Origin of the sequence: Rhodococcus sp. HNM0569 (assembly GCF_012726205.1) — a bacterium.
In the GTDB taxonomy this organism is placed as follows: domain Bacteria; phylum Actinomycetota; class Actinomycetes; order Mycobacteriales; family Mycobacteriaceae; genus Rhodococcus_F.
Map to the genome: position 1 here is coordinate 397,562 of NZ_JAASAE010000002.1, position 56,206 is coordinate 453,767.

General features: G+C 68.3%; 60 protein-coding genes, 2 tRNA genes, 1 other RNA gene and 1 pseudogene (2 of these 64 cut by a window edge). 32 read left to right on the forward strand and 32 right to left on the reverse strand.

What is annotated here, in order from left to right:
• Positions 1 to 49, reverse strand: the 5' portion of a protein-coding gene (locus HCA44_RS04210) for a zinc-dependent metalloprotease (protein ID WP_169647254.1). The gene continues 1,409 nt to the left of window position 1, outside the view; the window shows 49 of its 1,458 coding nt (coding positions 1-49); it begins with the start codon at positions 47 to 49; the stop codon falls past the left edge of the window.
• A 117-nt stretch (positions 50 to 166) separates the two neighbouring features.
• Between HCA44_RS04210 and HCA44_RS04215 the strand changes: the two genes are divergently transcribed.
• Positions 167 to 1,189, forward strand: a complete 1,023-nt coding sequence (locus HCA44_RS04215; RefSeq protein WP_169647255.1) for a PDZ domain-containing protein — start codon at positions 167 to 169, stop codon at positions 1,187 to 1,189.
• 19 nt (positions 1,190 to 1,208) lie between these two features.
• Here HCA44_RS04215 and HCA44_RS04220 read toward each other — a convergent pair whose 3' ends face one another.
• Positions 1,209 to 1,790: a PPA1309 family protein gene (locus tag HCA44_RS04220; protein ID WP_169647256.1), complete on the reverse strand. Its 582-nt coding sequence runs from the start codon at positions 1,788 to 1,790 to the stop codon at positions 1,209 to 1,211.
• A 308-nt stretch (positions 1,791 to 2,098) separates the two neighbouring features.
• Between HCA44_RS04220 and HCA44_RS04225 the strand changes: the two genes are divergently transcribed.
• Positions 2,099 to 5,065, forward strand: coding sequence for a UPF0182 family protein (locus HCA44_RS04225; protein WP_346764568.1), 2,967 nt, complete (start codon positions 2,099 to 2,101; stop codon positions 5,063 to 5,065).
• Between the two features lie 76 nt (positions 5,066 to 5,141).
• Here HCA44_RS04225 and HCA44_RS04230 read toward each other — a convergent pair whose 3' ends face one another.
• Positions 5,142 to 5,705, reverse strand: coding sequence for a transglycosylase family protein (locus tag HCA44_RS04230; RefSeq protein WP_169647258.1), 564 nt, complete (start codon positions 5,703 to 5,705; stop codon positions 5,142 to 5,144).
• Positions 5,706 to 6,054: 349 nt separating this feature from the next.
• Positions 6,055 to 6,411: pseudogene (locus HCA44_RS04235) on the reverse strand (transglycosylase family protein); the annotation flags it as partial.
• A 556-nt stretch (positions 6,412 to 6,967) separates the two neighbouring features.
• Here HCA44_RS04235 and HCA44_RS04240 point away from each other — a divergent pair.
• Positions 6,968 to 7,044 (forward strand) — tRNA-Met (locus tag HCA44_RS04240).
• 36 nt (positions 7,045 to 7,080) lie between these two features.
• Here HCA44_RS04240 and HCA44_RS04245 read toward each other — a convergent pair.
• Positions 7,081 to 8,718, reverse strand: coding sequence for an acyl-CoA synthetase (locus tag HCA44_RS04245; protein WP_206037651.1), 1,638 nt, complete (start codon positions 8,716 to 8,718; stop codon positions 7,081 to 7,083).
• Positions 8,719 to 8,857: 139 nt separating this feature from the next.
• On the opposite strand from HCA44_RS04245, the gene lpqV reads away from it, so the two are divergent.
• A complete protein-coding gene (gene lpqV, locus HCA44_RS04250; RefSeq protein WP_169647261.1) occupies positions 8,858 to 9,247 on the forward strand; it encodes a lipoprotein LpqV in 390 nt (129 codons plus the stop codon).
• Between the two features lie 108 nt (positions 9,248 to 9,355).
• Here lpqV and HCA44_RS04255 read toward each other — a convergent pair whose 3' ends face one another.
• The 4 genes from HCA44_RS04255 to hisN form a co-directional block, all read right to left on the reverse strand.
• A complete protein-coding gene (locus tag HCA44_RS04255) occupies positions 9,356 to 10,564 on the reverse strand; it encodes an acyl-CoA dehydrogenase family protein (RefSeq protein ID WP_169647262.1) in 1,209 nt (402 codons plus the stop codon).
• A 33-nt stretch (positions 10,565 to 10,597) separates the two neighbouring features.
• Complete coding sequence (locus HCA44_RS04260) at positions 10,598 to 12,001, reverse strand: acyl-CoA dehydrogenase family protein (RefSeq protein WP_169647263.1); 1,404 nt, start codon at positions 11,999 to 12,001, stop codon at positions 10,598 to 10,600.
• 128 nt (positions 12,002 to 12,129) lie between these two features.
• The gene (locus HCA44_RS04265; RefSeq protein WP_169647264.1) at positions 12,130 to 12,909 is read right to left on the reverse strand and encodes a hypothetical protein; all 780 of its coding nucleotides are present in this window, start codon (positions 12,907 to 12,909) and stop codon (positions 12,130 to 12,132) included.
• A complete protein-coding gene (gene hisN / locus HCA44_RS04270) occupies positions 12,906 to 13,700 on the reverse strand; it encodes a histidinol-phosphatase (RefSeq protein ID WP_169647265.1) in 795 nt (264 codons plus the stop codon). Before hisN ends, HCA44_RS04265 begins: the two co-directional genes overlap by 4 nt.
• Positions 13,701 to 13,791: 91 nt before the next feature.
• On the opposite strand from hisN, the gene prfB reads away from it, so the two are divergent.
• From prfB to HCA44_RS04305, 7 genes are all read left to right on the forward strand, one after another.
• Positions 13,792 to 14,901 (forward strand): peptide chain release factor 2, encoded by a 1,110-nt coding sequence (gene prfB / locus HCA44_RS04275; protein WP_169647266.1) that lies wholly within the window; start codon positions 13,792 to 13,794, stop codon positions 14,899 to 14,901.
• Positions 14,902 to 14,950: 49 nt separating this feature from the next.
• The gene (locus tag HCA44_RS04280) at positions 14,951 to 15,811 is read left to right on the forward strand and encodes a mechanosensitive ion channel family protein (RefSeq protein ID WP_206037732.1); all 861 of its coding nucleotides are present in this window, start codon (positions 14,951 to 14,953) and stop codon (positions 15,809 to 15,811) included.
• Entirely contained in the window at positions 15,804 to 16,385 is a 582-nt protein-coding gene (locus HCA44_RS04285) for a hypothetical protein (protein ID WP_169647268.1), read from the forward strand. Before HCA44_RS04280 ends, HCA44_RS04285 begins: the two co-directional genes overlap by 8 nt.
• 54 nt (positions 16,386 to 16,439) lie before the next feature.
• Complete coding sequence (gene ftsE, locus HCA44_RS04290) at positions 16,440 to 17,129, forward strand: cell division ATP-binding protein FtsE (RefSeq protein WP_169647269.1); 690 nt, start codon at positions 16,440 to 16,442, stop codon at positions 17,127 to 17,129.
• Positions 17,130 to 17,201: 72 nt separating this feature from the next.
• On the forward strand, positions 17,202 to 18,107 hold the full coding sequence (gene ftsX / locus HCA44_RS04295) for a permease-like cell division protein FtsX (RefSeq protein WP_169647270.1): 906 nt from the start codon (positions 17,202 to 17,204) through the stop codon (positions 18,105 to 18,107).
• Positions 18,108 to 18,192: 85 nt separating this feature from the next.
• Positions 18,193 to 18,666 carry an SsrA-binding protein SmpB gene (gene smpB, locus HCA44_RS04300; RefSeq protein ID WP_169647271.1) on the forward strand — a complete coding sequence of 158 codons (474 nt, stop codon included), beginning with the start codon at positions 18,193 to 18,195 and terminating at the stop codon, positions 18,664 to 18,666.
• Positions 18,667 to 18,671: 5 nt separating this feature from the next.
• A complete protein-coding gene (locus HCA44_RS04305) occupies positions 18,672 to 19,520 on the forward strand; it encodes a DMT family transporter (RefSeq protein WP_169647365.1) in 849 nt (282 codons plus the stop codon).
• A gap of 8 nt (positions 19,521 to 19,528) precedes the next feature.
• Here HCA44_RS04305 and HCA44_RS04310 read toward each other — a convergent pair whose 3' ends face one another.
• The gene (locus HCA44_RS04310; RefSeq protein WP_169647272.1) at positions 19,529 to 20,101 is read right to left on the reverse strand and encodes an XRE family transcriptional regulator; all 573 of its coding nucleotides are present in this window, start codon (positions 20,099 to 20,101) and stop codon (positions 19,529 to 19,531) included.
• Positions 20,102 to 20,172: 71 nt separating this feature from the next.
• On the opposite strand from HCA44_RS04310, the gene HCA44_RS04315 reads away from it, so the two are divergent.
• From HCA44_RS04315 to HCA44_RS04345, 7 genes are all read left to right on the forward strand, one after another.
• Positions 20,173 to 21,201: an NAD(P)/FAD-dependent oxidoreductase gene (locus HCA44_RS04315; protein WP_169647273.1), complete on the forward strand. Its 1,029-nt coding sequence runs from the start codon at positions 20,173 to 20,175 to the stop codon at positions 21,199 to 21,201.
• A 57-nt stretch (positions 21,202 to 21,258) separates the two neighbouring features.
• Positions 21,259 to 21,626: a transfer-messenger RNA gene (gene ssrA / locus HCA44_RS04320) on the forward strand.
• Positions 21,627 to 21,777: 151 nt separating this feature from the next.
• The gene (pgm, locus tag HCA44_RS04325) at positions 21,778 to 23,409 is read left to right on the forward strand and encodes a phosphoglucomutase (alpha-D-glucose-1,6-bisphosphate-dependent) (protein WP_169647274.1); all 1,632 of its coding nucleotides are present in this window, start codon (positions 21,778 to 21,780) and stop codon (positions 23,407 to 23,409) included.
• A gap of 27 nt (positions 23,410 to 23,436) precedes the next feature.
• A complete protein-coding gene (locus tag HCA44_RS04330) occupies positions 23,437 to 24,648 on the forward strand; it encodes an MFS transporter (RefSeq protein ID WP_169647275.1) in 1,212 nt (403 codons plus the stop codon).
• Between the two features lie 25 nt (positions 24,649 to 24,673).
• On the forward strand, positions 24,674 to 25,165 hold the full coding sequence (locus HCA44_RS04335; protein WP_169647366.1) for a MauE/DoxX family redox-associated membrane protein: 492 nt from the start codon (positions 24,674 to 24,676) through the stop codon (positions 25,163 to 25,165).
• A 46-nt stretch (positions 25,166 to 25,211) separates the two neighbouring features.
• Entirely contained in the window at positions 25,212 to 25,952 is a 741-nt protein-coding gene (locus HCA44_RS04340) for a DsbA family protein (protein WP_169647276.1), read from the forward strand.
• Positions 25,953 to 26,083: 131 nt separating this feature from the next.
• Positions 26,084 to 26,156 (forward strand) — tRNA-Ala (locus tag HCA44_RS04345).
• Positions 26,157 to 26,241: 85 nt separating this feature from the next.
• On the opposite strand, the gene HCA44_RS04350 is transcribed toward HCA44_RS04345, so the two are convergent.
• On the reverse strand, positions 26,242 to 27,132 hold the full coding sequence (locus HCA44_RS04350; protein WP_169647277.1) for a LysR family transcriptional regulator: 891 nt from the start codon (positions 27,130 to 27,132) through the stop codon (positions 26,242 to 26,244).
• Positions 27,133 to 27,338: 206 nt separating this feature from the next.
• Between HCA44_RS04350 and HCA44_RS04355 the strand changes: the two genes are divergently transcribed.
• The 3 genes from HCA44_RS04355 to bluB are packed head-to-tail and all read left to right on the forward strand — an operon-like array spanning position 27,339 to position 29,952.
• A complete protein-coding gene (locus tag HCA44_RS04355) occupies positions 27,339 to 28,247 on the forward strand; it encodes a DMT family transporter (protein ID WP_346764569.1) in 909 nt (302 codons plus the stop codon).
• Positions 28,248 to 28,303: 56 nt separating this feature from the next.
• On the forward strand, positions 28,304 to 29,326 hold the full coding sequence (locus HCA44_RS04360) for a GTP-binding protein (protein WP_169647278.1): 1,023 nt from the start codon (positions 28,304 to 28,306) through the stop codon (positions 29,324 to 29,326).
• A gap of 35 nt (positions 29,327 to 29,361) precedes the next feature.
• Positions 29,362 to 29,952, forward strand: coding sequence for a 5,6-dimethylbenzimidazole synthase (gene bluB, locus HCA44_RS04365; RefSeq protein ID WP_206037735.1), 591 nt, complete (start codon positions 29,362 to 29,364; stop codon positions 29,950 to 29,952).
• A gap of 11 nt (positions 29,953 to 29,963) precedes the next feature.
• Here bluB and HCA44_RS04370 read toward each other — a convergent pair whose 3' ends face one another.
• The 4 genes from HCA44_RS04370 to glp form a co-directional block, all read right to left on the reverse strand.
• Positions 29,964 to 31,487 carry a DEAD/DEAH box helicase gene (locus HCA44_RS04370; RefSeq protein ID WP_346764570.1) on the reverse strand — a complete coding sequence of 508 codons (1,524 nt, stop codon included), beginning with the start codon at positions 31,485 to 31,487 and terminating at the stop codon, positions 29,964 to 29,966.
• Positions 31,488 to 31,653: 166 nt separating this feature from the next.
• Positions 31,654 to 32,073, reverse strand: coding sequence for a molybdenum cofactor biosynthesis protein MoaE (locus HCA44_RS04375; protein WP_169647280.1), 420 nt, complete (start codon positions 32,071 to 32,073; stop codon positions 31,654 to 31,656).
• Positions 32,066 to 33,043: a bifunctional molybdenum cofactor biosynthesis protein MoaC/MoaB gene (gene moaCB / locus HCA44_RS04380; protein WP_169647281.1), complete on the reverse strand. Its 978-nt coding sequence runs from the start codon at positions 33,041 to 33,043 to the stop codon at positions 32,066 to 32,068. The genes HCA44_RS04375 and moaCB overlap by 8 nt, the downstream gene beginning before the upstream one ends.
• A 30-nt stretch (positions 33,044 to 33,073) precedes the next feature.
• Positions 33,074 to 34,264: a gephyrin-like molybdotransferase Glp gene (gene glp / locus HCA44_RS04385; protein ID WP_169647282.1), complete on the reverse strand. Its 1,191-nt coding sequence runs from the start codon at positions 34,262 to 34,264 to the stop codon at positions 33,074 to 33,076.
• A gap of 114 nt (positions 34,265 to 34,378) precedes the next feature.
• Here glp and moaA point away from each other — a divergent pair, with 114 nt between their 5' ends.
• Complete coding sequence (gene moaA, locus HCA44_RS04390) at positions 34,379 to 35,434, forward strand: GTP 3',8-cyclase MoaA (protein ID WP_169647283.1); 1,056 nt, start codon at positions 34,379 to 34,381, stop codon at positions 35,432 to 35,434.
• Positions 35,427 to 35,702 (forward strand): MoaD/ThiS family protein, encoded by a 276-nt coding sequence (locus tag HCA44_RS04395; protein ID WP_169647284.1) that lies wholly within the window; start codon positions 35,427 to 35,429, stop codon positions 35,700 to 35,702. Before moaA ends, HCA44_RS04395 begins: the two co-directional genes overlap by 8 nt.
• Positions 35,703 to 35,745: 43 nt before the next feature.
• Here the strand turns inward: HCA44_RS04395 and HCA44_RS04400 are convergent, their stop codons facing one another.
• A complete protein-coding gene (locus HCA44_RS04400; protein WP_169647285.1) occupies positions 35,746 to 36,516 on the reverse strand; it encodes an NAD(P)H-binding protein in 771 nt (256 codons plus the stop codon).
• A 4-nt stretch (positions 36,517 to 36,520) separates the two neighbouring features.
• Positions 36,521 to 37,360 carry an ammonia-dependent NAD(+) synthetase gene (nadE, locus tag HCA44_RS04405; RefSeq protein ID WP_169647286.1) on the reverse strand — a complete coding sequence of 280 codons (840 nt, stop codon included), beginning with the start codon at positions 37,358 to 37,360 and terminating at the stop codon, positions 36,521 to 36,523.
• A gap of 71 nt (positions 37,361 to 37,431) precedes the next feature.
• Between nadE and HCA44_RS04410 the strand changes: the two genes are divergently transcribed.
• On the forward strand, positions 37,432 to 37,983 hold the full coding sequence (locus HCA44_RS04410) for a nucleosidase (RefSeq protein ID WP_169647287.1): 552 nt from the start codon (positions 37,432 to 37,434) through the stop codon (positions 37,981 to 37,983).
• Between the two features lies 1 nt (position 37,984).
• Here the strand turns inward: HCA44_RS04410 and HCA44_RS04415 are convergent, their stop codons facing one another.
• Together HCA44_RS04415 and HCA44_RS04420 are read right to left on the reverse strand one after the other, a co-directional pair.
• Positions 37,985 to 38,752, reverse strand: a complete 768-nt coding sequence (locus tag HCA44_RS04415) for an META domain-containing protein (protein WP_169647288.1) — start codon at positions 38,750 to 38,752, stop codon at positions 37,985 to 37,987.
• Between the two features lie 10 nt (positions 38,753 to 38,762).
• The gene (locus tag HCA44_RS04420) at positions 38,763 to 39,395 is read right to left on the reverse strand and encodes a TetR/AcrR family transcriptional regulator (protein ID WP_169647289.1); all 633 of its coding nucleotides are present in this window, start codon (positions 39,393 to 39,395) and stop codon (positions 38,763 to 38,765) included.
• 131 nt (positions 39,396 to 39,526) lie between these two features.
• Between HCA44_RS04420 and HCA44_RS04425 the strand changes: the two genes are divergently transcribed.
• From HCA44_RS04425 to nrdF, 6 genes are all read left to right on the forward strand, one after another.
• The gene (locus tag HCA44_RS04425; RefSeq protein ID WP_169647290.1) at positions 39,527 to 40,084 is read left to right on the forward strand and encodes an NAD(P)H-dependent oxidoreductase; all 558 of its coding nucleotides are present in this window, start codon (positions 39,527 to 39,529) and stop codon (positions 40,082 to 40,084) included.
• 77 nt (positions 40,085 to 40,161) lie between these two features.
• Positions 40,162 to 42,384 (forward strand): SEC-C metal-binding domain-containing protein, encoded by a 2,223-nt coding sequence (locus HCA44_RS21245; RefSeq protein ID WP_169647291.1) that lies wholly within the window; start codon positions 40,162 to 40,164, stop codon positions 42,382 to 42,384.
• 520 nt (positions 42,385 to 42,904) lie between these two features.
• The gene (nrdH, locus tag HCA44_RS04435) at positions 42,905 to 43,138 is read left to right on the forward strand and encodes a glutaredoxin-like protein NrdH (RefSeq protein WP_169647292.1); all 234 of its coding nucleotides are present in this window, start codon (positions 42,905 to 42,907) and stop codon (positions 43,136 to 43,138) included.
• Between the two features lie 170 nt (positions 43,139 to 43,308).
• On the forward strand, positions 43,309 to 43,776 hold the full coding sequence (gene nrdI, locus HCA44_RS04440; RefSeq protein ID WP_169647293.1) for a class Ib ribonucleoside-diphosphate reductase assembly flavoprotein NrdI: 468 nt from the start codon (positions 43,309 to 43,311) through the stop codon (positions 43,774 to 43,776).
• Positions 43,743 to 45,923, forward strand: a complete 2,181-nt coding sequence (gene nrdE / locus HCA44_RS04445) for a class 1b ribonucleoside-diphosphate reductase subunit alpha (protein ID WP_169647294.1) — start codon at positions 43,743 to 43,745, stop codon at positions 45,921 to 45,923. The genes nrdI and nrdE overlap by 34 nt, the downstream gene beginning before the upstream one ends.
• A 43-nt stretch (positions 45,924 to 45,966) precedes the next feature.
• Complete coding sequence (nrdF, locus tag HCA44_RS04450; RefSeq protein ID WP_169647295.1) at positions 45,967 to 46,968, forward strand: class 1b ribonucleoside-diphosphate reductase subunit beta; 1,002 nt, start codon at positions 45,967 to 45,969, stop codon at positions 46,966 to 46,968.
• A 92-nt stretch (positions 46,969 to 47,060) separates the two neighbouring features.
• On the opposite strand, the gene HCA44_RS04455 is transcribed toward nrdF, so the two are convergent.
• From HCA44_RS04455 to HCA44_RS04515, 13 genes are all read right to left on the reverse strand, one after another.
• Positions 47,061 to 47,474 (reverse strand): hypothetical protein, encoded by a 414-nt coding sequence (locus HCA44_RS04455; protein ID WP_169647296.1) that lies wholly within the window; start codon positions 47,472 to 47,474, stop codon positions 47,061 to 47,063.
• A complete protein-coding gene (locus HCA44_RS04460) occupies positions 47,474 to 47,689 on the reverse strand; it encodes a hypothetical protein (protein ID WP_169647297.1) in 216 nt (71 codons plus the stop codon). The genes HCA44_RS04455 and HCA44_RS04460 overlap by 1 nt, the downstream gene beginning before the upstream one ends.
• A complete protein-coding gene (locus tag HCA44_RS04465; RefSeq protein ID WP_169647298.1) occupies positions 47,673 to 47,891 on the reverse strand; it encodes a hypothetical protein in 219 nt (72 codons plus the stop codon). Before HCA44_RS04465 ends, HCA44_RS04460 begins: the two co-directional genes overlap by 17 nt.
• A gap of 58 nt (positions 47,892 to 47,949) precedes the next feature.
• A complete protein-coding gene (locus HCA44_RS04470; RefSeq protein WP_169647299.1) occupies positions 47,950 to 48,366 on the reverse strand; it encodes a hypothetical protein in 417 nt (138 codons plus the stop codon).
• Positions 48,363 to 48,608 (reverse strand): hypothetical protein, encoded by a 246-nt coding sequence (locus tag HCA44_RS04475; RefSeq protein WP_169647300.1) that lies wholly within the window; start codon positions 48,606 to 48,608, stop codon positions 48,363 to 48,365. The genes HCA44_RS04470 and HCA44_RS04475 overlap by 4 nt, the downstream gene beginning before the upstream one ends.
• An 18-nt stretch (positions 48,609 to 48,626) precedes the next feature.
• Entirely contained in the window at positions 48,627 to 49,043 is a 417-nt protein-coding gene (locus HCA44_RS04480) for a hypothetical protein (RefSeq protein WP_169647301.1), read from the reverse strand.
• Positions 49,040 to 49,240 carry a hypothetical protein gene (locus HCA44_RS04485; RefSeq protein ID WP_169647302.1) on the reverse strand — a complete coding sequence of 67 codons (201 nt, stop codon included), beginning with the start codon at positions 49,238 to 49,240 and terminating at the stop codon, positions 49,040 to 49,042. Before HCA44_RS04485 ends, HCA44_RS04480 begins: the two co-directional genes overlap by 4 nt.
• Positions 49,237 to 49,590 (reverse strand): hypothetical protein, encoded by a 354-nt coding sequence (locus HCA44_RS04490; RefSeq protein ID WP_169647303.1) that lies wholly within the window; start codon positions 49,588 to 49,590, stop codon positions 49,237 to 49,239. Before HCA44_RS04490 ends, HCA44_RS04485 begins: the two co-directional genes overlap by 4 nt.
• 259 nt (positions 49,591 to 49,849) lie before the next feature.
• Positions 49,850 to 50,500, reverse strand: a complete 651-nt coding sequence (locus tag HCA44_RS04495) for a hypothetical protein (RefSeq protein WP_169647304.1) — start codon at positions 50,498 to 50,500, stop codon at positions 49,850 to 49,852.
• A complete protein-coding gene (locus tag HCA44_RS04500) occupies positions 50,497 to 51,720 on the reverse strand; it encodes a putative T7SS-secreted protein (RefSeq protein WP_169647305.1) in 1,224 nt (407 codons plus the stop codon). Before HCA44_RS04500 ends, HCA44_RS04495 begins: the two co-directional genes overlap by 4 nt.
• Complete coding sequence (locus HCA44_RS04505; RefSeq protein ID WP_169647306.1) at positions 51,717 to 52,061, reverse strand: hypothetical protein; 345 nt, start codon at positions 52,059 to 52,061, stop codon at positions 51,717 to 51,719. The genes HCA44_RS04500 and HCA44_RS04505 overlap by 4 nt, the downstream gene beginning before the upstream one ends.
• A gap of 62 nt (positions 52,062 to 52,123) precedes the next feature.
• Entirely contained in the window at positions 52,124 to 52,597 is a 474-nt protein-coding gene (locus tag HCA44_RS04510; protein ID WP_169647307.1) for an NUDIX domain-containing protein, read from the reverse strand.
• A 1-nt stretch (position 52,598) separates the two neighbouring features.
• Positions 52,599 to 53,651 (reverse strand): ABC transporter substrate-binding protein, encoded by a 1,053-nt coding sequence (locus HCA44_RS04515; protein WP_169647308.1) that lies wholly within the window; start codon positions 53,649 to 53,651, stop codon positions 52,599 to 52,601.
• Between the two features lie 295 nt (positions 53,652 to 53,946).
• Here HCA44_RS04515 and ctaD point away from each other — a divergent pair, with 295 nt between their 5' ends.
• Both ctaD and serB read left to right on the forward strand, forming a co-directional pair.
• Positions 53,947 to 55,683: a cytochrome c oxidase subunit I gene (gene ctaD, locus HCA44_RS04520; RefSeq protein ID WP_169647309.1), complete on the forward strand. Its 1,737-nt coding sequence runs from the start codon at positions 53,947 to 53,949 to the stop codon at positions 55,681 to 55,683.
• Between the two features lie 138 nt (positions 55,684 to 55,821).
• Positions 55,822 to 56,206, forward strand: the 5' end (the start) of a protein-coding gene (gene serB / locus HCA44_RS04525) for a phosphoserine phosphatase SerB (protein ID WP_169647310.1). Its footprint extends 848 nt past the window's final position; the window shows 385 of its 1,233 coding nt (coding positions 1-385); its start codon is at positions 55,822 to 55,824; the stop codon falls past the right edge of the window.

The window sequence follows — 56,206 nt, forward strand, 5'->3', positions numbered from 1 at the left end:
GGTCGGGATCGTCGTCGGAGTTGGAAAAGCCGAACGGCAGATTCGTCATGTTTCCCACGGTACAAGGCTGATCGGCATCGCTGCAGTTCCGGCGTCACGCTGTGCGTGAACACGCGGACTCCGCCGTCGCGCCGCGCGTGACGAGACAGGTTCTAGGCTGGGCACCGTGAATCGCCGGATCGTGACGTTGCTCGCTGCCCTGGTGCCGGTCGTCGTGCTGGCCGTCGTCGGGTCGGTGGTCCAGGTGCCGTTCGTGGCCCTCGGGCCCGGACCCACCTTCGACACTCTGGGAGAGGTCGACGGCACTCCCGTGGTCGACATCGAAGGCACCGAGGTCGACCCCACGACCGGCCACCTCAACATGACCACGGTCGCGGTGCGCGACGGGCTCAACGTGTTCGAGGCGCTCGGACTGTGGCTCAGCGGCAGGCAGGGGCTCGTACCGCGCTCGGAGGTGTACCCCCCCGACCGCTCGCGCGACGAGATCCAAGAGGAGAACACCGCCGACTTCCAGCAGTCGGAGAGCACCGCCGAGGTGGCCGCGATGCGCTATCTCGGGCAGCCCGTCGTCGTCGAGGTCGGTTCGGTGGCGCAGGACGGTCCGTCGAACGGGATCCTGCGCGAGAACGACCGGCTGCTCACCGTCGACGGCGTACCCGTCGACACCGTCGCGGGCGTGCAGGAGATCGTCGCGGCCAAGGGCGCGGGCGCGGCGGTGCCGGTCACCTTCGTACGGGACGGCACGGAGCAGACCGCCACCGTGGTTCTCGGCGCACGTCCGGACGACCCCGGCAAGGGGTACCTGGGTGTCACTCCCGTCGAGCAGGCCGACGTGCCGTTCACGATCGACTTCAATCTCGCCGACATCGGCGGCCCGTCGGCGGGCCTGATGTTCACTCTGGCCGTGATCGACAAGCTCACTCCGGGCGAGCTCAACGGGGGAGCGTTCGTCGCGGGCACGGGCACGATCACGTCCGACGGCACAGTCGGCCCCATCGGCGGCATCCAGCACAAGATCGTCGCCGCGGACGAAGCAGGAGCCGAGACGTTCCTGGTGCCCGCCCGCAACTGCGACGAGGCGAAGCAGGGTGCGCCCGACGGGCTGCGGCTCGTCAAGGTCGACACCCTCGCCACCGCCGTCGACGCGCTCGGTGCGATCGACCGGGGCGAGCCCGCGCCCGTGTGCTGATCGCCGCCTGCGCGACCGCTCAGTCGTCGTCCGGCTCCGCGTCGAGAGTCGCGTACAGCGCGTGGACGAGGTCGGGCGCCAGTTCGTCGTGCGTGAGCAGCTCGACCTCGGCGTACGGGTCGGCGTCCTCGTCGGGTTCGAGTTGCAGCAGCGCGAGCGACGGGCCGTCGCGCAGGACGCCCGCGAACAAACGTGCCCGCTTGTGCTCGGGGTGCGCGAACGCCGACTCCCGCGCCGCCTCGCCGGTCACGTCGCCGATCTCGTTCTCGGCGCCCGGCGGCAGGATCACGATCTCCTGCACGAGCGCACACCCGGCGACGGACTCGGGCCAGCTGGTGGTCGCGAGGAACTCGTCGAGTGCGGGTGAACCGCCGTCGATGTCCTCGGGCAGCGGCGGCTGCTCCAGCGGGGTGACCTCGGCGCCGTCCTCCAGCTGATCGAGCAGGTCCGGTTCGGCGGCAGCGAGCTCCGCGGTGCGCACCAGCGCGAACATCGCGGGCGGACGGTCCCATCCCTCGGCGTCGACGAAGTCGACGATCTCGCGGATGCATCGGGACAGGGCGGCCTCGGGGTCGCGTAGTGCTTCGGTCACGCGGACCATTGTCCCGTACCCCGCCGCCGCGATGTGCCCACCCGCACCGCATCGGCTGCCCGTCCGGGGGCCTCGTCCGGCGGCCTGGGTGGCTCGCCTGTCCGGTTTGCGCGGTTGGTACCGTTCGTGTGCAACGGCCGACTCGCGCGAATCGGCCTGAAAGCCCAGGTAGTGACAGACTTGCGGAACACTTTCGGGACGACCGTGCGGCGTTCCGTAGAGTGGGGCGAAACGGTCACCCTCGGGTGAGGGCGGCCGGGCCGGTGAGTGAGGTCCGCGGTGCTTCCGGGCGCCGCCGAGTCGATGGAGCGTGGCACGTGGGCATGCGGCCCCCTTCAGGTCTACCGTCGTTGTCCCGACGAAGCCGGGTGCTGCTGATCGCGGCCCTCGTCCTCGCGGTACTGCTGCTGTTGGGGCCGCGGCTGATCACCGCGTACACCGACTGGCTGTGGTTCGGCGAAGTCGACTTCCGCAGCGTCTTCACCACGGTCCTCGTCACGCGCATCGTGTTGTTCGTCGTGGTCGGTGTCGTCGTCGCGCTCATCGTGTGGCTCGCGCTCCTGCTCGCGTACCGCTTCCGGCCGGTGTTCGTGCCGACGGCAGGGCCGAACGACCCGGTGTCGCGCTATCGCACCGCGGTCATGGGCCGGCTCAAGCTCTTCGGCATCGGCATCCCTGCGATCATCGGCATCCTGTCCGGTCTGGTCGCGCAGTCCAGCTGGGCCACCACGCGTCTGTTCTTCTCGGGCGGTGCCTTCGGCGTCACCGATCCTCAGTTCGGTCTCGACGTCGGGTTCTACGCGTTCGACCTGCCGTTCTACCGGTTCGTGCTCAACTGGCTGTTCGTTGCCGTCGTCGTCGCGTTCTTCGCGAGCCTCGTCACGCACTACGTGTTCGGCGGCATCCGCCTCGGCGGGCGCGGCGGCAGCCTCAGCAACGCCGCGCGTATCCAGCTCGCCGTCCTTGCCGGCACGTTCGTGCTGCTCAAGGCCGTCGCGTACTGGCTCGACCGGTACTCTCTGCTGTCGAGCAGCCGCAAGGAACCCACCTTCACCGGCATGTCGTACACCGACAGCAATGCCGTGCTCCCGGCGAAGCTCATCCTGCTCGCCATCGCGTTGATCTGCGCCGCGGCGTTCTTCGCCGCGATCTTCCTACGCGACCTGCGGATTCCCGCCATGGCGACCGCGCTGCTCGTACTGTCCTCGGTGCTCGTCGGGGCCGTGTGGCCGCTCGTCGTCGAGCAGTTCTCGGTGCGCCCGAACGCCGCGGACAAGGAGAGCGAGTACATCGAGCGCAACATCGCGGCCACCCGCGACGCGTACGGCATCACCGACGACACCGTCACGTACGAGGACTATCCCGGTTACGGCACGCGAGCCCCGCGCGAGGTGCCGTCGGACGTCACCACGATCGAGAACACGCGCCTGCTCGATCCGAACCTGCTCTCGCCGACATTCACGCAGCAGCAGCAGCTCAAGAACTTCTACGGCTTCCCGCCGTCGCTCGACATCGACCGTTACGACATCGACGGGTCGAAGCAGGACTACGTCGTCGCGGCGCGCGAACTGTCGTCGCAGAGCCTCACCGGCAACCAGACCGACTGGATCAACCGACACACCGTGTACACGCACGGCAACGGTTTCGTCGCCGCGCCCGCCAACCAGGTGAACGCCGCACCGGCCGACTCGCCCGAGGCAGCCACCAACAGCAACAGCGGTTACCCCGTCTACAAGGTCAGCGACATCGCCTCGCAGGAGGCCGGCAACCAGACGATCCCGGTGGAGCAGCCCCGCATCTACTACGGCGAGGTCATCGCGAACACCGACGCCGACTACGCGATCGTGGGCGGCGGCGGAGACGAAGGCCCCCGCGAGTACGACACCGACTCGTCGAAGTACACCTACACCGGTGCGGGCGGTGTCCCGATCGGCAACTGGTTCAACCGGCTGGCCTTCGCCGCGAAGTACACCGAGCGCAACATCCTGTTCTCGGGCGCGATCGGCGACGAGTCGAAGCTCATCTTCGACCGTGATCCGCGCGACCGCGTCACGAAGGTCGCGCCGTGGCTCACCGCCGACGGCAATGCGTATCCCGCCGTGGTCGACGGCCGCGTCAAGTGGATCGTCGATGCGTACACCACGCTCGAGAACTACCCGTACGCGCAGCGCAGCTCGCTCGACGGGTTGCTCGAGGACAGCATCGACCAGACGACGGGCCGCCTCCTGCCGCGCAAGGAGGTCTCGTACATCCGCAACTCGGTCAAGGCGACGGTCGACGCGTACGACGGCACGGTCGATCTGTACCAGGTCGACGACAACGATCCGGTGCTCGATGCCTGGATGGGTGTCTTCCCCGACGTCGTGAAGCCGGAGAGCGAGATCTCGCAGAGCCTGCGCGACCATTTCCGTTACCCGGAAGACCTGTTCAAGGTCCAGCGCGAGATGCTGGCGAAGTACCACGTGGACGATCCGCGTGAGTTCTTCACCAACAACGCGTTCTGGTCGGTGCCGAGTGACCCGACGGTCGACACGTCGGCGAACCAGCCGCCGTACTATGTGTCGGTCGGAGACCCGGACACGGGTCAGCCCTCGTTCAATCTCACGAGCGCGATGGTCGGCTTCAACCGTGAGTTCCTGTCGGCGTACGTGTCGGTCGCGTCCGATCCGGAGAACTACGGCAAGTTCCGGGTGTTGCGGTTGCCCGCAGACACCCAGACCCAGGGCCCGCAGCAGGCGCAGAATGCGATGATCTCGGACACGCGCGTCGCGCAGGAACGGACGCTGATCGAGCAGTCGAACAAGATCCAGTACGGCAACCTGCTCACGCTGCCCATCGCGGACGGCGGCATCCTGTACGTCGAACCGATGTACACCGAGCGGAAGTCGACCGCGCAGAACACGTCGACGTTCCCGCAGCTGTCCAGGGTGCTCGTGAGCTATCGCGAGCCGCCACCGGGCAACAACATCCGCGTCGGATACGCGCCCACGCTCGCCGAGGCGCTCGATCAGGTGTTCGGCGCAGGGACGGGCACGGCGGCCACCGAACCCGGTTCGGGCGAGGCGACCCCGGAGACGCAGCCGAGCGAACCGACGACGCAGCAGCCCGCCACGCCCACACCCACGGCACCGCCGAGCGGCGATGTGGCCGCGGCCGTCACCGAGCTCGACAACGCTCTCGCGGCGTTGCGGTCGGCACAGCAGGGCGGCGACTTCACGGCCTACGGCCAGGCGCTCGACCGGGTGCAGCGCGCCGTCGAGGCGTACCAGTCGTTGCCCAGGTAAGAGCGAGCGGCCCGACACAAGACGGATCCCCCGCGGCCTGGGCCGCGGGGGATCCGTCTTGTCGGTGGTCGCCCGGTCAGCGAAGGTAGCTGCTGACCTGCTGGAACTCGTTGGAGTAGCCGTTGGCCTCGGCCACCGCGCCCGCGGCGGACACGGCCTGCTGCACCTCGGGTGCTGCCGCGGCTTCCCGCGCCGCGTCGAGAGCGGCGTCGACGTGCGGCTGGACCTCGGCGGGCAGCTGTGCCTGCGCGTCGACGACCGGGGCCGGCTCGGGCGCGGGCGCCGGGGCCGGGGTCGGCTCGGCGGCCGACAGGTACTGACCGCACACCGGCCATGCACCGACACCCTGCGTCGCGAGGACGTTCTCGGCGACGCGGATCTGCTCTTCCTTGCTGGCGTTCGAGGCGTTGCCCGAGCCGCCGTTGGCCTCCCAGGTGCTCTGCGAGAACTGCAGGCCGCCGTAGTAGCCGTTGCCGGTGTTGGTGGACCAGTTGCCACCGCTCTCGCACTGCGCGACGCCGTCCCAGTTGTGGGAGGCGGCCGATGCGGTGCCGACGCCCACGCCGAGGGGGAGGGCGAGGGCCGCGCCTGCAACGGCGGCAGTTCCGAGTACGCGCTTGGCGATCTTGCGATTCGTCATACGGGGTGAATCCTCTCCGCGCTTGCTCGACGGTGTTCGACGGTCGCGGCGGCAGTCCCCGACGTGCTGCGCGTGCTCCGTCATGTCGCTGCCCCTCGAAGGTTCGGGAGAACCGGACCGCGGGGCAGTGACAGCAGCGGCGGGCCGGTCCGTGCCCGGTGGTTTCGGGCCGTCGCCGACGCTAGCCAAAGGTCACGAAAAGGTCACGCCGCCGCTGTTCAGCTCGGGGCCCTGTGTACAGGCCCAGGTCGGCGGCATTCGCGCACGTCAGCCGACCGGAACGCGCCTTCCGGGCGGGTCCGGTCGGCTGCACGTGTTGTGTTGCGACTCACGCCGACACGCCGTGTCAGAGGTACTGACCGCACACGGGCCATGCGCCCGCGCCCTGCGTCGCGAGAACGCTCTCGGCGACCTGGATCTGCTCTTCACGGCTTGCGTCGGCGGCGCTTCCGCTGCCGCCGTTGGCCTCCCAGGTGCTCTGCGAGAACTGCAGGCCGCCGTAGTAGCCGTTGCCGGTGTTGGTGGACCAGTCGCCGCCGCTCTCGCACTGAGCAACCGCATCCCAGTCGCCGGACGCGGCCGAGGCCGTGCCGGTGCCGACGCCGAGTGGCACGGCGACGACGGCGCCTGCGATGGCGGCGGTGCCGAGTGCGCGCTTCACGAAAGTGCGTCGGATACGGGGGGTGGTCGTATTCAGAGTGGTCATGCAGTGGGATTCCTCTCCGCTGTGCAGGCGAGTGTCGTCCTGGCATGCATGGATCCGGGCGTACCGCCTTCGGATGCATGGATTCCGAACCCACCGGACACGGGTGCGCCGGTGGATTTCTCTTTGTGGAATGGTCCGCATCGAACAGACTGTGATGCGGCCGCCGGACGGCGCGAAAAGCCGTCTCGCCCCCTGCCCCTCGAGTGGTGGGGATTCCGATCCCGCGGGGGCAGGTGAGCTGCGACGGGTCGGCGTGGGCCCTCGTTTCCGGGCCGCAATTCAAGCTACGCGGTCATCACGAGCGGGTCACGGATTTCGGAATCTGCGACGGCCGTACAAGTAGCAAGCGTGAATTGCGCGTATTTCCAGGTGTATTCGAAAAACGGACGACTGAAGACGCACTGCACGTCCGTACCACTCGTGACGAGAGTCACTCGCTAGATGCCCGATATGTCCGTAATTCTGGTACGGCTGCACGCTCGTGTCGCGCGTGTTCGCGGAGTTGGACGGGCGATTTGCTCGTGGCGTGACAGCGCGTGTAACGTAGGTGTCGCAACGCGGGGTGGAGCAGCTCGGTAGCTCGCTGGGCTCATAACCCAGAGGTCGCAGGTTCAAATCCTGTCCCCGCTACCAACGAGAAAGGCCCGGACCCTCGGTCCGGGCCTTTCTTCATGCCGCGGGTGGTTCCGGTTCGAGGTCGGTGAGTGCACGGCGCAGCAGCTTGCCCGTCGTGTTCCTCGGCAGCTCGTCCACGAACACGACATCGCGCGGCACCTTGTACCGGGCCAGACGGGCCTTGACGTGAGCGCGGAGAGCGTCTGCATCGCGTGCGGAATTCGCCGTGGGTACCACGAAAGCCCGCAGCCGGTGCCCGAATTCGGGGTCCTCGACGCCGATCACCGCGACATCCATCACCTCTTCGTGGTCGGCGAGCAAGTTCTCGACCTCGAGTGGGTACACGTTCTCGCCGCCGGAGACGATCATGTCGTCGTCGCGTCCGTCGACGAACAGCAGTCCGCGGGAATCGAAGTGGCCGACGTCGCCCGTCGAGAGCAGGCCGTCGCGGCGTTCCTTGTCGCGTCCGTCGGTATAGCCTTCGAAGCTCAGCCCGCTCGCGACGAAGATGCGGCCCGTGACGCCTGGCTGGGTGATGCGGTGCCCCTCGTCGTCGTACAGTGCGACATGGCATGTGACCGGCGGCCGGCCCGCAGTGCCGGGGGCTTCCGCGAGTTCGCCGGGTGTGGCGACGGTGGCGACCGCCACCTCGGTCGACCCGTACAGGTTGTAGAGCACCGGGCCGAATGCGCGTGCGGTCCGCGCCGACAGATCGGGTGAGATGGGGGAGCCTGCAGCGAAGACGATCGACAGGTGTGATGTGTCGTACCGCGACAGGACGTCCGGGCCGAGATCGACGATGCGCTGCAACATCGTCGGCACCACCACGAGGGCGTCGCATGCGTGTTCGGCGACGAGTGCGACGGTGTTCTCGGGGTCGAAACGCCGTGCGGTGACGACGCACTGGCCGAGCGCGAGGGCGATCGCGAGCTGTGAGACGCCGGTGCCGTGAAAAGCGGGTGCCGCCATCATCATTCGCTGACCGCGGCGTAGCGGTACGCGATCGAGGAACTGCGCCGACGCGAGCGGTGACGTGCGCCCGCGTGGCGCGCCCTTGGGGGTGCCTGTCGTCCCGCTCGTGAGGAGCACGAAACCGCCAGGGGTGTCGGGCGGGCTGACGTCGGAGTCGTCCGTGCGGGCGATCGTGTCCGCGAGTGTCGGCGCCGTGGTCTCGGCAGCGGGGTCGTCGACCCAGGCGCGGTAGCGGGCGACCGACGGGTCGAGTGCGTCGGCGAGCGGAGCGAATTCGTCGTCGAACACGAACGCGTGTACGCCTTCTCGCGTCGCGACGCCGGCAAGCTGGGGCGCACCGAAGCCGGTGTTCATGAGGACGAGCCGATTGCCGTTCTTCGCGGACGCGAGCATCGTGACGACGAGCCAGCGATGATTGCGGCACAGAACGGCCGCGGTGTGCTCGGCGGTGATGCCCGCGGTGTGCCACGCGCGTGCGAGGGCGTTGGCCGACGCGTCCAGGGTGCCGTAGTCGAGTGTGCCGAGTTCGTCGACGAGTGCGGGAGTGCGGGGTTCGGTGCGCGCGTGTGCGTGCACGGGACCGGCGAACGGACCGAATCTTGCCACCCCTGCGAGTGACGCGATTCCCCGGTCCAGTCGCGGGAAGGGCACCAGGCCGGATCGGATCATGACCCGCACGGCGCCGAGCGCGTCCGTCGTCTTCGTCAGGACTGTGGGCATCGAGCACCCCTTCCGATTTGTGAGGTACGTCACGTTCAGCGTACGCGATGTGCGGCGGTGGGCAAGGGGGTGCGGGTGCGGGCCCTGCAGCGTGACGGACGCGGCGCACGTGCGGGTTCGTTCTGGTAGGAAGCACAGCGTGAAGAAGACGCTCGCGGTCACCGCTGCCCTGTTCTGCTCGCTCGCTCTCGGCGCGTGCGGAAGTGAATCGACCGATGCGTCGGCGGACGCCGATTCGTCGACCGCCGTACCGACCGCGATCCCCGAGCCGGCCGACGACGCCGTCACCTACCAGACCGACGCCGCCGGGCTCACCACCGCGGTCAGGGGCATCGACGCAGATCCGGCGAGCCCCCTGTACGTGCAGGCGTGCGCGGACGCGACAGCATGGCTCGCAGGTGCGGGCGACAAGACGGCGGATGCCTATCTCGCGAGCGTGCAGGCCACGCCCGAGTGGGCGGACTGGACACCCGAGCAGATCGCAGCGACGACCACCGCGGCCGCTGCGGCTGCCGACGGGCGCTGCTGAGCGCGAGCGCTCGGCCCACCCATCGGACGAAATCGACGGGGCCCCTGCACGCGAGTGCGTGCAGGGGCCCCGGTGCTCTCGGCCGGACGGTTCACCCGGCCGTGCGCGTCACTTGAGTTCGGCGGACGTCTTGCCCAGCAGTCGACGGGCGACGATCAGCTGCTGGATCTGTTGCGTGCCCTCGAAGATGTCGAGGATCTTGCTGTCGCGGCTCCACTTCTCGAGCAGCGTGTGCTGCGAGTAGCCGAGCGTGCCCGCGAGTTCGACGGCCTTGAGCGTCACGTCGGTGCCGGTACGGCCTGCCTTCGCCTTCGACATCGACGCCTCGAGCGAGTTGGGCTTCTTGTTGTCCGCCATCCACGCCGCGCGTAGTGCCAGCAGGTATGCGGCTTCCCAGTCCGCCTCCATGCGCAGGAACTCGGCCGCGGCCGCATGCTGGCTCATCGGCGGGATGTCGTAGGACACCTCGACGCCCGCGTCGGCGAGGATGCCGCGCAGTTCTTCGAGCGCCGCGCGGCCGACGCCGATCGCCATCGCGGCGACGAGCGGGCGCGTGTTGTCGAAGGTCTGCATGACGCCGCCGAAGCCCTTTTTGACGTCGACCTCGGCGCTGCCGAGGATGTTGTCCTTCGGGATACGGCAGTTGTCGAACACGAGCACGGCGGTGTCCGAGGCCTTGATGCCGAGCTTGTGCTCGAGCCGAGCCACACTCAGTCCCGGGGCGTCGCGCGGCACGACGAACGACTTGATCGCGGCGCGGCCCTTCGTCTTGTCGACGGTCGCCCACACCACGATGTGGGTGGAACGCTCACCTGCGGTGACGAAGATCTTCTCGCCGTTGAGGATCCACTCGTCGCCCACGAGTTCGGCAGTCGTGGTGACGGCGGCGGAGTCGGATCCGAAGGAGGGCTCGGTGATCGCCATCGACGCCCACACCTTGCCGAAGCGCTCGAGCTGGTCGTCGGTCGCGACCGCGGCGATCGCGGCATTGCCGAGGCCCTGATAGGGAATCGACAACATCAGGCCGACATCGCCCCACGACGTCTCGAGCGCGTTGAGCAATGCAGACATGTTGCCACCGTTGGCATTTCCGATGATCTCGGTCTTGGAGCCCGAGCGACCGCCGCTCGCGCCGCCGATGTCGCCGCCGGAGTCGTTGAGGCCCTCGACCATCGCCGCCATCGTGTCGAGCTCGACGGGGTACTCGTGCTCGGCGAGGTCGTACTTGCGCGAGATCGGCCGGAAGATCTGGGCGGCCACCTGGTGGGCCTGATTGGCAGAGGCCTTGAGCTTCTTGGGGAGTTCGAGGTTGTACATGGAATGTGTGTTCCTTCAGTCGATTCAGGCCGCTCAGATCAGGACGATGCCCTCGCCGACACCGACCGCGCGCAGGTCGCGGTACCAGCGTTCGACGGGGTGCTCCTTGGTGAACCCGTGGCCGCCGAGCAGTTGCACGCCGTCGAGGCCGATCTGCATTCCCTTGTCGGTCGCGAGCTTCTTGGCGAGCGCGGCCTCGCGGGCGAACGACTTGCCCTGCTCGGCCCGCGACGCGCCGCGCAGGGTCACCAGGCGCAGGCCTTCGAGTTCGATGCCGATGTTGGCAACCATGAACGCGACCGCCTGCCGGTGGCTGATCGGCTCGCCGAACGCCTCCCGCTCGTTGGCGTAGGGGATCACGTAGTCGAGCACGGCCTGCGACGTGCCCGCGGCGAGCGACGCCCAGCCGAGACGTGCGAGGCGGATCGCGTCGGCGTAGTCGGCCACTCGCGTGTCGGGGGACTCGCCGAGCAGCGCGGACTCGGGGATCGCGACGTCGGTGAGCTCGAGACGTCCGATGCCTGCGGCACGAAGACCCATGCTCGGGTCGGCCTCGACGACCAGGCCCTTGGCGTCGGACTCGACCAGGAACAACGACGGCTTGCCGTCGAGCTCGGCGGCGACGACGAACAGTTCCGACGACGCAGCGGCGGGCACGAGGCTCTTGACGCCGTTGAGTGTGAAGCCGCTGGGGGAGCGGGTGGCCTTGGTGCGCAACGCGAACGGGTCGAACAGAGCGTGCGGCTCGTTGACGACGACGGCCGCGCCCGGCACCTGCTCGCCCGTGAACGCAGGCAGGTAGGTCTTCTGCTGTGCGTCGCTGCCCCACTGGGTGAGCGCGACCGCGACGCCGCTCGGTGCCAGGATCGGAAGTGCGAGGCCCATGTCGCCGTGGGCGAGCGCCTCCGCGACGAGAGAGTTGGTGACGGCCCCGCGCTCGTCGGCCGCGCCGTCGAGTTCTTCGGGGACGTTGATGAGCGTGATGCCGAGTTCGGCGGCGCGCTTGCCGAGGTCGGCGGGCGACGCGGCGGCCTCGTCGGCGTCGTGCGCTGCGGGCCGCAGGATCTCGGCGGCGAACTCGCGCACCGTCTCCACGATCATCTGCTGGTCGTCGGACGGCGTGAGGTCGAAGTAGTCGGCGTTCTTGGTGGTGCTGTCCGGCAGTCGCTTCGGCGCTCCGCCGCCCGAAACCTTCTTGAATCCGCGTGTCGCGGCGCCGAGCGTCTTGAAACCGGTCTTGGTGCTCTCGTAGGTGACGCGGTCGATGGTCTGGCGCAGGTTGTACTTCTCGGCCAGGTCGGATCCGGTGATCCTGGTCAGCACACGCATCGCGACACCCATCGCGTCGCGCTTGACCGGGTTCAGTCCGACTGCGGAGGTGTCGCGCGGTGCGCGCCTGCTGGGGGCCTCGTGCTCGGGGGCGTCGTGCTTGCTCATCATCACCAGCTGTTCTCGGTGTACGGGCGGGGACGTGAGCTACCTTACTCAGCAGTAAGGTGGGTGTCTACTATGGAGTAAGTTCCGCCTGCCGTGCAGGTCAGCGCGGCTGACGCGGAGAATCTGCGTCAGCCGGTCTGGGTCACGATGTCGGTGAGTGTCCTGCGGATGCGGTCGGCGTCGTCGGCCGGGGCGTAGGCGTACACGCCGAGCCGGTATTCCGGTGCACCGCCCGGGGTGCCCGCGACGAACCGCACGAGGTCGACCGCGTACCGGCCGCGCTCGTCGGACGAGTTCTCGGTGTAGGCCGTGCGGTCGTCGGGACGCAGCGCGGCAGCGGGATCGTCGAGCCACGGCGGCCCGAAGTCGGACGGCAGCGGCGCCGAGCAGTCGGTGGGGCACTTCTGCAGGACGAGGGCGACGCGCTCCGCGCCGCCGGGCGCGCGACACGGCCACCCGCGAGCATCGGGGAGTTCGTCGAGGCTGCCCGCGAAGCAGTTGACGTCCCCGGCGGTGCGGAACGCGAAAGGCCATCCGTCGAACGTCATGGTGTACGTGTCGTCGTCGTCCGTCCACGCCGGGCCGAACAACGGGCCGGCGGGCAGGTCGCGGAGGACGGGATCGCCCGCGGGGAGTGGATCGCTCGGAACCTCCGCGTCGCCCTCCGGGGCCGGTGCGTCGGCGACCGCGTCCGGTGCGGCGACGGGCGCACCGTCGATCGTGTCCAGGAGCCCATCCGTTGGCAGGCCGCGGAGCGCGAGGACACCCACGGTCGCGATCGTCACCACGACCGCGAGTACCGCGACGCCGATCGCGACGAACGCGCTCCGGTCGTGACGACTCGACACCGTCGCGTCGGTGCGTGCCGGATCCGACGCGCCCGGGACGGGCGAGCCCGGCTCGTTCACCGCGCGGTACCGAGCGCGCGGAGTACGTCGGCGTGCAGCAGGCCGTTCGACGCGACGGCGCTGCCACCGTGCGGACCCGGGCGGCCCGCCCGGTCGGTGAAGTGGCCGCCCGCCTCGCGCACCAGGATGTCGAGCGGCGCGAGGTCCCACAGCGACACCTCGGGCTCGGCGGCGACGTCGACCGCGCCCTCCGCGACCAGGCAGTACGAGAAGAAGTCCCCGAAACCCCGCACCCGCCACACGTCGTCGGTGAGCGCGACGAATGCGTCGCGCACACCCACGTCCCGCCAGCCGGACAGGCTCGAGAAGGACAGCGACGCCGACGACACGTCCGAGACCCCAGACACCGAGGTGCGACGAGGAGCCTCCTGCGAGAAGGTCGTCCACGCGCCACTGCCCGCCGACGCCCACCAGCGGCGTGCGAGGGCGGGGGCGCTCACGACGCCGACGACGGGTTCGCCGTCGACCAACAGCGCGACGAGCGTCGCCCACACCGGGACGCCGCGCACGAAGTTCTTGGTGCCGTCGATCGGATCGATCACCCACTGGCGTCCTTCGAACACCGCGTCGCCGCCGAACTCCTCGCCGAGCACGGAGTCGCCCGGGCGTGCTGCTGCGAGGTGCTCGCGCAGCGCGCGTTCGACGGCGAGGTCCGCGTCGGAGACCGGCGTGAGGTCCGGCTTCGCGTCGACGTGCAGGTCGAGCGCGCCGAACCGGTCGCGGGTGATCGCGTCCGCGCGGTCGGCGAGGCCCAGTGCGAGCGTCAGGTCGTCGGAGTGGTCGGTCGCCATGACCGAAAACGCTAGCCGGTCGTGCGCCGCGTGCACCGCCAGGGCCGCACCGTCCGAGCCGCCGGTCGTGGGACAGGTAGCCTAGGGAGCCGTGCATCCCGACGTTTCCGCAGACCTCAACGAGCTCGACACCACGTTGCGCACGGTCGAATCCGTGCTCGACATCGACGAGTTGCGTCGCCGCATCGACGAACTCGAGCACCAGGCCGCGGACCCGACGCTGTGGGACGACCAGGAGCACGCGCAGCGGGTCACGAGCGAGCTGTCGCACGCGCAGTCCGAGTTGCGGCGCGCGGAGGAACTGCGTCAGCGCCTCGACGACCTGCCGACGCTCTACGAGCTCGCGGAAGAGGACGGCACGAGCGAAGCGCTCGCCGACGCCGACGCCGAACGGGCGTCGCTGCGGGCCGACATCGAGGCGATGGAAGTCAAGACGATGCTGTCGGGCGAGTACGACCAGCGCGACGCGCTCGTCAACATTCGTTCCGGTGCGGGCGGCGTCGACGCCGCCGACTGGGCCGAGATGCTGATGCGCATGTACATCCGCTGGGCCGAGAAGCGCGGCTACGGTGTCGAGGTCTACGACACCTCGTACGCAGAAGAAGCCGGCATCAAGAGCGCCACCTTCGCCGTGAAGGCGCCCTACACCTACGGCACGCTCTCGGTCGAGATGGGCACCCACCGGCTCGTCCGGATCAGCCCGTTCGACAACCAAGGCAGGCGGCAGACGTCCTTCGCCGAGGTCGAGGTGCTGCCCGTGGTCGAGACCACCGACCACATCGACATCGACGAGAACGACGTGCGTGTCGACGTGTACCGGTCGTCGGGCCCGGGCGGTCAGTCGGTCAACACCACCGACTCCGCGGTGCGCCTCACGCACGTCCCCACCGGCATCGTCGTCACGTGCCAGAACGAGAAGTCGCAGTTGCAGAACAAGGTGGCCGCGATGCGCGTGCTGCAGGCCAAGCTCCTCGAACGCAAGCGCCAGGAAGAACGCGCCGAGATGGATGCGCTCAAGGGTGACGGCGGCAACTCGTGGGGCAACCAGATGCGCTCCTACGTCCTGCATCCGTACCAGATGGTCAAGGACCTGCGCACCGAGTACGAGGTGAACAACCCGTCGGCGGTGCTCGACGGCGACATCGACGGCTTCATCGAGTCGGGCATCCGCTGGCGGATGCGCGAAAGTCAGAAACAGTAGCCCGGAGAACGGCCAGGAGGGCAGGGTGAACTTCAATCCGCTCGACGACCTGTCGGCGTGGCTGCAGCATGTCGCGCTGCCGATCGCGCTCGTCGTCACCGGTGGGTTCATCGTGGTCCGATTCGTCAGCTGGGGCGGTCTGAAGATCACCGACCGGATCGACGCGCAATTCCGGCACGGCGACGCGCTGGTGCGCTCCGAGGCGGCGAAGCATCGCCATTCGGTCGCGCAGGTCATCACGTGGGTGGTCATCACCCTGGTGTGGATCGTGGTCACGCTGCGCGTCGTCGACATCCTGAGTCTGCCGATCGCCAGCCTCGTCGCGCCCGCGACGGTCGTCGGTGCCGCGCTCGGCTTCGGCGCGCAGCGCGTCGTGCAGGACATCCTCGCCGGATTCTTCATCATCACCGAGCGGCAGTACGGCTTCGGCGACACGGTCCGTATCGCGATCGTCGGTTCGACCGACGACGCGGAGGGCGTCGTCGAGGACGTCACGCTCCGCGTCACGCGGATGCGCAACTCCGACGGCGAGGTCATCACGGTCCCGAACGGACAGATCGTCAAAGCTGTCAACCTGTCCAAGGACTGGGCACGCGCGGTCATCGACGTGCCGGTCCCGGCGAGCGCCGACCTCAACCGCGTCAACGAGGTACTGCACCAGGTGGGCGTCGACGCGTACGCCGACCGCTCGCTCAAGCGGTTGCTGCTCGACGAGCCCACCGTGATGGGCATCGAGAAACTCGCCGTCGACGAGACCAGCGTGCGGGTCGTCGCGCGGACCCTGCCCGGCAAGCAGTTCCAGGTGGGGCGCGCGCTGCGCGTGCGGATCGCGACGGCGATGCGCAGGCAGGGCATCGTGGTGTCGCCCGAGATGCAGACCGACAAGCCGCAGGAAACCTCGAATGAGTGACGAGCACAGGCCCGGCGACCGGGCGCCCAGGCATGCGCCCCGCAGCGGTGAGATACCCAGGGTGACGACCGGCGAGATGCCCGTTGCCGAGAAGGCGGACGCGGGCCGGCGCCGAGGCGTGTTCGCACGAGTGAAGATCCCGCCGCGACTGTTCGGTGGCAAGGTGCGCACCACCACTCTCGCGCTGTGCGTGCTGTGGATCGGCCTGTACCTGCTCAACGGGCACTTCAACCCGTCCGAGGAGGGCAGCGTGCAGGGGCCGCAGCCGGTGTCCGACGTCGCGCCTCCCCCCGCGACCACCACGACGGTCCCGCCGCCCGCGACCACCGAGCCGACCACCACCGAGACCTATCCCACGACTACCACCACGACCGGGCCCTCGCCGTCCACGTCGAGCGGCATCCGGATACCCGGAAGCGGCGAGGGTGGCGACGTCACCACCACGACCACCACGCGAGGCGGGCTGATCCCGCCGTTCTTCCTGCCGCAGCAGGAGGCCACCACCGACGAGTCGGGTGGTACCGAGGGCACCAACGGTTCGGGCGGCGCGGTCAGCGAGTCGCCCACGCAGTAGACGCGCCCTTCGCACGTACGGCGGGACCGCGTGTGATGGCTACACTGGGGCACCGTGATCAGCGTCGAGCACCTGTCGAAGTCGTACAAGGCCTCCACCCGGCCCGCGCTGTCGGACGTGTCGGTCGAGGTCGACAAGGGCGAGTTCGTGTTCCTGATCGGCCCGTCGGGTTCCGGCAAGTCGACGTTCATGCGCCTGCTCCTGAAGGAGGAATCGCCCACGTCGGGCGACATCCACATCAGCAGGTTCCACGTCAACAAGCTGGCCTCGCGGCGCGTGCCCAAGCTGCGCCAGTCGATGGGCGTCGTGTTCCAGGATTTCCGGCTGCTCGCGAAGAAGACCGTCAGCGAGAACGTCGCGTTCGCGCTCGAAGTGATCGGCAAGCCGCGCACCGTCATCGAACGCACCGTTCCCGAGGTGCTCGAGATGGTGGGGCTCGCCGGCAAGGCGGACCGGTTGCCGCACGAGTTGTCCGGTGGCGAGCAGCAGCGTGTCGCGATCGCGAGAGCCTTCGTCAACCGACCGCTCGTGCTGCTGTGCGACGAGCCCACCGGCAACCTCGATCCCGAGACGAGCCAGGACATCATGATGCTGCTCGAGCGGATCAATCGCACCGGAACGACCGTCGTGATGGCGACCCACGACCACCACATCGTCGACTCGATGCGCCGTCGCGTGGTCGAACTCGACCTCGGCCGGGTCGTGCGCGACGAGTCCAGGGGCGTGTACGGCGTCGGTCGCTGACGCCGAGCCAGCCCGCCCCATCCGCACGCCCCGCCTCTCCCGGGGCCGACGCCGAAGGAACGCCAACCACCGATGCGCGCCAGCTTCCTGTTCAGCGAGGTTCTCACCGGCCTTCGCCGCAATGTGACCATGACGGTCGCGATGATCCTCACCACCGCGATCTCGCTCGGCCTGTTCGGCGGCGGCCTCCTCGTCGTGCAGATGGCCGGCAAGACGCAGCAGATCTTCCTCGACCGCGTCGAGGTGCAGCTGTTCCTGACCGACGACATCTCGTCCGGCGACCCGGCGTGCGAGCAGGACATCTGCAAATCCTTGCGGAGCGACCTCGAGGACACGTCGTCGGTCGTGTCGGTGCAGTACCTCAACCGCGACGACGCGGTACGCGACGCGACGGAACGTGTGTTCAAGGACCAGCCGGAGCTGGCGTCGCTCGTGAGCCCCGAGAGCTTCCCGGCGTCGTTCAAGGTCAAGCTCAGTGATCCGGAGCGGTTCGGCACGATCGAGCAGGAGTTCGGCTCGCGGCCCGGCGTCGAGAGCGTCCTCAACCAGCGCGATCTCGTCGACCGGTTGTTCAGCGTCCTCGACGGAGTGCGCAATGCGGCGTTCGCGATCGCGACGGTGCAGGCGATCGCGGCGATCCTGCTCATCGCGAACACCGTGCAGATCGCCGCGTTCACCCGTCGCACCGAGGTCAGCATCATGCGGCTCGTCGGCGCCACGCGCTGGTACACGCAGTTGCCGTTCCTGCTCGAGGCGGTGGTCGCGGCCGTCGTGGGTGGTGTGCTCGCGATCGCGGGCCTGTTCACGGCGAAGAGTCTGTTCGTCGACGACGTGCTCGCCGACGTGTACGACGCGAACATCGTGGCGCGGATCACGAACGCCGACGTCCTGTTCGTGTCGCCGATCCTGCTGCTGGTCGGTGTCGGTATGGCCGCGGCCACCGCGTACATCACGCTGCGCCTCTACGTGCGCGAGTAAAAACGACTTGCCTGCACCTCTAGACTCGGACATGTCCCTGCACACGGGACGAACACACGGCACGACGGACTGAAAGGCCCGCACAGTGAAGGAAAAGGGCCGGAAGGTCATCGCGACCAACCGCAAGGCGCGTCACAACTACACGATCCTCGACACCTACGAGGCGGGCATCGCGCTCGTCGGCACCGAGGTCAAGAGCCTCCGCGAAGGCAAGGCGTCGCTCGTCGACGCGTTCGCCACCGTCGACGACGGCGAAGTGTGGCTGCGCGGCCTGCACATTCCCGAGTACACGCAGGGCTCGTGGACCAACCACACGCCCCGGCGGAACCGGAAGTTGCTGCTGCACAAGCGCGAGATCGAGCACCTCGTCGGCAAGTCCCGCGAGGGCAACCAGACGCTCGTGCCGCTGTCGATGTACTTCTCCGACGGCAAGGTCAAGGTCGAACTCGCGCTCGCCAAGGGCAAGCAGGACTACGACAAGCGCCAGGACATCGCGCGACGCACCGCCGAACGCGAGGTCACGCGTGAACTCGGCCGGCGCATCAAGGGCATGCGCTGAGCGTTCTGCTCGCTCTCGTCGCAGCCGTCGGGTACGGCGTGAGCGATTTCGTCGGGGGCGTCGCCTCCCGCCGCGTCGCGGCGCTGCGGGTCGTCCTCGTCTCCTACCCGCTCTCGCTGCTCATCGTGCTCGCGCTCGCACCGTTCGTCGGCGGCACGATCACACCAGCAGGCATGGCGTGGGGCGCCGCGTCGGGTCTCGCCGGCGGTGTCGCGGTGTGGTGGTTCTATCTCGCGCTCGCCGAAGGTCCGATGGCGGTCGTGTCGCCGCTCACCGCCGTCATCGTCGCGGGCCTGCCGGTGGTGGTGGGCCTCGCGCTCGGCGAACGGCCGGGGCCGGTCGCGTACATCGGGATCGTCGTCGCGCTCGTCGCGGTCGTCCTGGTCAGCCGCGAGTCACCCGACGATGCGACCGCCGAGGTCAGTGCGCGCACCCTGAGGTTCACCAAGAAGGTCGCTCTGCTCACGTTCGGTTCGGGCGTCGCCTTCGCGCTCACCTTCGTGTCGCTGCACCAGATCGGCGACGACGGTGGGCTGTGGCCGCTCGCGCTCCAGCGGGCGTTCGCCACGCTCGTCGTGTGGGCCGTCGCGCTCGCCGCGCACCAGTTCGCCCCGCCGCGCGGGATGCCGCTGCGGCTCGCGATCTACGTGAGTGTCCTCGACGTCGTCGCCAATGCCGCGATGATGTACGCATTCCACGGCGGCATGCTCTCGCTCGTGAGTGTGATCGGCGCTCTGTATCCGGCCGCCACGGTCCTGCTCGCGATGGTCATGCTGGGCGAGCGGGTCGGTCGCTCGCAACAGGCGGGCATGCTGCTCGCGCTCGCCGCGGTGGCGATGATCTCCGTCGCCTGACCGAGCGCTCAGCGGCCGGTACGGGCACGCAGGTGGATGCGTTCACCTTGCTTGCCGAACAGGCTCAGTAGCTCGGCCGGGCCGTCGACGGCGCCGAACCAGTGCGGCACGCGGGTGTCGAATTCGGCGGCCTCGCCGGCCCGCAGCACGGTCTCGCGGTCACCCAGGCGCAGGCGGATCTTGCCCGAGAGCACGTAGAACCACTCGTAGCCCTCGTGCGTCTTCTGCGTCACCGGATCGTCGGTGGGTTCGACGATCAGCTTGTACGCCTGCAGGTTGCCGGGCTGGCGGGTGAGGGGGATCGACGTGTGGCTGCCGATCTTCTGCGGCACCTGCCGCACCCGGGGATCCTGTGGCTCCGAGCGGACCAGGTCGTCGAGTGACACGCCGAGGGCGGACGCCACGGGCAGCAACAGCTCGAGGGTCGCCTTGCGGCGACCCGACTCCAGGCGCGACAGCGTGCTCACCGAGATGCCGGTCTGCTGGGCGAGGACCGCGAGGGTGAGATCGCGTTCGCCCCGCAGCGCCCGCAGGCGCGCGCCCACCGTGGCGATCGCCGCCGTCGAATCCGGGTCGTTCATCCACCCCACCTCCGTTTGCCGTAACAGCAATTGTACTTGCCGATTCCTTCGCTCGGCGGCACTGTCGAGGTATGACGGACAACGAACGAATCGACCCCTCGGTAGACCGCGTGGATGTCGCGGTACTCGGCGGCGGTGCGGCCGGACTCAGCGCGGCCCTCGTCCTCGGTGAGGCGCTGCGCAGCGTCGTCGTGATCGACAACGGTGCGCCACGCAATGCCCCCGCGACACACATTCACGGCTACCTCACGCGGGACGCCACCAGTCCGGCGGAGTTCCTCGATGCCGGGCGGGCGCAAGCGCGCGCAGTGGGAGCACGGTTCCTGGACGCGGCGGTGGACAGCGTCGAGCAGGTGGGCGAGAGTGCGGACTGCGGGCCCGCGTTCGACGTGCGGCTGCGCGACGGGGCGATGGTGCGTGCACGGCGCGTGCTGGTCGCGACCGGCCTGGTCGACGCCTTCGACAGCGAGATCGCGGGTGTCGCGGAGCAGTGGGGCCGCGGAGTCGCGCACTGCCCGTACTGCCACGGCTACGAGGTGCGCGGTTCCGCGATCGCGGTGCTGTCGACCGATACGGCGCGCGGCGTCCACCAGGCGCTGCTCCTGCGGCAGTGGTCCGAGGACGTCACGCTGTTCATCCATAGCGGTGACGACCCCGACGAGGTGTCGGCGGAGCGGCTCGCGGCACGTGGCGTCGACGTCGTCGCCGGTCCCGTCGAGCGGCTCGAGCAGGCGGGCGACGCCGTGACGGGTGTCGTCCTCGCGTCGGGGGAGCGGTACCCGGCCGAGTCCGTGTTCGTCGGCGCGATGCTCCGGGCGGAGCCCAACGACGCGGTGCTCACCGCGCTCGGCGCCGAGACTCGGGGCACCCCGTTCGGCCCGTTCGTGAAGGTCGACTCGATGACCTTCGCGACGTCGGTCCCGGGCGTCTACGCGGCAGGGAACGTCGTGGATCCCTCCGCGCAGGTGATCGTGAGTGCGGCGGCCGGCTACCGCGCGGCGGCGATGCTGAACTTCGATCTGGTCGAGGAGGACACCGACGCGGCCGTCGAGGAGGCCCGGCGGTCGTCGGGAACGCGTCGTGCAGAAAAAGCGGGATGAAATTGTCGGGAGGGCGCGTTACAGTGGGTGGCCCCATGAAGGACGTGGGGCACGTACGGGGCTGAACGGTTTCGACTGCGTACGTTGAGACAGGGGAAGCGTGTCGGTGCAGGCAAGAGACCACCGTAAGCGTCGCTGCAACCTATAAGCGCCGATTCCAATCAGCGCGACTACGCACTCGCTGCCTAAGCGACTGCGTGTCTGTCAGCCCGGGTTCGCCCTCGACCCGGTCCCTGGCATCAGCTAGAGGGCTTTACCGTCCGGCTCGGTCGCGGAGTCGTACGGGACAACTCACAGCGACTGGGACCGTCATCTCGACTTGTTCGCGAGATCGGGAGGTCCGAGTAGAGGCATAGCGAACTGCACACGGAGAAGCCCTGGCAAGATGCCGCAGGACCCGGGTTCAATTCCCGGCAGCTCCACGGAAAGGCCGGGCCGCGAGTCACCGAGACTCGCGGCCCGGCCTTTTTCTTGCGCTCGTGTCGGGCTTGCCCGGGAATCCGGCGCCCGCGCGCGGGGAGGGGAAGAATGGCACGCGTGCGCCGAACCGGTCGGCGCCCAGAACAGGGAGGTGCCGTGGTTCACGAACGCGCCGGGCAACCCGCTCGCCCGGAGGACCTGGTCGATCTGCCCGGTCTGGTCACCGCCTACTACACGCGCGTGCCGGACCCGGACGACCCGCGTCAGCAGGTGTCGTTCGGCACGTCGGGCCACCGCGGGTCGAGCCTGGACACCGCATTCAACGAGACCCACATCCTCGCGATCACGCAGGCGATCGCCGAATACCGCAGACACCAGCATGTCGACGGCCCGCTGTTCCTCGGCCGCGACACGCACGGCTTGTCCGAACCGGCGTGGGTCAGCGCGATCGAGGTGCTCGCTGCGAACGACGTCACGGTGCTGATCGACTCGCGGGACGGCTACACCCCGACCCCCGCGGTCAGCCACGCGATCCTGCGCTACAACAGCAGCGGTCCGGAGTCCCAGGCCGACGGCATCGTCGTCACGCCGTCGCACAACCCGCCGCGCGACGGCGGCTTCAAGTACAACCCGCCGCACGGCGGGCCTGCCGACACCGACGCGACGGCGTGGATCGCGAAGCGGGCCAACGACCTCGTCCGGCACGACCTGCGCGGCGTGCGGCGGGTGCCCTTCGAGCAGGCACTGCGCCGCACCGAACGGTACGACTTCCTGCGCTACTACGTCGACGACCTGCCGGACGTCGTCGACCTCGAAGCGATCCGCAATGCCGGGGTGCGCATCGGCGCAGACCCACTCGGCGGCGCGAGCGTGGACTACTGGGCCGCGATCGCGGAGACCCACCGGCTCGACCTCACAGTGGTCAACCCGCTCGTCGACGCGACCTGGCGGTTCATGACACTCGACTGGGACGGCAAGATCCGCATGGACTGTTCGTCGCCGTACGCGATGGCGTCGCTGATCGACAACAAGGACCGGTTCGACCTCGCGACGGGTAACGACGCCGACGCCGACCGACACGGCATCGTCACGCCCGACGGTGGGCTGATGAATCCGAACCACTACCTCGTGGTCGCGGTCGACTACCTCTTCGGCCGTCGCGACGGATGGGGCGCATCCGCAGGGGTCGGCAAGACGGTCGTCAGCTCGTCGATGATCGACCGCGTCGCCGCGGGCATCGACCGCACGCTCTACGAGGTTCCGGTCGGTTTCAAGTGGTTCGTTCCCGGCCTGCTCGACGGGTCGCTCGGGTTCGGCGGCGAGGAAAGTGCGGGGGCGTCGTTCCTGCGCAGGCACGGTGGGCCGTGGAGTACCGACAAGGACGGGCTCATCATGGCGCTGCTCGCGTCGGAGATCCTCGCCGTCACCGGGAGGACGCCGTCCGAGCACTACACCGAGCTCACCGAGCGGTACGGCGACCCGGCGTACGCGCGTATCGACGCGCCTGCGACGCGCGAGCAGAAGGCGCTGCTCGCGAAGCTCTCGCCCGAGCAGGTGCACGCCGACCGGCTCGCGGGCGATCCGGTGACCTCGACGCTGACGACCGCGCCGGGCAATGGTGCACCGATCGGCGGGCTGAAGGTGAGCACCGAGAACGCGTGGTTCGCGGCGCGCCCGTCCGGCACCGAGGACGTCTACAAGATCTATGCCGAGTCCTTCGAGGGACCCGAGCATCTCGCGCAGGTCCAGGACGAGGCACGGGAGCTGATCGCGCGCGTGCTCGGCTGATCGGGACGGCTAGGATCGGGCTCGACTATGAGTGCGCCCATCGAGCCGGAATCGCGGCTACCGAAAGAGATCTGGATCCTCGTCTCGGCGAGCTTCGTCATCGCCCTGGGCTTCGGCATCGTCGCGCCCGCGCTCCCGCAGTACGCACGCAGCTTCGACGTGGGGGTCACGGCGGCGACGGTCGTGATCTCGTCCTTCGCGTTCATGCGGCTCGCGTTCGCACCCGTCAGTGGGCGGCTCGTGCAGCGCCTCGGCGAGCGACCCGTCTACATCACCGGCGTGCTCATCGTCGCTGCCTCGACAGGCGCGTGCGCGCTCGCCGCCGACTACTGGCAGCTGCTCGTCTTCCGCGCCGCGGGCGGCATCGGATCCACGATGTTCACCGTCTCGGCGATGGGCCTGCTCATCCGCATCGCGCCACCCGGCAAGCGCGGGCGCGTCTCGGGTATGTACGCGACGAGCTTCCTGATGGGAAACATCACCGGGCCGTTGTTCGGCGGCCTGCTCGTCGGCTTCGGGCTGCGGATGCCGTTCGTGATCTACACGATCGCGCTCGTGATCGCCGCCGCGGTCGTGTTCTTCGCGCTGCGCCGCTCACACCTGTCGGCGCCGGAAGCGGGCGACGACGCCCCGGCGATGACCTTGCGCGACGGTCTCGCGAATCCGGTGTACCGCGCGGCGCTGACGTCGAACTTCGCGGTCGGGGCCATCGTGTTCGGTGTGCGGGTCGCCCTCGTGCCGCTGTTCGTCGTGGAGGCGCTGCAGCGCGACGGGGGACTCGCGGGTGTCGCGCTCACGGTGTTCGCGGTGGGCAATGCGTCGGTGCTCATGCTGTCGGGGCGCTTGTCGGACACGTACGGGCGCCGTCCGTTCGTGTTGACCGGTCTGCTGGTGTGCGGCGTGAGCACGATCGCGATGGGGGCGACCGAGAATCTCGCGGTGTTCTTCGTCGCGTCCGCGCTCGCCGGGCTGGGGTCGGGGATCATGAATCCCGCCCAGCAGGCCGCCGTCGCCGACGTCATCGGTTCGAAGTCGCGCGGAGGGCCGGTCCTGGCGACCTTCCAGATGGTGTCCGACGTCGGCGGCGTCCTGGGGCCGGTCGTCGGCGGCCAGCTCGCCGAACGCCTCTCGTACACCGCGGCGTTCGCCGTGACGGGCTCGGTCATGGTGCTCGCGGCGATCGCGTGGGCCGTCGTGCCCCGCGACCGGGTGCCGAAGGTGCGGGCCGAAGTGCCCTGACGTGCGCGTCGGTACTCTCGACGGGGTGTGGACGAAATGGATCAGCCTGCTCGCGCGCCTCGGCCTCGCGGCCGTGTTCCTCGTGTCGGGCTGGGTCAAGGCCGTCGACCCGTCGCAGACGGTCGTCGCCGTCCGCGCGTACCAGTTGCTGCCGGAATCGCTCGTGCGGCCCGTCGCCGTCACCCTGCCGGTCGTCGAGCTCGCGCTGGGCGTCCTGCTGGTGATCGGTCTCGGCGTGCGCCTGGTCAGCGTCGTGTCCGGCCTCGTCCTCGTGGTCCTCATCGCGTCCATCGCCTCTGCGTGGGCACGCGGACTGTCGATCGACTGCGGGTGCTTCGGCGGGGGCGGCGAGGTCGCCGACGCCGATCCGAGCGACTACGCGATCGAGATCGCGCGCGACGTCGGCTTCCTGGCCCTCGCGGCGTGGCTGACGGTGTTCCCACGGTCGCCGTTCGCACTCGGGCCCCGTTCACGGCCCGTCGCCCCGCGACGTGACGCCGACGCCCTGGCACAGTGAACACACACGATCCGTACGCCCCCGAGCAGAAGGAACGAACAGCCCCGTGAGCGCGAAGAGCAACAAATACAACCCGCAGCCGGAGTCGAGCAAGTCCACCTACATCCTCGGCGGCATCGCGGTCGTCGTGATCGCCGTGCTCGTCATCGGCGGGATCGTGTGGCAGAACCAGCGCAGCAAACCGCGCAACGAGGGCTACGGCAGCGTGCAGAATAGTTCCGTGCAGGTTTCCATGGACGCCGACGGGGTCGTGACGCTCGGGCTGCCTGCCGCCGCCACCACGATCGACCTGTTCGAGGATCCGATGTGCCCGTACTGCGCCGAACTCGAACACGAGAGCGGCCAGGAACTCGCGCAGGCGATCGACGACGGCGACATCGCCGTGCGCTACCACATCCTCAACTTCCTCGACCGGCTCTCCGCCAGCCAGGACTACTCGACGCGCGCGGTCGCCGCGTCGCAGTGCGTCGCCGAGACGGGTGACGCACTCGCGTATTCGGCGTTCCACGCGACGCTGTTCGCCCCCGACTTCCAGCCTGCCGAGAACGGCAACTCGGATCACAGCAACGACGAACTCGCACAGGCCGCGAAGGACGCGGGCGCATCCGGCGAGGCCGCGTCCTGCATCACGTCGGGCCAGCGGATCGAACAGGCCGCCGCGAACGCCGAAGCGGGTCGCCAGACCCTTGCCGCGTCGGGTGCCACGGGCACGCCCGCCGTCGTGCAGGGCGGCCGCGTCATCGACGCACTCGGCAACCCGAACTGGATCGACGAGCTCCGCAACTGACGGGCGGATGCGGTGACGGACGAGACGTCCGTCACCGCATCGACCAGCGGATTTGTTGCCGTCGTTCGAGATGGTGTAGTTTTCTTCGAGCACGAGGAAGTCGTTTCCGAGTGCCGGTGACAACCGCATACGGGGCTATGGCGCAGCTGGTAGCGCACCACACTGGCAGTGTGGGGGTCAGGGGTTCGAGTCCCCTTAGCTCCACTCCGACATCGCGAGAACCGCGTTTCGCCATCACGGCGAGGCGCGGTTCTCGCGTTGGGGGGCGGCCCCGGAAGTCGACACCGTGTCACGCGGGCATCGGGAAGCTGTGGTTGTGCAGCATTTCCACACGATCGGCACCGAGGTATTCGCCGAGCACCTGGGTGACCGCCTCGCGGACGCCGGCTGCGGTGCGGTCGGTGTAGGCCACCCCGAGTTGCACGGCCGGTGGCACGGGGCTTGCCGCCAAACCCACGAGCCCGTCGGGTGCACGGTCGAGCACCGGCACCAGCATGGCGCCCACGCCCGCGCGCGCCGCCTCCAGCCCGGTAGCGAGGTCGTTGACCTCCGCTGCGACGCGCCAGCCGCCCGGGCTTCCGCTGAACGCGTCGAAGCTCGGTTGGCGCAATGTGCACGGCGGCGAGAACGCCACGATCGGCATCGCTTCCGCAGGATCAGGCTGGGGATGGTTCGCCGACCAGAGCCAGCGCAGGCGGAATCCGGCGGTACGCGCGGCGAGTTCCGGTGCGACGCGCGTGGTCACCGCGACGTCTATGCCGCCGGAATCGAGCAGCGAGCGGACCGTCGCATTGCGGTCGAGATGAAAACGAACCTCGGTACCCGGAAACCGTTGGCGCAGACTGGTCATCATCATCGGCAGGATCACTGCGGCACTGTTCTGCGCTGCTCCGATCACGACTGTGTCCCGTTGGGCGGTGTCGAATCGAGCGACGGCAGCATCGTGCGCCGCCAGGATGGCGCGGGCGTGCGAGAGCAGCGCCTCGCCGTCGGGAGTGAGCGCGATGCCGCGTCCGTTGCGGGTGACCAGACGCGTGCCCGCCTCCCGCTCGAGACGACGTAGATGCTGACTGACAGCCGATTGGGTGAGCGCAAGCGACTGCGCGGCCCGATGGACACCGCCGGTGCCTGCGACCGCGCACAGCGAACGCAGTGGGGTGATGTCGAAGGTCGCGGCCATGCTGTGAGCGTAGCGCTTCACGGCCCTGGCAATTATTCGCATTTCGTGAACGGGTGCCGACGGCAACCGAGGTGCTTCGGGGCTCAGTGCCTGGTACAACCCGCCCCCAGTCGGCCTCCACTCGACCGGCCGATCAGTATTCGTGATCGATTCGACAACGAACGATCGTTGGACACACGCAGCGAGCGGCGATGATGGTGGAGGGCGTGAAGCTCTCACTGCCGCTCGGTGCGGCCACCGCCTTCTTCTACGCGCTCGGCTACCCGATGGGCTCCGCGGCGGTGCAGGCGGCGACGCCGGGCATCGTGCTGGCTGCGCGATTCGTCGTGTCGGCGCTCATCCTGGCCTCGATCGTGGGCGCACGCCGTCTCGCGTGGCCGCAGGGAAGACAGGCGTGGCATGCCGCGGTCGTGGGCATGTTGGCGCAGGGCGTCCAGTTCGTCGGGTGTTATCAGGCGATGTATGCGGGCGTGTCTCCCGTCCTGGTGGCCCTGGTGATCGCGATGAACCCGGTCGTCACCGCCGGTGCAGCGGCACTCGCTCTGGGGGAGAGGCTCACCCCGCGCCGCCTGATCGCGGTCGGGCTCGCACTGATCGCGGTCGTCGCCGCGTTCGCGGGCCGAGTGCTGGACGTCGGGCATGTCGACAGCGCGGTGGGTTGGGTGGTCGTCGCCGTGCTCGGCCTGTCGATCGGCGGGGTTTACCAGCAGCGATACCTTCGTGAAGGTCACCCGGTCGCGGTCAACGCCATCGGCGTCACGGTGGCGTTGATCCCGACGGCGGCCTTCGCCGCGTTCACTCCGCAGCACGTCGACGATCCCGGGCGCGCGGTGTGGACGATCGGCGTCCTGGTAGTCGCGAACTCCGTGATCGCAGCAACCCTCTACCTCGCCGCGATCAGGCAGGCCGGGGCCGCGGCGGTGTCGTTGCTGTTCGGTGTCATCCCCTCGGTGGCCGCCCTGCTCACGTGGCTCGTGCTCGGCGAGCGGCCCGACGTCGGTGTCGTGATCGGGCTGGCGCTCGGTGCCGCGGCATGTTTCGTCGGCAACGACACGGGACGCCGGCGGGTGAAGGCGCCCGAACCGTGCGCGAAACCGGCGTACCTGGACTCGTGAAGTGCTCACGAGGCGTCGGGGCTAGCATGGGCGCTCGGCGAGTGAGGAGGGCAGCGGTGCCGAGAAAGCGCATTCCCGTCGTCGTCGTGGCCGGGTTCCTCGGCGCGGGGAAGACGTCCGTGCTCAACCATCTGTTGCGCAACAACCAGGGTGTGCGGATCGGGGTCGTGGTCAACGACTTCGGCGCCGTCAACATCGACTCGATGATGGTCGCCGGACAGGTCGACTCGATGGTCTCGCTGAGCAACGGCTGCATGTGTTGCGCGGTCGACAACGAGGACATGGACGCCCTGCTCGACCAACTCGCGCACCCGGCATCCGACGTCGACGTGATCGTCGTCGAGGCGAGCGGGCTCGCGGAGCCGCGCAACATGATCCGGCTGATCCTCGCGAGCGAGAATCCGTCTGTCGTGTTCGGCGGGCTGGTGATGGTCGTCGACGGCGAGCAGTTCGGCGGCACCCTCGAACGGCATCCGGAACTGTCGCACCATCTCGGCCTTGCGGATCTGCTCGTGCTCAACAAGGTCGACCTGCTGGACGATCCCGTCGCCGCCGACGTGCGTGCCCTCGTGCGCGAGTACAACCCGCAGGCGCCGATCCTGCCCGCGTCGCACGGGCGCATCGACCCCACCGTGCTCTTCGACCCTGCCGCGCGTGGCGAGCCGCTGCCGGGTGAACAACTCACGCTCGACCAGTTGCTCGTCGACGGCGAGGAGCACCAGCACCTGCACGCGGACTATCAGGCCGTCGTGTTCGAGTCGGCCTCGCCGATGGACCCACGCGCTCTCGTCGAGTTCCTCGAGACGCGGCCGCCCGGAATCTTCCGCGCGAAGGGCTTCGTGCATTTCGCGGTGCCCGGGCAGACCCGCAAGTTCGAGGTGCAGACCGTCGGCCCACACATCCGATTCGTGTCGGCCCGGTGGTCGAGCGGCGAACAGCGCGCCACCAGCCTCGTGCTGATCGGCGTCGACGTCGACGAAGCCGAGGTCCTCGCGGCGCTGGCGAGCTGCGTCGACGTAGGCGACGGCGACGACCCGACCGCGATGCTGGGAGTGCACCGCTATACCGTGGCGGCGTGAGCGAATCCACCCCCTCCGTCTACGACGTGATCGGTATGCGCCGGGACGTGCGCGCCGAGTTCACCGGACAAGTCGTGTCGCACGACGTCCTCGGCCGCCTGCTCGGCGCGGCGCACAGCGCGCCGAGCGTGGGCAACACGCAACCCTGGGATTTCGTGGTCGTGCGTGACCGGGCAACGCTCGCGACGTTCGCCGCGCATGTCGCCGAGGCTCGGCGCCGATTCGCGGATTCGCTCCCGCCCGAACGGAAATCGACGTTCGACCCGATCAAGATCGAGGGTGTCGAGGAGTCCGGCACGGGCGTCGTCGTCACGTACGACCCGACCCGCGGCGGCGCACACATCCTCGGCAGGCACACGATCGACGAGACCGGGCTGCTGTCGGTCGGGCTCGCGATCGAGAACCTGTGGCTGGCCGCGACGGCGGAGGGTGTCGGTGTCGGCTGGGTGTCGTTCTACGACGAGCAGTACCTCACCGAACTGCTCGAGATCCCGGCACCGGTGCGGCCGATCGCGTGGCTGTGCGTCGGCGAGGTCGAACGCTTCCAGGAAACGCCCGACCTCGAACGGTTCGGCTGGCGGGAGCGCCGGCCACTGGCCGACGCCGTCCACCTCGAGAAGTTCTGACGGACGGGGCCCTACGAGAAGCTCTGCCCCTGCGAGCGGCGGCGCTGGCCCGAGCGCGCGCCCCCGCCGGTGCGGGCTGCACCCGGCCGGCCCGCGCCCGAACGGCCCGGACGACCGCCACCCGAACGGCCCGGCCGTCCGTCGGCGGAGTGCCGCTGCTGACCGCCTTCGCCGCGGCCTGTGGCGCCCTGGCTCTGGCCGCGACCCCCGGATGCCTGACCCTGGCCGCGCCGTGACTGCGACTGTGGACGATCAGCGGGACGTCCGTTGCGGCCGCGCGCCGGACGGCCGCGGCCACCCGAGTTCTGCTTGTGTTGCGCGGGAGCGTCTTTCGCGGGCGGTGCGACGCGCGGGGCCTCCGCGCCGACGAGCGACGCGACATGCGGCGACGCAGCCGTGGTCGGCACCGGCGACACCTTGATCGCTGCCTTACGCATGAGCACCGCGAGATCCTTGCGCTGATCGGGCAGTACCAGCGTCACGACGTCGCCCGCGCTGCCTGCGCGCGCGGTGCGGCCCGAACGGTGCAGGTACGCCTTGTGTTCGGCGGGCGGATCGACGTGCACGACCAGTTCGACGCCGTCGACGTGCACACCACGTGCCGCGACGTCGGTGGCCACGAGCACCCGGGCCTCGCCCGACGAGAACGCCGCGAGGTTGCGGTCGCGGGCATTCTGCGACAGGTTGCCGTGCAGGTCGACCGACGGGATGCCCGCGTCGGTGAGCTGGCGCGCGAGCTTGCGCGCCTGATGCTTGGTGCGCATGAACAGGATTCGGCGACCGGTGCCCGACGCAAGCTTCTCGACGAGCGCCTTCTTCTCGGTGGTACCCGCGACGTCGTAGACGTGGTGGGTCATCGCGGCGACCGGCGACGTCGCATCGTCGACCGAGTGCAGCACCGGGTCGGTGAGGAACTTCTTCACGAGCTTGTCGACGCCGTTGTCGAGCGTGGCCGAGAACAGCAGTCGCTGACCGCGATCCGGCGTTGCGTTCATGATCCGCGTGACGCCGGGGAGGAAGCCGAGGTCGGCCATGTGGTCGGCTTCGTCGAGCACCGTCACCTCGATTGCGTCGAGCGTGACGTAGTGCTGGCGCATCAAATCTTCGAGGCGGCCCGGGCAGGCGACGACGATGTCGACGCCCGCGCTGAGTGCGGTGACCTGCCGGTTCTGCGACACGCCACCGAAAATCGTGGTGACGACCAGGTTTTCGGCCGCGGCGAGCGGCTCGAGAGTCGCGGTGATCTGCGTGGCGAGCTCACGCGTCGGTGCGAGCACCAGACCGCGCGGGCGACCCGCACGGCGCCGCTTGCCCGACGCGGACGCGGCGAGACGAGCGACCATCGGGATCGAGAACGCGAGGGTCTTGCCGCTGCCCGTCTTGCCGCGGCCGAGCACGTCGCGCCCGGCGAGGGCGTCGGGCAGGGTGTCGCGCTGGATCGGGAACGGTGCGGTGATGCCCTGCGCGGTGAGGGCGGACACGAGAGTCGTGGGAGCGCCCAGTTCGGCGAAGGTGGACGCACTGGAGGTGGACACGGTGGAGGAGGACAAGCGGTGGCCTTTCGTGGCACGAGCAGACTTCGATCGCCGTAAGAACTGCTTGGTGCCGGCAGCCGCTTGCAGAATTCGCGGTGCGTGGTGCGTATCTACGACGCTGGACGGGCTTCGTTGCCGTCTAGTGCGCTCGAGTCTACCGGTCGCGTCACAGTCCGACCCACTCGGAGACCCCGTCGGCGAAATGCTGTCGCTTCCAGATGGGCACCTCGTGCTTGATGCGTTCGACGAGTTCTGCACACACCGTGAACGCCTCGGCGCGGTGCGGCGCCGCGACCGCCGCGACGAGCGCGAGGTCGCCGACCACGAGGTCGCCGACACGATGCACTGCGGCAACGGGCAGACCGCTGCGCCTCGACACCTCGGTGCACACGGTCCGCAGGAAGCGTTCGGCATCCGGATGAGCCTGGTACTCGAGTGCGGACACGGCCTGTCCGCCGTCGTGGTCGCGGACCACTCCTGTGAAACTCACCACCGCGCCGTGCCGCGGGCCGGAGACGGCGGCGTCGACAGCTGCGGAGTCGAGTGGTTCGGCCGAGATCCGCGCGAGCAGAGCGTGGTCAGTCATCGTGGCTTCCTCCACCGGCGATCTGGGCGAGCAGATGGTCGACGATCGGTTCGAGCACCGCGAGACCGTCCTTCACGCCGCCGGGCGAGCCCGGCAGATTCACGACGAGCGTGCCGCCCGCCACTCCGACGAGCCCCCGGCTGAGCGCGGCGTGCGGGGTGACGGCGGCGCCGCGCGCGCGGATGGCGTCGGCGACACCGGGCAGTTCGCGGTCGAGCACCGCGCGGGTGGCCTCGGGCGTCGCGTCGGTGGGCGAGACGCCGGTGCCGCCGGTCGTGATCACCACGGCGGGCCGGGCGCTCAGCGCGTCCGCGAGCCCGGAGGCGATGTCGGCGTCCGAGTACACGAGCGGTCCCCGCACGTCGAACCCGCGGGCGCTGAGCCACTCGGCGATACGCGGCCCCGTCGTGTCCTCGCGCGTGCCGCGTGCGGTGCCGGTCGAGGCGACCAGCGCGACGGCGGTGCCGGGGACAACGCGCCCGGGTGCGGCGGACTGCGCGTCGTCGCGGGTCCAGTGGCCGCGTTTGCCGCCGTCCTTCTCCAGCAGCCGAACACCGGTGAGCATCGCGGCCGGGTCGACGGCCTTGACCATGTCGTGCAGCGTGAGACCCGCGACGGCGACCGCGGTGAGCGCCTCCATCTCGACACCGGTCGCGCCGCGCGTCTTGGCGCGTGCTTCGATCGTGATGGACGTCGCGGTGAAACCGAACTCGATCTTCACCGACGACAGCGCGATCTGATGGCACAGGGGGATCAGTTCGGACGTCTTCTTCGCCGCCGAGATGCCCGCGATGCGCGCGGTGGGCAGCACGTCGGCCTTCGGCATCTCGTCGGCGCGCACGAGCGCGACCACTTCCTCGGTGGTGACGAGTTCGCCGCCTGCCAGCGCGACGCGGGTGGTGTCGCGTTTGCCGCTGACGTCGACCATGCGGGCCCGGCCCTCGGCGTCGAGATGACTCAGTTCGCTCACGGCGTCAACTTTGTCACAGCCTCGGCGAAGTCACAGGGGCCGCACGGTGACACTCGTTCCCGCGGTGAGGCTCGTGGCGTCGGCGGGTACGTCGATCAGCACGTCCGCCCATGCCATCGCGGCGACCAGGTGGGAGCCCGGCCCCGAGACGAGCTCGACGCCGTCACCGCTCGTGCGCCCGCGCAGGAACTGCCTCTTGCCGTCGGGCGAGTGGAGGTCTTCGCGCAGCGTCCGTGAACGCGCGGTGACCGCGGGCAGCCCCGCTGCACGGCGCAACAGCGGCCGGGCGAACACCTCGAACGACACGAGCGTGCTCACCGGATTGCCCGGAAAGCTCAGGACGGGGGTGTCGTCGACGACACCGCTGCCCTGCGGCCCGCCCGGCTGCATCGCGATGTGGCCGAACTGCGCGCCCAGGGGGGCGAGGGTTTCGCGGACCACCTCGAAGTCGCCCATCGAGATCCCACCCGACGTGAAGACGACGTCGGCGGCGGCGGTCGCCTCGGCGAGCCGCGCGCGGAATTCCTCGGGACGGTCGCTGCTGTGCGCCAGGGACACCACCTCGGCACCGTTCGCGCGGGCCGCCGCGGCGAGCGCGATGCCGTTGGAGTCGAAGAGTTCGCCGGGCCGCAGCGCGGTGCCGGCAGGCACGAGCTCGTCGCCGGTCGTGACGATCGCGACGCGCGGGCGACGGCGCACCGCGACCTCCCGTAGCCCCACGGCTGCGAGGACCGCGATGTGCCGGGGTGCGAGCACAGTGCCCTCGCCGAGGAGGACGGTGCCGGCGTGCACGTCGCTGCCGCGCTCACGCACGAACTCGCCCGAGCGCCTGGCCCGTTCGATCACGACGTTCTCGCCGTCGGGGCGCGTGTCCTCGACGGGCACGATCGCGTCGGCGCCGTCGGGGACCGCGCCGCCGGTCATGATCTTGACCGCGGTGCCGGGAACATGCGGTGCGGGGGAGTGCGGCCCGGCCGGGACGAGCCCGCGCACGGGAAGCGTCACGGGCGGGTGGGCCACCGACGCCGCGTCCACCGCGTAGCCGTCCATCTGGGAGTTGCGGAAGATCGGCAGGTCGATCGGCGACGACACCGGGTGCGCGGTGACGCGCCCGGTCGCGTCGTCGAGCGGGACGGTGGTGGCGGCGTCGTCGAACAGGCCCGCGAGCAGTGTCGCGACGTGTTCGGCGTAGTCGTCGACGGAGCGAGCGTGGGGCACCATGCGGCAATCGTAGAGCGGGCGCTCGCGGCGCGGCGTGGGCGACCGGCGAGACGCCCGGCGACGGAAGGGCCATACTGGGAGAACACAGAGCCCGGCGACAGCGGAGGAGGTCGTGTGACGACGGTCGAGATGGGGATTCCCACCGTCCGGGGGTCCGTCTCGCTCGACGGACGGCCAGACGTGCCGGAACTTGTCGACAAGTTCGGTCGCGTCGCACGCGACCTCCGAGTGTCGATCACCGAGAAGTGCTCGCTGCGCTGTACGTACTGCATGCCCGAGGAGGGGCTCCCGGCGATCCCGCAGCAGGACCTGCTCACCGCCGACGAGATCGTCCGTCTGGTGCGGCTCGCGGTCGACCGGCTCGGCGTCCGGGAAGTCCGGTTCACCGGTGGCGAGCCGCTCATGCGTGCCGATCTCGAACAGATCGTCGCGGGCTGCGCGGCCGCGGTGCCAGGGATTCCGCTCGCGCTCACCACCAACGCGATCGGCCTCGAACATCGTGCGCGTGGTCTCGCCGCCGCCGGTCTCACGCGGGTCAACGTGTCGCTCGATTCGATCGACCGCGCGCACTTCGCCCAGCTCACCCGACGCGATCGGCTGCCGTCGGTGCTGGCAGGCATCCGCGCGGCTGCAGATGCCGGTCTCGCGCCGCTCAAGATCAACGCGGTCCTGATGCCGGAGACGCTCAGCGGCGCCGCCGACCTCCTCGCGTGGGCGCTCGCAGAGGGCGTCGCGCTGCGCTTCATCGAAGAGATGCCGCTCGACGCGGATCAGGAGTGGGCGCGCGAACACATGGTGTCGGCCGACGCGCTGCTGTCCGCCCTGGGTGCACGATTCGCGCTGTCGCCGGTAGGCCGCGACGACCCTTCCGCGCCCGCGGAAGAGTGGACGGTCGACGGCGGACCGGCCACCGTCGGCATCATCGCGTCCGTCACCCGTTCGTTCTGCGCCGACTGCGACCGCACGCGCATCACGGCGGAAGGCACCGTCCGCTCGTGCCTGTTCAGTGACAGCGAGGTCGACCTGCGTGGCGCGTTGCGTTCGGGCGCGACCGACGACGAACTCGCGCAGCTGTGGCGCGGCGCCATGTGGAACAAGTGGGCAGGCCACGGCATCGACGCCGCCGGTTTCACGCCCCCGCAACGCAGTATGGGAGCAATCGGTGGCTGATCCGCACGACCTCGCCGTCGACACGACGCTCACGGTGCGCTACTTCGCGGCCGCGGCCGACGCGTCGGGCTGTGCGAAGGAGACCTTCACCGTGCCGGCGGGAGCCGATCTCGCCACGGTCGAACGCGTGCTGATCGAGCGGCACGGTGCCCCGATGGCGCGCGTGCTGGCAGTGGCCGCATTCCTGGTCGGCGACGATCTCACCCGCGACCGCACCGCGCCGGCGGGCAGTGAGGTCGACGTGCTGCCGCCCTTCGCCGGCGGCTGACCGCCCTGTGCGCGAAACAGGCGTACCCGGACTCGTCAAGTGCTCACGGTTCGGCGAGCCACTGCTCGAAGGTGATCTCGCCGTACGTCGCCTCCGGCACGAGGTTCTTGCCCGCCCGGAAGAACTCGCCGAGTGGTCCGGGCATCGGCATGCTCACCACGAGGCCGTGCCTGCCGGTCGCCTTCTTCCACGCCGTGGCCAGGTCGCGTGACGTGCGCACCTCGGGGCCGCCGATCGTGATCGGGTGGGACGGGATCGGACCGTCACCGAGTGCGGCGGCGACGAGCGCCCGCGCGACGTCGCGCGTGTCGATCGTCTGGAAACGCACACCCGACGGCGCCGGAATCACGCCGAAGCGTGCGGTGGGCCGTGCCAGCATCGGCACGAAGTCGTGGAACTGGGTCGCCCGCACGATCACGGTGTCGACCGGGCTGTCGCGGTACTTCGCCTCCTGCGCCGTCTTCGCCTCGTAGTACGAGTAGGTGCTCTCGTCGACGCCCGCGATCGACAACAGCACCGCACGCCGCACACCCGCGGCGTGCGCCGCGTCGAGCAGGTGCGTGGTGCCCGAATCGAACACTGCGCGAGCCGATTTGGTCATGCCGTTGGTGGCGTCGACGACCGCGTCGACACCCTCGAGCGCGTCGGCGACGCCCTCCCCGGTCACGAGATCGGCGAATCGATGATCGATCTCGCTGCCCGGCGCGCCGCCGTGGCGGGTGAGCGAGCGCACCGCATGACCGTCGCGCAACAACGTCTTGACCACGTGACGACCGGCGACCCCGGTGCCGCCTGCTACGAGAACTGTTGCCATGACGTCACTTCCACCACGTGTCGGCCGGCGTGACCGGCACCGTTCGTTTGTGCCTGGTGCGCACGAAGACCTCCTCGATGCGCTGGGCGACCCCGGGTTCGACGTCCTTGCCCTCGAGGTAGTCGTCGATCTCGGCGTAGCGCAGCCCCAGTGCTTCCTCGTCGGGCAGGGCGGGGCGGTCGTCCTCGAGGTCGGCGGTGGGCACCTTCTGCCACGTGCTCTCGGGCGCGCCCAGTTCGCGCAGCAATGCCGCGCCCTGCCGCTTGGTCAGCCCCGCGAGAGGTGTCAGATCAGCCGCGCCGTCGCCGAACTTGGTGAAGAACCCGGTGACGGCCTCGGCTGCGTGGTCGGTGCCGACCACCAGGTAGCCGAGTTGCCCGGCCACCGCGTACTGGATCATCATGCGTTCGCGCGCCTTGATGTTGCCGCGCACGAAGTCGCGCAGCCGCTGCTCGCCGCCCAGTGCGTCGCGCAGCCCCTCCGCCGCTTCCGCGCCCGTCGCGTCGGCGCCCGGCTTGACGTTGACGGCGATCGCGCGGTCGGGGCGGATGAACCGCAGCGCGCTCTGCGCGTCCTCCTCGTCGGCCTGGGCGCCGTAGGGCAGTCGCACCGCGAGGAATGTCGTGTCGGTGCCGTCCGCACGCAGCGCCTCCACCGCGAGCTGACACAACCGGCCCGCCAGCGTCGAGTCCTGACCGCCGCTGATACCGAGGACGAGGCCCTTGGCGCCGGTGGACGCCAGGTACTCCTTGACGAAACGCACGCGGTCGCGCACCTCGGCGGCCGGGTCGATGGAGGGCCGCACGGCCAGTTCGTCGATGATCTGCGCACGAAGGTTCGCCATGCCTGGAACCTTAGCCAGATGCGTCCTCGGGTGCAGCGGGGTGTGTTCGGGTGCACGGTAGGGTCGCCGCCATGCAGAGACCGGATGTGCTCGTCGTGAGCGCGACGCGTGCCGAGGCCGCTCACGTGCCACCCGAGTTCGAGGTGCTGGTCACCGGGATCGGGAAGGTGGCCGCGTCGGTCGCGGTGTCCGCGGCCCTCGCGCAGCGCGCCGGGAACGCGCCGCTCGTGGTCAACATCGGCACCGTCGGTGCTCTGCACGCACACCACTCGGGTCTGTTCACGCCGTCGCGCGCGCTCAACCACGACCTGAGCGGCGACGCGATTCGTGCACTCGGCTACGACCCCCGCGACGTGCTCGACGTCGAGGACGGCGACGGCACGGTCCTCGCGACGGGCGATGCGTTCGTGTCCGACGCCGAGGTGCGCGACGCGCTCGCCCGCCGTGCCGATCTCGTCGACATGGAAGGTTTCGCGGTCGCTTTCGCGGCCGCGCGCTTCGGTGCGCAGTGCCGGCTGGTCAAACACGTCAGCGACCGAGCCGACGAATCCGCGCACGGGTGGGCCGCGACGGTCGACGCGAGCGCGCGCGAGCTGGGGGACTGGCTCACGCGGTACGTGTGATTCACGGCGTCGCGCGCAACTCCAGACCCACTCCGTCATCGCGCGTCACACGCATCGTGTTGCCGTCCACCGACGCGTGCACGCGGCCGGCGAGTGCCGCGAGCACCGCCTGTTCGACCTCCATGACGTCCGGTGGGCACGCCATGCGCGTGGTCGCCAGTGGGCCGAATTCGATTGTGTCCCCGTTCACTTCGGCGTTGCCCTGAAAACGGTTGCAGCCGGTGGTGCCCGTCACGTGTCCGTCGGAGCCGATCTGCAGTGCGGGGGCCGATGTCTCGAGCGCGGCCGACGTGGTGACGGCGTCGGCGGAGATCAGTGCCGTGACCGTCCATTCGGTGCCGGTGATCGCGCGGTCCGGTTCGAGGATCTTCTGGTCCGTCAGCGTGACGGTGCTGTCCGCGCCGGTGACGGTGAGAGTGTCGTCGTCGAGCTGCCACGACGGAGTCGATTCGAGCAGTCCCGTCATCCACGCGTCGGCCTCCGCGCGTTCGCCGATGCACGCCATCATCGTCGTGCTCATCGTGCCGACAGCGAGGGTGCCGTTCGCGGTGTCGACCGGGGCCGACGCGTGATTGCATCCGGCGTGCGCGCCGAGCATCCCGGGCTCGGCGAACGACAGGGTCAACGGGCCACCGCCGGGAATCGGTGTGCCGTCGACGGACGTCGACACGAAGGTCCGGCCGTCGAGATCCTGCGGTGCGGGTTCGTCTCCTCCGCTGCCGCACGCGGTGAGGAGTACCAGGCCGGCCAGCAAGGCTAGAGCGCGCATGCGCCCGAGACTAGTGGGCGTGCGCGTCGGCCGGAGCCGTGCAGCCGGAATGCACGACGCGCCGCACCAGTTCGCACCATGCGGCCTCGAGCCGTTCGAGGGCGATACCGCGCTCTCGCGTCTGATGCATCACCAGCGACGCGTCGAGCGGTGCGTAGAGTGCCTCGGCGAGCAACGCTGCGTCGGAGTCGACGCCGCACTCGCGCAGCAGCGCGGTGATGTGCGTGAGGGCGACGGCGCGTGCGGGTGCACCGAAACGGTCGTCGGCGACACGTTCGGACGCGCGCAGGATCTCGCCTTCGACGCCGATCTGGCCGAACCGCGCCCGGCCGTACGCGAGCAGGCGTTCGCACGGCGGGGCCCCGGGGCCGAGCGGCGGAGGGCCGAAGATGAACCCGTGCTGGATTTCTCGCTCCGAGTGGTCGAGCAATGAACGCATCAGGCCGGCGCGGCTGCCGAACCGGCGGAAGACGGTGCCCTTGCCCACGCCCGCACGGCACGCGACGGCGTCCATCGTGACGGCGTCCGCACCCAGCTCGGCGACGAGGTGCGCTGCCGCGTCGAGCAGCAGCGCCCGGTTCCGCGCTGCGTCACCCCGCTCGGGTGGTGTGGCCCCGATCTGGGGGAGGAGCTCACTCGTCACGCCCTCAGAATACAGACCGCGGCCACCGGTAAGAGGACCGCGGTCCGTTTAGTGGTACTGTGGTTTCCGGTGCACCGTCGCACCCTCGTGAACTCTTTTTCCACGCTACGCACATCGAAGGATTCGGCTGTATGTCCACCAAAGTTCTCGTCCTCGTCGGCAGCCTCCGCTCGGCGTCGGTCAACCGCCAGCTCGCCGAGGTCGCCGTCGCGGCGGCCCCCGAGGGAGCCGAACTGACCATCGCCGACAACCTCGGGGAGCTGCCCTTCTACAACGAGGACCTCGACGTCGAAGGCGCCGACCTCCCTGCCGTGGCCGCACTGCGCGAGGCCGCACGGGCCGCCGACGCATTCCTGCTGTTCACGCCCGAGTACAACGGCACCATCCCCGCCGTCCTCAAGAATGCGATCGACTGGCTGTCGCGTCCGTTCGGTGCAGGCGCCGTCAAGGACAAGCCGGTCGCCGTCGTCAGCTCGTCGCCCAGCCCGAACGCCGCGCAGTGGGCGCATTCCGACACCCGCAAGGCCGTCGGAATCGCGGGCGGCAAGGTGCTCGAGGACGTCACGCTCACGATCGGCGAGACGATCGGCAAGTTCGGCGACCAGCACCCGCGCGAGAACGCGGAGGTCGCACAGTCGATCGGCGCAGTCGTCGGCAGCCTCGTCGGGGCCACTGCGGTCGCTGCCTGATTCGTTCCACACCGAAGCCGCCGGGCACGCCCGGCGGCTTCGGTGTCTTCCGGGCACGGCGTCACTAGCCTGAGGTCGTGAGCAACGACTACCTGTACCGGGCCGACCTCGGCGACGACGCGTTGACCGCGGACATTCTGCGACTCGTGCGGGCGCGGGGGCCGCTGTCGACCGACGAGATCGCCGCCGAACTCGCCGGGGACACCGGCAATGCCGACGACCTCGCCGACCTGATCGACGCGATCGACGATTTCGGCGACCACGACCTGTACACGCTGGGCGACCGGCTCGCGTCGCACGCCGCCGTCACCGCGGACCGGGTCCTCACCCACCGAGTCACCGCCCACGAGATCGCGACCGATGTGATCGGCGCCGCGGACGTCATCGCGTTGACGTCGCACCACGGAACACTCGCCGAGAACGGGTATCACCTGCTGATCGGCCCCGACGACGAGGAGATCGTGGCGCGCGGCGTCGAGCCTGCCGCCGACCGGATGGTGCTGCCGCGCGGCACTCTCGCCGGGGTCGAGCCGGGAACCCTGATCGCGGCGCGCCGGCGGGGCGACGTCCTCGAGTTCACGCCCGTGGCCGACGAGGACGTCCGCGCGGCACGTCCGGCCGTCGACGCGGTGGTTGCGGAGGCGGCCGAGGCCGGGGCGTTCGACTTCGACTTCCGTTTCGTCGAGGCCATGGCCGACGACCCAGGCCTGTTCACGACGCCCGCACCCCCGATCACCGAGGTCGCCGCGGCCGCGGGCATCGACGTGGTGGGGTTCACGGCCGTGCCACCGGGTGTCGACCTCGAGTCGGCGCGGACCGGCTCGCTGCTCAGCGAGTACGCGGACGACCTCGGCATCCCCGAGGACGCGACGCTCGGCGCCGCGGCCCTGGTGGCGCTCGTCGAGTTCGTGCAGGACGGCGGCACCGACGACGTCCGAGCCCGCTTCTTCGACAACCCCGACCAGTTCCTCGCCCTCACCGACCCGGAGGTCGCGTTGCGCGTGGGCGACACGATCGTGCAGTCGGGCGAGTTCGACACGCTCGCCGTCGAGAATGCGGCGCTGCTCGTCGTCGAGCACGGCCCGCGCCGCGCCCGGGCATTCGCCCGGTGGCTCGCCGGTACCGCCGCCGACGCGGGAGATCGGGCGGGGGACGCCGAGCGGCACTTCGAGGGCGCGGGCGCGTACTGGCCGGCACTGCGGGATGCGGCCCGGATCGCGTCCGAGCGCGGCGACGCCGTGCGGGCGATGTCGTTGCTCGACCGCGTGCCGAGCGGCGAGCAGGGCCCGCTCTACGACGTCGTCGCCGAGTACCAGCCTGTCGACCGGCCGGGTCTCGGCCGCAACCAGCCGTGCTGGTGCGGGTCCGGCCGCAAGTACAAGAAATGCCATCTCGGCACGAGCACGTACCCGCTGACCGACCGTGCGGCGTGGCTCTACCGCAAGGCCGCCGACACATTGGGCGGGCCGCGCTGGCTGTCCGCTCTCTCGGAACTGGTGACCGGGCGGGTGCAGCATTGGGAGCCGGGCGCCGAGTCGGTCTACCGCGCCTTCGAAGACGGTCTGGTCACCGACGTCCTGCTGTTCGAGGGCGGTGCGTTCGCCGACTACCTCGTGCGGCGCGGCGCAGTGTTGCCCGACGACGAAAAGGAGCTCGCCGAGGCATGGCTCGCCGTCACGCGCTCGGTGTACGAAGTCGTGGCCGTCGACTCGTCGGCGAACACGGTCACGCTGCGCGACGTACGCACCGACACGAGCCAGGAGGTCGTCGACGTCGTCGCGGCAGCCCACGTCCGCGCCGGCGACCTGATCTGCGCGCGCGTCGTGCCCGCGGGCACGCAACTGCAGATGCCCGGCGGCTTCGAACCGGTCGACGCGGCGCGTACGGACGCGCTGCTCACCCTGCTGGACGACCCGGCGGCGACGGCGGGCGACCTCGTCGAGTTCCTCACCGCGCGGTTCGCCCCGGCATCGGCCGTGGCGGCGAACGGGGATCCGCTGGTCGCGTGCACCGGCACCTTCGACCTCACCGACCATGCGATCGCGCGCAAGCTCGGCCGGGCGTTCGGCAAGGGCGACCACGACCGCTGGACGTGGCGAGACGACGACCGTGTGCGTGCCGTCCTGCGTCTGGACCGCGCCGGCGAACCGTGGCAACTCGAGGTCGACGCCATGGACGAGGACACATTCGGCCAGGTGCTCGCCAAGATCTCCGAATTCGACCCCGGATCGGTGCTGCGCGCGCAGACACGGCTGCCGGTGTCGGAACTCCTCGACGATCACCAGGGGGCCGCAAGCTAACCCCTGGCTATCGCTCGGTAGAAGTAGACTTCCGCACCGCTCGTCGCACGCGTCACACGTTCTGTATCGAAGTGGATACGGGTGTCGGCCGGGTATGCGAGGATGGCCGATCCAGTCGTCGGACAAGAGGCTCCGGCGGCCCCTCTCGTCCGGTTCCGCGCGCGTCGCGCACCCGCCGACGGCGTCCCCGCGGGGCCGTGGGGGGAGTGGGGTGTGACGGCCGGGTGCGACACGCCGGGAGGCTCGGTGCCCCCCCCGTCGGAAATGTGACACCCGACACGCCGTCACCAGTGTCTTTTTCGATCGTTCCAGGCCGTCACTCGTGGAATTTCACCTTTGTGACTCACAACATCATGGGTTTGGCAAAAGTGTCGGACACAAGGTGTAGTGTCTTGACCACTGAGGGACCACTACAGGGGCCAGTCCGATGGACAGCGACGCCACCAGCCGTTACAGGGGTCACTCGGGCACAGTGCACACATTCGTCAGCCGCTTCCGCGGCCGGGGAGAGAGGGACTTCATGAGCATCACCGTCTACACCAAGCCCGCTTGTGTTCAGTGCAATGCCACCTACAAGGCCCTCGACAAGGCGGGTGTCGAATACACGTCCGTCGACATCTCGCAGGACCCCGAAGCGCGCGACTACGTCATGGCCCTCGGATACCTCCAGGCGCCCGTCGTGGTCGCCGGCGACAGCCACTGGTCGGGCTTCCGTCCCGACCGCATCAAGGAGCTCTCGGCAAACGCTGCGTGAGCGTCGCGCCGCGAGGCTCCGGAGCGGTGGGGAAGACTCTCCGGAGCGGCGGCGTTGAACCGAGCACGGCGGTCTTCCGTACCGGTGCCGCCGTGCTCGCGCACACCGGCTCACGCGTCACGTCAGACGCACCACAGATATCGACGTACTACACGAGATGGTGAAGACCGATGACTTCGCTGGTGTACTTCTCCAGCACGTCGGAGAACACACACCGATTCGTCCGAAAACTCGATCTGCCTGCCACACGGATACCGCTGCACGACCGTGAGGGCACGTTCGAAGTGCACGAACCGTACGTCCTCGTCTGCCCCACCTACGGCGGCGGCTGGACGATCACGGGCCGCGACACGCACTACGTGCCCAGGCAGGTCGTCCGTTTCCTCAACAACGAGCACAACCGATCGCTGATCCGCGCAGTCATCGCGGGCGGCAACACCAACTTCGGCGATTCCTTCGGGATGGCCGGCGACATCATTTCGCAGAAATGCCAGGTGCCGTACCTGTACCGCTTCGAACTCATGGGCACGCCCGAGGACGTCGACCGGGTACGGGAGGGGCTGGAACAGTTCTGGGAACACGAGCGAGAGCGGGAGCAGGATTCATGGCACCGACCATCACCGATGACGCAGACGTGAAGGGCGCGGTTCGCGTCGACGCCGATCGTGTCGACGAGGGTCTCGACTATCACGCCCTCAACGCGATGCTCAACCTGTACGGCCCGAACGGCGAGATCCAGTTCGACAAGGACGTCGCGGCAGCGCGTCAGTACTTCCTGCAGCACGTCAACCAGAACACCGTGTTCTTCCACAATCTCGACGAGAAGCTCGACTACCTCGTCGAGGAGAACTACTACGAGCCCGAGGTGCTCGACAAGTACTCGCGCGAGTTCGTCAAGACGCTGTTCGATCACGCGTACTCGAAGAAGTTCCGCTTTCCGACGTTCCTCGGTGCGTTCAAGTACTACACCTCCTACACGCTCAAGACGTTCGACGGGAAGCGCTATCTCGAGCGTTTCGAAGACCGCGTGTGCATGGTCGCGCTCGCGCTCGCCGACGGCGACGAGGCGCTCGCGACGCAACTCGTCGACGAGATCGTCTCGGGCCGTTTCCAGCCGGCGACGCCCACCTTCCTCAACTCGGGCAAGAAGCAGCGCGGCGAGCCGGTCAGCTGCTTCCTGCTGCGCATCGAGGACAACATGGAGTCGATCGGCCGGTCGATCAACTCTGCGCTGCAGCTGTCCAAGCGCGGCGGCGGAGTTGCCCTGCTGCTCAGCAACGTTCGCGAGCACGGTGCGCCGATCAAGAAGATCGAGAACCAGTCCTCGGGCGTCATCCCGATCATGAAGCTGCTCGAGGACTCGTTCTCGTACGCGAACCAGTTGGGCGCCCGTCAGGGCGCGGGCGCGGTGTACCTGCACGCGCACCACCCGGACATCTACCGCTTCCTCGACACCAAGCGCGAGAACGCCGACGAGAAGATCCGCATCAAGACGCTCTCGCTCGGTGTCGTGATCCCGGACATCACGTTCGAGCTCGCGAAGAAGAACGAGGACATGTACCTGTTCTCGCCGTACGACGTCGAGCGCATCTACGGCAAGCCGTTCGCCGACATCAACGTCACCGAGAAGTACTACGAGATGGTCGACGACAAGCGCATCCGTAAGTCGAAGATCAAGGCGCGCGAGTTCTTCCAGACCGTCGCCGAGCTGCAGTTCGAGTCGGGCTACCCGTACATCATGTACGAGGACACCGTGAACCGCGCCAACCCGATCGCGGGCAAGGTCACGCACTCGAACCTGTGCTCCGAGATCCTCCAGGTCTCCACGCCGTCGCAGTTCAACGACGACCTGTCCTACTCCCATGTGGGCAAGGACATCTCGTGCAACCTCGGGTCGCTCAACATCGCGAAGACGATGGACTCGCCCGACTTCGCGCAGACCATCGAGGCGTCGATCCGCGCGCTCACCGCGGTCGCGGACCAGACGTCCATCGACTCGGTGCCGTCGATCAAGAAGGCCAACGACGAGGGGCACGCGATCGGCCTCGGTCAGATGAACCTGCACGGATACCTTGCGCGCGAACGGATCTTCTACGGATCCGACGAAGGCATCGACTTCACGAACATGTACTTCTACACCGTGGTGTTCCATGCACTGCGGGCGTCGAACAAGCTTGCCGTCGAACGCGGCACGTACTTCGCCGGCTTCCCCGAGTCGAAGTACGCGTCGGGCGAGTACTTCGACAAGTACACCGAGCAGGTCTGGGAGCCGAAGACCGACAAGGTGCGTCAACTCTTCGCGGACGCAGGTGTCCACATCCCGACGCAGGACGACTGGCGAGAGCTGAAGGCCTCGGTGCGCGAACACGGCATCTACAACCAGAACCTGCAGGCGGTGCCGCCCACCGGCTCGATCTCGTACATCAACAACTCCACCAGCTCGATCCACCCGGTGGCGTCGAAGATCGAGATCCGCAAGGAAGGCAAGATCGGTCGCGTCTACTACCCGGCGCCGTACCTGACGAACGACAACCTGGACTACTACCAGGACGCGTACGAGATCGGCTACGAGAAGATCATCGACACCTACGCCGCGGCGACGCAGCACGTCGACCAGGGTCTGTCGCTGACGCTGTTCTTCAAGGACACCGCCACCACGCGCGATCTCAACAAGGCGCAGATCTATGCGTGGCGCAAGGGAATCAAGACGCTGTACTACATCCGCCTTCGCCAGATGGCACTCGAAGGCACTGAGGTGGAGGGTTGCGTCAGCTGCATGTTGTGACCGTCTGCCATCCATCCATCAGCCACCGAGTAAGGGAAGAGTCATGACTGCCGCACCGCATTCGCCCGCGGACGGGGCGCCGATCAAGCTGATCGACCGCGTCTCGGCCATCAACTGGAACCGGGTGCCGGACGAGAAGGACGCGGAGGTGTGGGATCGCCTCACCGGCAACTTCTGGCTGCCCGAGAAGGTGCCGGTGTCCAACGACATCCAGTCGTGGGCCACGCTCACACCGCTCGAGCAGCAGCTCACGATGCGGGTGTTCACGGGACTCACGCTGCTCGACACCATCCAGGGCACGGTGGGCGCGGTGTCGCTCATCCCGGATGCGGTCACGCCGCACGAAGAGGCCGTACTCACCAACATCGCGTTCATGGAGTCGGTGCACGCCAAGAGCTACAGCTCGATCTTCTCGACGCTGTGTTCCACGCGCGAGATCGACGATGCGTTCCGCTGGTCGGAGGAGAATCCGAACCTGCAGCGCAAGGCGAAGATCGTCATGGACTACTACCGTGGCGACGAGCCGCTCAAGCGTAAGGTCGCGTCCACGCTGCTCGAGAGCTTCCTGTTCTACTCGGGCTTCTACCTGCCGATGTACTGGTCGTCGCGTGCCAAGCTCACCAACACGGCCGACATGATCCGCCTCATCATCCGCGACGAGGCGGTCCACGGGTACTACATCGGCTACAAGTACCAGAAGGGGCTCGAGCAGGTCACCGAGGCCGAGCGCGAGGAACTCAAGAACTACACCTTCGAGCTGCTGTTCGAGCTGTACGACAACGAGGTCGAGTACACGCAGGATCTGTACGACGAGGTCGGGCTCACCGAGGACGTCAAGAAGTTCCTGCGCTACAACGCGAACAAGGCACTGATGAACCTCGGCTACGAGGGCCTGTTCCCGAAGGACGAGACGAGCGTCAACCCCGCGATCCTGTCGGCGCTGTCGCCGAATGCCGACGAGAACCACGACTTCTTCTCGGGTTCGGGCTCGAGTTACGTCATCGGCAAGGCCGTCAACACGGAAGACGAAGACTGGGACTTCTGATCTCGCCGAACCCGTTGGGGCACAATGTCACATCGTGTGCATCGAGCGCACACGGTGTGACATTGTGCTTTTCGGGCGATGGCGTGCGCGGTTCAGAATCGGTACGGCTGCGGCGTGCCGACAGCTGACGGTATCCGAGGTGGCGGGGGACCGGGGAGTCGTTGGAACGTCACTTTGGTGCTGCCGCGGGGGTTTCCGCGCTCACCGATGTAGTAGTAGCCGAAGGTGTTGGCGATCTCGTTCATTCGCGCGACGTCAAAGCTGTAGCGACGAGGATCCACCGAGACGAAATCCTGCGTGCCGAACAACTGCGCGAACGCAAGCTCCTGCTCGGCCGGGTGAGTGCCGCGCGGTCGGATCAACCACGATGTGACGAGGTGGTCGGCGCGGGTGACGACCACGTACGCGAGTGCTGCCGCGATCACGATGATGCAACCGAGCAGGGCGAGGAACTTCGTGGGCGAAAAGCTCTGTGAGGCGTCCGCAGCCAGAATTTCCAGGAACATCACCGACACCTCCGCGGGTACAGGCGTCGGAAAAAGAATGTGGTGATGTCGATGTGAATCCCTCGGCGCCGGCCCCACGCGAATACGTAACCGCGCTCGTAAGCCAACTCGGCAAGCCGTCGAGCCTCGAACATCTTCGCGGGAATCTCGACCAGATCACTGCCGTCGAAGTAGTGGTCTGCGAGGACCGCTGCGTGGTCATCCTGCTCGATCACGATCGTCCTCCCGGAGGCGGCGGAAGAAGTAGGCCTGGTAGTCGGTACCATTTGAGCCTCTGCGCCAGCCGTACGCGAACACGTAGCCGCAGCGGTACGCGATGTCGGCGAGTTCATGTGGCGAGATCCTGGATGGTGGGAGGATCTCGACCAGGTCCCTGCCGTCGAACCAGCGAGCGATCGGTGGGAGCGGATTGTCCATGAGATCCTAATTCTTTCGAGCTTCGCCTTCGGCGACGCGTTGGCAAGTCTCCGCCAGTTCAGGCATGCGGGTATCTGCTCCACGTATTGTGCAGCGACGGGAGACGGGGAAGGGGAGGCGCGGGAAGCCGCTGAAACGCGACCTCGACACTGCCGAACGTATACCCCTTCTCGCCGATGTAGTAGTAGCCGTGGCTATTTGCGACAGCATTCATTTCGACGACGGTGATCGTATACATCCGCGGATCGACGGTGAAAACATCTCGGCCGTCGCACTGCCGAGCGATCCGATGCTTCTGCTCGTCGGCGGGTGGTGCGGTCCGTCGCCCATACCGCACCTTCCAGCGATGGAAAAAGGGAAAGAGGCCGAGGCCGGCAAAGAGAAGACCGAGGGCGACGTAGGCAACGATCGTCTCGGGCCCCGTCTGAGATGCTGCGGCATCCGACGCCGGCAAAGTAGTGAGGTCGGGAGTCAACGGACAGTCCTGTTGCGGGGGATGAAGATTCTGCGGAAGTAGAACGTGCCTGTTCGTTGATAGCGGCCACGCATTCCCCACGCGAACGCGTAGCCGCGTTCGAATGCGATGGCCGCGAGTTCGTGCGGTGGCAGGCTTTCCGAATAGATCTCGACCAAGTCGGCGCCATCGAACCGTGCCGCGATGCGAGCCCGATACGCAGTGAAGGCGGCGGGATCATGCGAAGGGATCGAGTGTTTCACAGGCTTTCTCCTGCAGGATCACATGGGAATCTTGGTCCACCCGTTGTGCAGTGTCGGAATTCGTGCGGGTGGTGGTCCCGGGAGCCGTTGGAAGGCGACCTTCGTGCTGCCGACGCCGTTGCCGTGCTCACCGATGTAGTAGTAGCCGAATGTGTTGGCAATCGCGTTCATGCGGGCCACCGAGATGGTGTACAGTCGCGGGTCCACCTTGACGATCGCAGTCTCACCGAATCGGGACGAGAATTCGAGTTCCTGTTGGGCCGGTTCGGGAGCGCGCCGCCGACCCCACCAGACGATCAGTCGATGATCGACACGAAGCAGGACGGCCCACGACGCAACGCCGACGCCTATGAAGAGCGCGATCATCCACAGACTGAATCCGGTGACATCAACAAGTGATGCCTGGAACATGGTGGTTTCCACGTGCCCGGTCATGTCGCGGGGTACAGACGACGGAAGAAGTAGGACTTGATATCGAGACCGTTGCTGCCGCTTCGGTGCCCGTAGGCGAACACGTAGCCGCATCGGTATGCAATGTCGGCGATCTCGTACGGCGTGAACTGGGATGTCCCGATCTCGACGAAGTCGGTGCCGTCGGATTTGTGTGCGATCGGCGGGAGCGGGGTGCTCACCTCCGTCCACCTTCCTCGACAGGCGTCCATCGGTTGGATGACGAGGGGACACGCAATGGTGGGGGTCCTGGGAGTTGTTGGAACGCGACCTCGATGCTTTCGCCGTGGTTGCCGTTTTCGCCGATGTAGTAGTAGCCGTATCCATTGGCAATCGCGTTCATGCGCGCAACCGGAACCGTAGTGCGTCGCGGATCGATTGTGACGATTCGTCGGTGACCGTCGAATCGTGCGTGGAGTTCAGCCTCCTGCGCCTCTGTCGTCAGCGCGTGCTTTGTGGTGCGCCAACGCAGGAAACGACCGCGGATACCCGAGTTGAGAGCTATCGGGGTTGCGAAGACGATGATGGCCAACAGCAATACTGTCATCAGTTTCACGACTGGAGATGCGTCGGACAATGCCGCTGCGAGCGGGTTCATAGCGGCGAGAACAATCGCCGGAAGTGGTAGAAGGTGATGTCGGAATATGGTCCACGGCGAGATCCCCACGCGAAGACGTAACCATGCTGGTGCGCGATTTGCGCGAGTTCTTCGGGTGGTGGTGACGTCTCGGCCGTCGTCACGACCAAATCACTGCCGTCGAAGATCCCCGAATAGGGGGCTGGCTCGGGTATCACGTTCCCCTCCTGGCACTTCCACTTGATCGGTCGATGTCTTCATTCCCACGGATGGAGGCGACCATCTGAAGGGCGTGGCCGATGAACCTCGGCCAGTGTTCTCGCGACGACGTACTCATGTCGAGAACGAGCAGTTGCCCAGTCGAGGTCAACGGCACGAGTGCTTGAAGGTTGTCGCTGGTGGGCGGGAGGCCGGATACCGCGTCTGCGTACGGGTCGTCTTCCGGCATAACGAAGCGACCGGCGCGTAAGACGAGGACTGTGGGGCCGCAGTCCAAGTCGCGGTACTGAACCACAGCGTCAGGATTTCCCTCGGAAAGCACAGAAGCGATTGCGCGGGCGGCTTCGACAGAGGTCGAGTGTCGGTTTCCGAAGTCGGGTACGTGGCGGCCGAGGCTCGATACGGACAGCGTGACGAGTGCGCAGTGGGACGGCCCGATTTCGGGATCAGTCAACTGTCCCGCGAATATCACGCCACAGTCGTGAAACGACCTGGCGACTTGCACGAGCGCGTCCGCGATAGTTGGCGACGGGTTCCCGAACCCCGCGAGGGTTGCGATGAGTTCCGAGTCTGCTGCCTGTTGCTGCTCATCAGCAGTGATCGGTAGGGGAATGAAGCCAGGCGGGATGGCAAGCTGCAACATCACGGTGCCTCACGAACAACATTGACGATCGGGCCGACGACGGGCCCAGTCAATGCCATTGTTGCCAACTCCGTGGGAGTGTCAGGAATCAAGTAGTTGGAGACATCGTCCGCAATCGTCGTGACGCCGTCTTCCAGACCCGTCATTTTGACGCCCACGGGGACAGCGAGTGCGGTCGCCGCGCTGCCTTTGGTCAGTCCATCTCCGAGGCGCACGAGATCCTCAGAGCGGGCGAGTTGGGAAGCAGCCTCGGAATAGTCGCCCAGGTTGCGTGCCATGGTGCCCGTGGAGTGGGCGAGGTCCGCAGACAATCCGATTGCCTTACCCACACCACCGGTGGCGACCCCGAAGGAATCCATGGCAATGGTCGTCCACGTGACGTCTGCGCCTGCGGCTTTCGCGAGTACGTGCCCAGCGAGCGCGGCGGCGCCGAGTCCGAGAGAGGCGGTGCCGAGCGCCGCGCTGAGCGGCGGGCACCAGAGAGTCAGCGCGGATGCGGTGCCCAGGACCGTACTTACGGTCGAGAGCACATTCGACACTTCGTTGATGAGGTCGGCGTTGTCCTTGATGTATTGCCAGACGTCGGCGGCGAGGTCGGTGATGCCGTCGATGAGTGCCTGGTGGATGCCGAGGAGTTTGTCGAGCAGGCCTTGCTCGGGTGCTTCGTCGGCGGCCTGGCGGAGCAGGCGCGCGGTGAGGTCGGCGAGTTCGGCATGGCGTTCGAGCAGTGCCTTGGCACGGTCGAGGAGGGCTTCGAGATCGCTGCGTGCTCTCGACAGTTGCGCGACGGCGGCGTCGAGGCGTGCCTGCGCCGCGGACAGGGCGGCCGCGTCGTCGTACATCCGGCCGGCTTCGGCGAGGCCCGGATTCGTTTCCGCCGCTTCGAGATTGCGACGCGCGACGAGCGCTTCGGCTTCGAGCTGGTCGGCTTGCCGCTGCATCGACACGAGGTCGTCGCGCCACGTCCCCAGCGCATCCGATGCGCGGCGCATCGCGGTGCCCGCGGTGTCGAGGTGTGCGGGCAACTCGCCGACCTTGCTGCGGAACGCCTCGGCGGCCTGGCCGCGCCAGATGCCGTCCGAATACCCGACGCGGGACAGCGCGTCCTTCGCGGACGTCAAGCGTGCGGCCACCGTGCCCATCTCGACGGACAAGGATGTGACGGTGACGGGATTGCCGGGGGACGGATCGAAGCCGAGCCCCGGGAACGCCGGCCGGGTCACGACAGATCCAGACTCGAGCCGGCAGCCCGAACATCCGGAATGGAGCCGGCGACAGTGTTCATCGAATCGGCATTGGCCTGCTCCTGTGCGGCATACAGGTCGCGGGTGGTCTGCAGGCCGGTCGTCATGGCGGCGGTGGACTTCGCGATCTGTTCGATGCCGTACTGCCACTTGTCGCGGAACTTCTCGGCAGCCGTGTCGAGCGCGCCGCTGCCGAGGTCGCCGCCCTTCGCGTCGGCCAGACGGTCGTTCGCGCTCTTCATGTCCTCGGCGGCCGACTCGAGCGTGTCGATCAGCCCGCCGAACGCGGCGACGTCGAGATAGAGATCTTCCCCCGGCACCTTTCCCCCTTTTGTCCGATCCGGTCAGGGTAGCGGACCGCGGTGGTGGCGCCGCCGCGGCGTCACGCCGGGAACCACGCGCGCTCGTCGTCGCGCAGTGCCTTGTCGAGACGCAGCCGTGAGCTCTCGGTCATGTCGTCGGGAAGCGCATCGGGGGCGAACCATGCGACCTCGAGGTTCTCGTCGTCGCACACCCGGGCTTCGCCGCCGGTCCACCGGGCCAGGAAGGAGACGTCGAGATACTGCGCGACGTCGCCGTTCGGATACGTGACGACGGGGGAGACGTCGACACTCGTGAGGCGCACGATGTCCGCCTGCACACCCGTCTCCTCCGCGAGTTCGCGGGCAACCGCGTCGGCCGGATTCTCGCCCGGCTCGAGGATCCCGGACACCACGGCCCACTTGCCGTTGTCGGCGCGGCGGGTGAGCAGCACGCGCCCGTCGCCGTCGAGCACGACGACACTCACCCCGGGCAGCCACAACGGCGCATGCCCGACGTGCGCGCGCAGTTCGCGGACGAACTCGGGGATCGGCACGTCAGCTCGCGTATCCGTTGAGCGAGTTACGCACGTCGGTGAGCACGGCGCGCGCCGCGGTGAGACCGTTGCCGCCCCAGACCGTCGCATCGACGACGAACACGCGGTTGTCGACGGCGGCCTCGAGGTCCTGCCACTCGTCGCCGTCCATCACCTGTTCACCGTGCTCCTTCGACGCGTCGTCGCTCAGCACGACGTACACGAGGTCGCCTTCCGCACGCGCGATGTCGTTCGAGATGTCCGCGTCGACGGCGTCGGTGAGCCGCTGGTCCGCCGGCCTGCGCACACCGACGTCGGAGAGTACCTGGCCGGCGAAGCTCGCGGGCCCCTCGATCGACAGCGAATCGGCGTCGAACTGCACGAGCGATGCCTGGGTCTGCCCGGCGCCGAGCTCGGTGCCGAGATCGGCGGCGTCCTTCTCGTAGGACGCGAGCGCGTCGGCGGCGGCCTTGCTGCGCCCGAGCGCGGCGCCCGCGACGGTGAACGAGTTCTTCCAGTACACCTGGTCGGAGCCGGTGAAGACGGTGGGTGCGACGGCACCGAGCTCGGCAGCCGAGGCTGTCGCGGGATCGGACCCGAGCACCAGATCGGGGTCGGCGGCGCGGATCGCCTCGACGTCGGGTGCGCCGATCGGTCCGGTGACCGGGATCTCGCGCACGCCGGTGCCGAGGTACTGCGGGTGGCCGCCGGGCAGATCACCCGCAGTCGTGCCGACCACCCGCTCCCACAGACCGAGAGCACACACGGCGTCCATCGCGGCGGGATCGAGGACGACGATGCGCTGCGGGTCGTCGGGCACGACGGACTCGCCACCGGCATGGCTGACGGTGTGAGTGCCCGCGCCGGGCCGGTCGGCGGGAGTGGGATCGGCGCACGCGGCGGTGGTGTCGCGTTCGATGCCGACGACGGCCGCGCCCGCGATCGCGGTGGTGGTGCGCACGATCGTGCTCGCGTCGTCGCCGGTGCCGTCGGTGGAACACCCGGCCAGGAGGAGGGCGCCGGCCGCGACGACGGCAGCCGGGATGCGGACGCGGGAGCGCGGGCAGTAAGTCAAGTCGTCGTCTTTCTGTGGACCGGGTCGTTCTGCGGACCATGTTTTCTGAACGAGCGAAAGGGGCGCACTCAGGCTAGCGGCTCACCGTCGCGACGCCGTTCCTGCGCCCGCGCACAGGCGCAGGACCCGGGAACTACGCAGGTGGCACCAGTGCCGGAGGGCCGGGGCGCCGCAGAAGTACGACAGTGGGTAGGACCGGGTCGTTGGTCCCTTCCGGCACGGTCTAACATTCGATGAGCGCAAGCCAGAGACCGTCTGCCTCGACCCCGGGGCCGACGCGCATTCAGGAGGATTAGTGACTGCCGTAGCGCCCCAGCCAGTCCAGGAGATAGCTGCAGCGAGGCCGTACCCGCCGCGGCAGGGACCCAAGGGCTCGTTCGTCTACAAGATGATCACGACGACGGACCCCAAGGTCCTGGGCATCATGTACCTGGTCACGTCGTTCGCGTTCTTCCTCATCGGCGGTCTCATGGCCCTGCTGATGCGCGCCGAGCTCGCGGTTCCCGGCCTGCAGTTCCTGTCGAACGAGCAGTTCAACCAGCTGTTCACGATGCACGGCACGATCATGCTGCTCCTGTATGCGACGCCGGTCGTGTTCGCATTCGCGAACTACATCCTTCCGCTGCAGATCGGTGCCCCCGACGTCGCGTTCCCGCGTCTGAACGCGTTCAGCTACTGGCTGTACCTGTTCGGGGCGATCATCACGACGGCCGGCTTCATCACTCCCGGCGGCGCGGCCGACTTCGGCTGGACCGCCTACTCGCCGCTCACGAGTGCCCTGCACTCGCCCGGCGTGGGTGCCGACCTGTGGATCATGGGTCTCGCGGTCGCCGGTCTCGGCACGATCCTCGGTGGCGTCAACTTCATCACCACGGTCATCTGCCTGCGCGCTCCCGGCATGACGATGTTCCGGATGCCGATCTTCACGTGGAACATCTTCATCACGGGCATCCTGATCCTGCTTGCGTTCCCGCTGCTGACTGCCGCGTTCATGGGCCTGTTCGTCGACCGTCACCTGGGCGGTCACATCTTCGACCCGGCCAACGGCGGCGTCATGCTGTGGCAGCACCTCTTCTGGTTCTTCGGCCACCCCGAGGTGTACATCATCGCGCTGCCGTTCTTCGGCATCGTCTCGGAGATCTTTCCGGTGTTCTCGCGTAAGCCGATCTTCGGCTACTCGGGCCTGGTGTACGCGACGCTCGGCATCGCCGCCCTGTCGATCGCAGTGTGGGCGCACCACATGTACGCCACCGGCGCGGTGCTGCTCCCGTACTTCTCGTTCATGACCTTCCTGATCGCGGTGCCCACCGGCGTGAAGATCTTCAACTGGATCGGCACCATGTGGAAGGGCCAGCTCACGTTCGAGTCGCCGATGCTGTTCTCGATCGGCTTCCTGGTCACCTTCCTGTTCGGTGGTCTGTCCGGTGTCATCCTCGCGAGCCCGCCGCTCGACTTCCACGTCACCGACTCGTACTTCGTGGTCGCGCACTTCCACTACGTCGTGTTCGGCACGGTCGTGTTCGCCACCTACGCGGGCATCTACTTCTGGTTCCCCAAGATGACCGGCCGCATGATGGACGAGCGTCTCGGCAAGTGGCACTTCTGGACCACCTTCCTCGGCTTCCATCTCACCTTCCTCGTGCAGCACTGGCTCGGTGCCGAGGGCATGCCGCGTCGCTACGCCGACTACCTGCCGTCGGACGGGTTCACCACGCTCAACACGATCTCGACGATCGGCGCGTTCGTCCTCGGCGCCTCGACGCTCCCGTTCATCTGGAACGTCTTCAAGAGCTACCGGTACGGCGAGGTGGTCACGGTCGACGACCCGTGGGGCTACGGCAACTCCCTCGAATGGGCGACCAGCTGCCCGCCGCCGCGGCACAACTTCACCGAGCTGCCGCGCATCCGCTCGGAGCGGCCCGCGTTCGAGTTGCACTACCCGCACATGGTCGAGCGCATGCGTGACGAAGCGCACGTCGGTGGCGGTCACGGCGACGGAAAGCCGGGCGCGATGCTCGGCGCCGGTCGCTGACGCACTACTCGTACGAAAAGCCCCGCCCGATCCTCGGGCGGGGCTTTTCGGTTGGCACAATGCTTGTGTACGGCTGATGCGCGTCCCTTCTCCAGGGCACGGCCACGGCCTTTCTCGACGAACGATCGGAGCTCTTCGGTGGGTGCTGACACCACTGTCCTGGTGACGGTGACAGGCCGTGACCGTCCTGGTGTCACGTCGGTGCTGTTCGCGGCGCTGTCGCGGCACGACGTCAGCCTTCTCGACGTCGAGCAGGTCGTCATCCGCAAGCGGCTCACGCTCGGTGTGCTCATCTCGTGTCCCCGCGACCCCGAGCGGCTGCAGGAGGAGCTCGAGGACGCGATGGCGACCGTCGGCATGGACGTCGACGTCGCGATCGGCGCCGATCCCGGCCGCACGCCCATCTCGACGCATGCCGTCGTGGTGCTCGGCAGCCCGGTCACGGCCCACGCATTGCAGGCGATCGCGAGGGAACTCGCGACGCAGCACGCGAACATCGACACGATCCGCGGCGTCGCCGACT

What these genes read in the sequence shown, in the direction of transcription:
- HCA44_RS04220 (WP_169647256.1), bottom strand. Translation starts at nt 1,790, where the DNA reads ATGGTCCGCGTGACCGAAGCACTACGCGACCCCGAGGCCGCCCTGTCC.
- HCA44_RS04230 (WP_169647258.1), bottom strand. Translation starts at nt 5,705, where the DNA reads ATGACGAATCGCAAGATCGCCAAGCGCGTACTCGGAACTGCCGCCGTT.
- HCA44_RS04245 (WP_206037651.1), bottom strand. Translation starts at nt 8,718, where the DNA reads ATGCCCACAGTCCTGACGAAGACGACGGACGCGCTCGGCGCCGTGCGG.
- HCA44_RS04255 (WP_169647262.1), bottom strand. Translation starts at nt 10,564, where the DNA reads ATGTACAACCTCGAACTCCCCAAGAAGCTCAAGGCCTCTGCCAATCAG.
- HCA44_RS04260 (WP_169647263.1), bottom strand. Translation starts at nt 12,001, where the DNA reads ATGAGCAAGCACGACGCCCCCGAGCACGAGGCCCCCAGCAGGCGCGCA.
- hisN (WP_169647265.1), bottom strand. Translation starts at nt 13,700, where the DNA reads ATGGCGACCGACCACTCCGACGACCTGACGCTCGCACTGGGCCTCGCC.
- HCA44_RS04285 (WP_169647268.1), top strand. Translation starts at nt 15,804, where the DNA reads ATGAGTGACGAGCACAGGCCCGGCGACCGGGCGCCCAGGCATGCGCCC.
- ftsX (WP_169647270.1), top strand. Translation starts at nt 17,202, where the DNA reads ATGCGCGCCAGCTTCCTGTTCAGCGAGGTTCTCACCGGCCTTCGCCGC.
- HCA44_RS04310 (WP_169647272.1), bottom strand. Translation starts at nt 20,101, where the DNA reads ATGAACGACCCGGATTCGACGGCGGCGATCGCCACGGTGGGCGCGCGC.
- HCA44_RS04315 (WP_169647273.1), top strand. Translation starts at nt 20,173, where the DNA reads ATGACGGACAACGAACGAATCGACCCCTCGGTAGACCGCGTGGATGTC.
- HCA44_RS04330 (WP_169647275.1), top strand. Translation starts at nt 23,437, where the DNA reads ATGAGTGCGCCCATCGAGCCGGAATCGCGGCTACCGAAAGAGATCTGG.
- HCA44_RS04350 (WP_169647277.1), bottom strand. Translation starts at nt 27,132, where the DNA reads ATGGCCGCGACCTTCGACATCACCCCACTGCGTTCGCTGTGCGCGGTC.
- bluB (WP_206037735.1), top strand. Translation starts at nt 29,362, where the DNA reads ATGCGCCGGGACGTGCGCGCCGAGTTCACCGGACAAGTCGTGTCGCAC.
- HCA44_RS04375 (WP_169647280.1), bottom strand. Translation starts at nt 32,073, where the DNA reads ATGACTGACCACGCTCTGCTCGCGCGGATCTCGGCCGAACCACTCGAC.
- glp (WP_169647282.1), bottom strand. Translation starts at nt 34,264, where the DNA reads ATGGTGCCCCACGCTCGCTCCGTCGACGACTACGCCGAACACGTCGCG.
- HCA44_RS04400 (WP_169647285.1), bottom strand. Translation starts at nt 36,516, where the DNA reads ATGGCAACAGTTCTCGTAGCAGGCGGCACCGGGGTCGCCGGTCGTCAC.
- nadE (WP_169647286.1), bottom strand. Translation starts at nt 37,360, where the DNA reads ATGGCGAACCTTCGTGCGCAGATCATCGACGAACTGGCCGTGCGGCCC.
- HCA44_RS04410 (WP_169647287.1), top strand. Translation starts at nt 37,432, where the DNA reads ATGCAGAGACCGGATGTGCTCGTCGTGAGCGCGACGCGTGCCGAGGCC.
- HCA44_RS04415 (WP_169647288.1), bottom strand. Translation starts at nt 38,752, where the DNA reads ATGCGCGCTCTAGCCTTGCTGGCCGGCCTGGTACTCCTCACCGCGTGC.
- HCA44_RS04425 (WP_169647290.1), top strand. Translation starts at nt 39,527, where the DNA reads ATGTCCACCAAAGTTCTCGTCCTCGTCGGCAGCCTCCGCTCGGCGTCG.
- nrdH (WP_169647292.1), top strand. Translation starts at nt 42,905, where the DNA reads ATGAGCATCACCGTCTACACCAAGCCCGCTTGTGTTCAGTGCAATGCC.
- nrdI (WP_169647293.1), top strand. Translation starts at nt 43,309, where the DNA reads ATGACTTCGCTGGTGTACTTCTCCAGCACGTCGGAGAACACACACCGA.
- nrdE (WP_169647294.1), top strand. Translation starts at nt 43,743, where the DNA reads ATGGCACCGACCATCACCGATGACGCAGACGTGAAGGGCGCGGTTCGC.
- nrdF (WP_169647295.1), top strand. Translation starts at nt 45,967, where the DNA reads ATGACTGCCGCACCGCATTCGCCCGCGGACGGGGCGCCGATCAAGCTG.
- HCA44_RS04455 (WP_169647296.1), bottom strand. Translation starts at nt 47,474, where the DNA reads ATGTTCCTGGAAATTCTGGCTGCGGACGCCTCACAGAGCTTTTCGCCC.
- HCA44_RS04465 (WP_169647298.1), bottom strand. Translation starts at nt 47,891, where the DNA reads ATGGACAATCCGCTCCCACCGATCGCTCGCTGGTTCGACGGCAGGGAC.
- HCA44_RS04480 (WP_169647301.1), bottom strand. Translation starts at nt 49,043, where the DNA reads ATGACCGGGCACGTGGAAACCACCATGTTCCAGGCATCACTTGTTGAT.